Origin of the sequence: Streptomyces sp. WP-1 (genome assembly GCF_030450125.1) — a bacterium.
GTDB classification, from domain to species: domain Bacteria; phylum Actinomycetota; class Actinomycetes; order Streptomycetales; family Streptomycetaceae; genus Streptomyces; species Streptomyces incarnatus.
This window is the reverse complement of record NZ_CP123923.1, coordinates 6,661,542-6,717,998: the sequence shown is the minus strand read 5'-3', so window position 1 is coordinate 6,717,998 and position 56,457 is coordinate 6,661,542. Positions and strand designations below refer to the sequence as shown.

General features: G+C 74.3%; 50 protein-coding genes and 2 pseudogenes (2 of these 52 running past the window's edge). 23 read left to right on the top strand and 29 right to left on the bottom strand.

The features are described from left to right. Window positions 1-662 carry the 5' portion of an RNA polymerase sigma-70 factor gene (locus QHG49_RS29840; protein ID WP_301491926.1) on the bottom strand. Its footprint begins 256 nt before the window's first position, so 662 of the gene's 918 nt are visible here — the first part of the coding sequence; it begins with the start codon at window positions 660-662; the stop codon falls past the left edge of the window. A 124-nt stretch (window positions 663-786) separates the two neighbouring features. Here QHG49_RS29840 and QHG49_RS29835 point away from each other — a divergent pair, with 124 nt between their 5' ends. Both QHG49_RS29835 and QHG49_RS29830 read left to right on the top strand, forming a co-directional pair. Beyond that, window positions 787-1,440: an NADPH-dependent F420 reductase gene (locus QHG49_RS29835; RefSeq protein WP_159699279.1), complete on the top strand. Its 654-nt coding sequence runs from the start codon at window positions 787-789 to the stop codon at window positions 1,438-1,440. Window positions 1,441-1,557: 117 nt separating this feature from the next. After that, window positions 1,558-2,409: an alpha/beta fold hydrolase gene (locus QHG49_RS29830; protein WP_301491923.1), complete on the top strand. Its 852-nt coding sequence runs from the start codon at window positions 1,558-1,560 to the stop codon at window positions 2,407-2,409. Here the strand turns inward: QHG49_RS29830 and QHG49_RS29825 are convergent. Next, window positions 2,406-2,711, bottom strand: coding sequence for a hypothetical protein (locus QHG49_RS29825; RefSeq protein ID WP_159699285.1), 306 nt, complete (start codon window positions 2,709-2,711; stop codon window positions 2,406-2,408). The two genes, QHG49_RS29830 and QHG49_RS29825, sit on opposite strands and share 4 nt — an antisense overlap. 440 nt (window positions 2,712-3,151) lie before the next feature. Here QHG49_RS29825 and QHG49_RS29820 point away from each other — a divergent pair, with 440 nt between their 5' ends. Then, entirely contained in the window at window positions 3,152-4,546 is a 1,395-nt protein-coding gene (locus tag QHG49_RS29820; RefSeq protein ID WP_301491921.1) for a GNAT family N-acetyltransferase, read from the top strand. 93 nt (window positions 4,547-4,639) lie between these two features. Here QHG49_RS29820 and QHG49_RS29815 read toward each other — a convergent pair whose 3' ends face one another. Continuing rightward, the gene (locus QHG49_RS29815; RefSeq protein WP_159699288.1) at window positions 4,640-5,839 is read right to left on the bottom strand and encodes a PLP-dependent aspartate aminotransferase family protein; all 1,200 of its coding nucleotides are present in this window, start codon (window positions 5,837-5,839) and stop codon (window positions 4,640-4,642) included. 60 nt (window positions 5,840-5,899) lie between these two features. Between QHG49_RS29815 and QHG49_RS29810 the strand changes: the two genes are divergently transcribed. The 5 genes from QHG49_RS29810 to QHG49_RS29790 all read left to right on the top strand — a co-directional run bounded on the left by QHG49_RS29810 (window position 5,900) and on the right by QHG49_RS29790 (window position 11,270). Further along, complete coding sequence (locus QHG49_RS29810; RefSeq protein WP_301491919.1) at window positions 5,900-6,385, top strand: Lrp/AsnC family transcriptional regulator; 486 nt, start codon at window positions 5,900-5,902, stop codon at window positions 6,383-6,385. Window positions 6,386-6,438: 53 nt separating this feature from the next. Beyond that, window positions 6,439-8,127: a DUF885 domain-containing protein gene (locus QHG49_RS29805; protein ID WP_301491918.1), complete on the top strand. Its 1,689-nt coding sequence runs from the start codon at window positions 6,439-6,441 to the stop codon at window positions 8,125-8,127. Window positions 8,128-8,372: 245 nt separating this feature from the next. Then, window positions 8,373-8,609, top strand: coding sequence for a ferredoxin (locus QHG49_RS29800; protein WP_159699297.1), 237 nt, complete (start codon window positions 8,373-8,375; stop codon window positions 8,607-8,609). Beyond that, on the top strand, window positions 8,599-9,990 hold the full coding sequence (locus QHG49_RS29795; RefSeq protein ID WP_301491916.1) for an NAD(P)/FAD-dependent oxidoreductase: 1,392 nt from the start codon (window positions 8,599-8,601) through the stop codon (window positions 9,988-9,990). The genes QHG49_RS29800 and QHG49_RS29795 overlap by 11 nt, the downstream gene beginning before the upstream one ends. Window positions 9,991-10,028: 38 nt before the next feature. Beyond that, a complete protein-coding gene (locus tag QHG49_RS29790) occupies window positions 10,029-11,270 on the top strand; it encodes a cytochrome P450 (protein ID WP_301491914.1) in 1,242 nt (413 codons plus the stop codon). Window positions 11,271-11,283: 13 nt separating this feature from the next. On the opposite strand, the gene QHG49_RS29785 is transcribed toward QHG49_RS29790, so the two are convergent. The 6 genes from QHG49_RS29785 to QHG49_RS29760 all read right to left on the bottom strand — a co-directional run bounded on the left by QHG49_RS29785 (window position 11,284) and on the right by QHG49_RS29760 (window position 18,070). Beyond that, window positions 11,284-11,796, bottom strand: coding sequence for an immunity 21 family protein (locus tag QHG49_RS29785; protein WP_159699306.1), 513 nt, complete (start codon window positions 11,794-11,796; stop codon window positions 11,284-11,286). A gap of 65 nt (window positions 11,797-11,861) precedes the next feature. Continuing rightward, entirely contained in the window at window positions 11,862-14,861 is a 3,000-nt protein-coding gene (locus QHG49_RS29780) for an SMC family ATPase (protein WP_301491913.1), read from the bottom strand. Further along, a complete protein-coding gene (locus QHG49_RS29775; protein WP_301491912.1) occupies window positions 14,858-16,021 on the bottom strand; it encodes an exonuclease SbcCD subunit D in 1,164 nt (387 codons plus the stop codon). The genes QHG49_RS29780 and QHG49_RS29775 overlap by 4 nt, the downstream gene beginning before the upstream one ends. 107 nt (window positions 16,022-16,128) lie before the next feature. After that, window positions 16,129-16,755 carry a YigZ family protein gene (locus QHG49_RS29770; protein ID WP_145486161.1) on the bottom strand — a complete coding sequence of 209 codons (627 nt, stop codon included), beginning with the start codon at window positions 16,753-16,755 and terminating at the stop codon, window positions 16,129-16,131. Window positions 16,756-16,787: 32 nt separating this feature from the next. Continuing rightward, entirely contained in the window at window positions 16,788-17,333 is a 546-nt protein-coding gene (locus QHG49_RS29765) for a histidine phosphatase family protein (protein ID WP_301491911.1), read from the bottom strand. After that, the gene (locus QHG49_RS29760) at window positions 17,330-18,070 is read right to left on the bottom strand and encodes a hypothetical protein (protein ID WP_301491910.1); all 741 of its coding nucleotides are present in this window, start codon (window positions 18,068-18,070) and stop codon (window positions 17,330-17,332) included. The genes QHG49_RS29765 and QHG49_RS29760 overlap by 4 nt, the downstream gene beginning before the upstream one ends. Window positions 18,071-18,216: 146 nt before the next feature. Between QHG49_RS29760 and QHG49_RS29755 the strand changes: the two genes are divergently transcribed. Both QHG49_RS29755 and QHG49_RS29750 read left to right on the top strand, forming a co-directional pair. Next, window positions 18,217-18,624: a CoA-binding protein gene (locus QHG49_RS29755; protein WP_145486164.1), complete on the top strand. Its 408-nt coding sequence runs from the start codon at window positions 18,217-18,219 to the stop codon at window positions 18,622-18,624. A 201-nt stretch (window positions 18,625-18,825) separates the two neighbouring features. After that, a complete protein-coding gene (locus QHG49_RS29750; RefSeq protein ID WP_159699321.1) occupies window positions 18,826-20,469 on the top strand; it encodes an APC family permease in 1,644 nt (547 codons plus the stop codon). Window positions 20,470-20,527: 58 nt separating this feature from the next. Here the strand turns inward: QHG49_RS29750 and QHG49_RS29745 are convergent, their stop codons facing one another. Continuing rightward, window positions 20,528-20,908, bottom strand: a complete 381-nt coding sequence (locus tag QHG49_RS29745; protein ID WP_301491909.1) for a metalloregulator ArsR/SmtB family transcription factor — start codon at window positions 20,906-20,908, stop codon at window positions 20,528-20,530. Between the two features lie 61 nt (window positions 20,909-20,969). On the opposite strand from QHG49_RS29745, the gene QHG49_RS29740 reads away from it, so the two are divergent. Continuing rightward, window positions 20,970-22,004, top strand: coding sequence for a cation diffusion facilitator family transporter (locus QHG49_RS29740; protein ID WP_301491908.1), 1,035 nt, complete (start codon window positions 20,970-20,972; stop codon window positions 22,002-22,004). Between the two features lie 2 nt (window positions 22,005-22,006). On the opposite strand, the gene QHG49_RS29735 is transcribed toward QHG49_RS29740, so the two are convergent. Further along, complete coding sequence (locus QHG49_RS29735; protein WP_145486167.1) at window positions 22,007-22,564, bottom strand: YbaK/EbsC family protein; 558 nt, start codon at window positions 22,562-22,564, stop codon at window positions 22,007-22,009. 89 nt (window positions 22,565-22,653) lie between these two features. Next, window positions 22,654-23,226: a helix-turn-helix domain-containing protein gene (locus QHG49_RS29730; protein ID WP_145486168.1), complete on the bottom strand. Its 573-nt coding sequence runs from the start codon at window positions 23,224-23,226 to the stop codon at window positions 22,654-22,656. Between the two features lie 123 nt (window positions 23,227-23,349). Between QHG49_RS29730 and QHG49_RS29725 the strand changes: the two are divergent. After that, window positions 23,350-23,811 (top strand): annotated as a pseudogene (locus tag QHG49_RS29725) (hypothetical protein); the annotation flags it as partial. An 18-nt stretch (window positions 23,812-23,829) separates the two neighbouring features. On the opposite strand, the gene QHG49_RS29720 reads toward QHG49_RS29725, so the two are convergent. Further along, a complete protein-coding gene (locus QHG49_RS29720; RefSeq protein WP_159699333.1) occupies window positions 23,830-24,594 on the bottom strand; it encodes an acyltransferase in 765 nt (254 codons plus the stop codon). A gap of 121 nt (window positions 24,595-24,715) precedes the next feature. Between QHG49_RS29720 and QHG49_RS29715 the strand changes: the two genes are divergently transcribed. Then, the gene (locus tag QHG49_RS29715; protein WP_159699336.1) at window positions 24,716-25,243 is read left to right on the top strand and encodes a gamma carbonic anhydrase family protein; all 528 of its coding nucleotides are present in this window, start codon (window positions 24,716-24,718) and stop codon (window positions 25,241-25,243) included. Window positions 25,244-25,340: 97 nt separating this feature from the next. Here QHG49_RS29715 and QHG49_RS29710 read toward each other — a convergent pair whose 3' ends face one another. Beyond that, window positions 25,341-25,985: a DedA family protein gene (locus QHG49_RS29710; protein ID WP_085562696.1), complete on the bottom strand. Its 645-nt coding sequence runs from the start codon at window positions 25,983-25,985 to the stop codon at window positions 25,341-25,343. 235 nt (window positions 25,986-26,220) lie between these two features. On the opposite strand from QHG49_RS29710, the gene QHG49_RS29705 reads away from it, so the two are divergent. Next, window positions 26,221-27,228, top strand: a complete 1,008-nt coding sequence (locus QHG49_RS29705; RefSeq protein WP_201300517.1) for a lysylphosphatidylglycerol synthase transmembrane domain-containing protein — start codon at window positions 26,221-26,223, stop codon at window positions 27,226-27,228. Window positions 27,229-27,240: 12 nt separating this feature from the next. On the opposite strand, the gene QHG49_RS29700 is transcribed toward QHG49_RS29705, so the two are convergent. From QHG49_RS29700 to QHG49_RS29670, 7 genes are all read right to left on the bottom strand, one after another. Then, window positions 27,241-28,317 (bottom strand): class I SAM-dependent methyltransferase, encoded by a 1,077-nt coding sequence (locus tag QHG49_RS29700; protein WP_301491907.1) that lies wholly within the window; start codon window positions 28,315-28,317, stop codon window positions 27,241-27,243. Then, window positions 28,314-29,495, bottom strand: a complete 1,182-nt coding sequence (locus QHG49_RS29695; RefSeq protein WP_145486173.1) for a glycosyltransferase — start codon at window positions 29,493-29,495, stop codon at window positions 28,314-28,316. The genes QHG49_RS29700 and QHG49_RS29695 overlap by 4 nt, the downstream gene beginning before the upstream one ends. Beyond that, window positions 29,492-30,295 carry an alpha/beta fold hydrolase gene (locus tag QHG49_RS29690; RefSeq protein ID WP_301491906.1) on the bottom strand — a complete coding sequence of 268 codons (804 nt, stop codon included), beginning with the start codon at window positions 30,293-30,295 and terminating at the stop codon, window positions 29,492-29,494. The genes QHG49_RS29695 and QHG49_RS29690 overlap by 4 nt, the downstream gene beginning before the upstream one ends. Before the next feature lie 3 nt (window positions 30,296-30,298). After that, window positions 30,299-30,616 carry an acyl carrier protein gene (locus tag QHG49_RS29685; RefSeq protein ID WP_145486175.1) on the bottom strand — a complete coding sequence of 106 codons (318 nt, stop codon included), beginning with the start codon at window positions 30,614-30,616 and terminating at the stop codon, window positions 30,299-30,301. Further along, entirely contained in the window at window positions 30,613-35,571 is a 4,959-nt protein-coding gene (locus QHG49_RS29680) for a type I polyketide synthase (RefSeq protein WP_301491905.1), read from the bottom strand. Before QHG49_RS29680 ends, QHG49_RS29685 begins: the two co-directional genes overlap by 4 nt. A 1-nt stretch (window position 35,572) precedes the next feature. After that, window positions 35,573-42,460 (bottom strand): type I polyketide synthase, encoded by a 6,888-nt coding sequence (locus tag QHG49_RS29675; protein ID WP_301491903.1) that lies wholly within the window; start codon window positions 42,458-42,460, stop codon window positions 35,573-35,575. 457 nt (window positions 42,461-42,917) lie between these two features. After that, complete coding sequence (locus QHG49_RS29670) at window positions 42,918-43,370, bottom strand: DUF4442 domain-containing protein (protein WP_086807797.1); 453 nt, start codon at window positions 43,368-43,370, stop codon at window positions 42,918-42,920. Window positions 43,371-43,510: 140 nt separating this feature from the next. Between QHG49_RS29670 and QHG49_RS29665 the strand changes: the two genes are divergently transcribed. Beyond that, window positions 43,511-44,587, top strand: a complete 1,077-nt coding sequence (locus QHG49_RS29665; RefSeq protein ID WP_301491900.1) for a hypothetical protein — start codon at window positions 43,511-43,513, stop codon at window positions 44,585-44,587. Between the two features lie 47 nt (window positions 44,588-44,634). Here the strand turns inward: QHG49_RS29665 and QHG49_RS29660 are convergent, their stop codons facing one another. The 3 genes from QHG49_RS29660 to QHG49_RS29650 all read right to left on the bottom strand — a co-directional run bounded on the left by QHG49_RS29660 (window position 44,635) and on the right by QHG49_RS29650 (window position 47,418). After that, window positions 44,635-45,480: a spermidine synthase gene (locus QHG49_RS29660; protein ID WP_159699353.1), complete on the bottom strand. Its 846-nt coding sequence runs from the start codon at window positions 45,478-45,480 to the stop codon at window positions 44,635-44,637. A 101-nt stretch (window positions 45,481-45,581) separates the two neighbouring features. Beyond that, window positions 45,582-46,760, bottom strand: coding sequence for an elongation factor Tu (tuf, locus tag QHG49_RS29655; RefSeq protein WP_301491899.1), 1,179 nt, complete (start codon window positions 46,758-46,760; stop codon window positions 45,582-45,584). A 409-nt stretch (window positions 46,761-47,169) separates the two neighbouring features. Then, complete coding sequence (locus QHG49_RS29650) at window positions 47,170-47,418, bottom strand: hypothetical protein (protein WP_301491897.1); 249 nt, start codon at window positions 47,416-47,418, stop codon at window positions 47,170-47,172. A gap of 159 nt (window positions 47,419-47,577) precedes the next feature. Here QHG49_RS29650 and QHG49_RS29645 point away from each other — a divergent pair, with 159 nt between their 5' ends. Further along, complete coding sequence (locus tag QHG49_RS29645; protein ID WP_236576231.1) at window positions 47,578-48,297, top strand: TVP38/TMEM64 family protein; 720 nt, start codon at window positions 47,578-47,580, stop codon at window positions 48,295-48,297. A 170-nt stretch (window positions 48,298-48,467) separates the two neighbouring features. Here the strand turns inward: QHG49_RS29645 and QHG49_RS29640 are convergent, their stop codons facing one another. Then, window positions 48,468-49,637, bottom strand: coding sequence for a thiolase family protein (locus QHG49_RS29640; RefSeq protein ID WP_301491895.1), 1,170 nt, complete (start codon window positions 49,635-49,637; stop codon window positions 48,468-48,470). 176 nt (window positions 49,638-49,813) lie between these two features. Between QHG49_RS29640 and QHG49_RS29635 the strand changes: the two genes are divergently transcribed. Further along, the gene (locus QHG49_RS29635) at window positions 49,814-50,287 is read left to right on the top strand and encodes a helix-turn-helix domain-containing protein (protein ID WP_145486184.1); all 474 of its coding nucleotides are present in this window, start codon (window positions 49,814-49,816) and stop codon (window positions 50,285-50,287) included. Between the two features lie 248 nt (window positions 50,288-50,535). After that, on the top strand, window positions 50,536-50,715 hold the full coding sequence (locus QHG49_RS29630; RefSeq protein WP_145486185.1) for a hypothetical protein: 180 nt from the start codon (window positions 50,536-50,538) through the stop codon (window positions 50,713-50,715). Here QHG49_RS29630 and QHG49_RS29625 read toward each other — a convergent pair whose 3' ends face one another. Beyond that, window positions 50,716-51,327: a DUF4291 domain-containing protein gene (locus tag QHG49_RS29625; RefSeq protein ID WP_301491894.1), complete on the bottom strand. Its 612-nt coding sequence runs from the start codon at window positions 51,325-51,327 to the stop codon at window positions 50,716-50,718. It lies immediately after the preceding gene. Window positions 51,328-51,510: 183 nt separating this feature from the next. On the opposite strand from QHG49_RS29625, the gene QHG49_RS29620 reads away from it, so the two are divergent. After that, window positions 51,511-51,975 carry a nuclear transport factor 2 family protein gene (locus QHG49_RS29620; RefSeq protein ID WP_301491893.1) on the top strand — a complete coding sequence of 155 codons (465 nt, stop codon included), beginning with the start codon at window positions 51,511-51,513 and terminating at the stop codon, window positions 51,973-51,975. A gap of 161 nt (window positions 51,976-52,136) precedes the next feature. Then, window positions 52,137-53,711, top strand: a complete 1,575-nt coding sequence (gene lnt, locus QHG49_RS29615; protein WP_159699368.1) for an apolipoprotein N-acyltransferase — start codon at window positions 52,137-52,139, stop codon at window positions 53,709-53,711. Here lnt and QHG49_RS29610 read toward each other — a convergent pair. From QHG49_RS29610 to QHG49_RS34200, 3 genes are read right to left on the bottom strand one after another with little or no spacing between them, the layout of a single operon-like run. Then, on the bottom strand, window positions 53,629-54,540 hold the full coding sequence (locus tag QHG49_RS29610; protein ID WP_301491892.1) for a Gfo/Idh/MocA family protein: 912 nt from the start codon (window positions 54,538-54,540) through the stop codon (window positions 53,629-53,631). The two genes, lnt and QHG49_RS29610, sit on opposite strands and share 83 nt — an antisense overlap. Then, the gene (locus QHG49_RS29605) at window positions 54,537-55,115 is read right to left on the bottom strand and encodes an FAD-dependent monooxygenase (RefSeq protein WP_370530520.1); all 579 of its coding nucleotides are present in this window, start codon (window positions 55,113-55,115) and stop codon (window positions 54,537-54,539) included. The genes QHG49_RS29610 and QHG49_RS29605 overlap by 4 nt, the downstream gene beginning before the upstream one ends. A gap of 12 nt (window positions 55,116-55,127) precedes the next feature. Further along, on the bottom strand, window positions 55,128-55,331 hold the full coding sequence (locus QHG49_RS34200; RefSeq protein WP_370530598.1) for a hypothetical protein: 204 nt from the start codon (window positions 55,329-55,331) through the stop codon (window positions 55,128-55,130). Window positions 55,332-55,368: 37 nt separating this feature from the next. Between QHG49_RS34200 and QHG49_RS29600 the strand changes: the two are divergent. The 3 genes and pseudogenes from QHG49_RS29600 to QHG49_RS29590 form a co-directional block, all read left to right on the top strand. After that, window positions 55,369-55,692, top strand: a pseudogene (locus tag QHG49_RS29600) (TetR/AcrR family transcriptional regulator); the annotation flags it as partial. Between the two features lie 43 nt (window positions 55,693-55,735). Further along, complete coding sequence (locus QHG49_RS29595) at window positions 55,736-56,248, top strand: DinB family protein (RefSeq protein WP_301491890.1); 513 nt, start codon at window positions 55,736-55,738, stop codon at window positions 56,246-56,248. Between the two features lie 115 nt (window positions 56,249-56,363). Next, on the top strand, window positions 56,364-56,457 hold the 5' end (the start) of the coding sequence (locus tag QHG49_RS29590; protein ID WP_236576232.1) for a hypothetical protein. The gene runs 368 nt beyond the window's last position; the window shows 94 of its 462 coding nt (coding positions 1-94); the start codon lies at window positions 56,364-56,366; the stop codon falls past the right edge of the window.

Sequence of the window (56,457 nt, the reverse complement as noted above, 5' to 3'; positions counted from 1 at the left end):
CCGTCGGAGACCAGCCGCACGTCCGGGGCGAGCACCGACATCAGCCCGTCCAGATCGCCCCCGGACGCGGCGGCGAGGAAACGCTCCGTCAGCTCGCGGCGCCGGCCCGGGTCGACGTCGTAGCGCGGCCGCCGCTCCTCCACATGCCGGCGGGCCCGTCCGGCGAGCTGCCGTACCGCCGGTTCGCCGCGGTCGAGCAGGGCGGCGATCTCCGCGAAGGGGAAGCCGAACGCCTCCCGCAGCACGAACACGGCGCGTTCCAGGGGCGACAGCGACTCCAGGACGACCAGGACGGCCAGGGAGACGGTGTCGGCGAGGACGGCCCGCTCGGCGGCGTCCGGGACGGTGTCGCCGTACTCGGTGACGTACGGCTCCGGCAGCCACGGTCCGACGTACGACTCGGCGCGCGACTGCGCCCGGCGCAGCCGGTCGATGGCCAGTCGGGTGGTGATCCGCACCAGATAGGCGCGGGGTTCGCGGACCTCCGCGCGGTCGGCGCGGGACCAGCGCAGCCAGGCGTCCTGGACCACGTCCTCGGCGTCGGCGACCCGGCCGAGCATGCGGTAGGCGACGCCGGTGAGCAGGGTCCGGTGCTCCTCGAAGACGTCGGTCGCGGGATCGGCATCCCACTCGAAGACGTCGGTCGCGGGGTCGGCGGTCATGCCTTCATCCCATCCGACACGCCCCGGCGCTGTCCACCCGGAATCAGGCCGCTCGCGAACGCGCCGGATCACAATGGCCGCGCGGACCGCCGGGGGCCCGGCGGCCGGTGACCGGAGGTGTGCGATGCGGTTCGGGGTGCTGGGCACGGGCGAGGTGGGGCGGACGCTGGCGGGGCGGCTGGTGGAGCTGGGGCACGAGGTGACGCTGGGGTCGCGCACCGCGGACAACCCGGTGGCGCGGGAGTGGGCGACGGCGGTGGCCGGGCGGGCGCACGCGGGGACGTTCGCGCGGGCCGCGGAGGCGGGCGAGGCGGTGATCAACGCGGTGAGCGGGCGGGTGGCGCTGGACGCGCTGCGGGCGGCGGGCGCCGAGCACCTGGACGGCAAGATCCTGGTCGATGTCTGCAACCCGCTGTCCTTCGAGGGCGGGCTGCCCCGGCTCGACCCGGTGGAGTCGGACAGCATGGGCGAGCGGATCCAGCGGGCGTTCCCGGGGGCGCGGGTGGTCAAGACGCTGAACACCGTCAACTTCAAGGTGATGGCCGATCCGGGGCGGGTGCCGGGCGAGCACCATCTGTTCGTGTGCGGGGAGGATTCGGTCGCGAAGGAGCGGGTGACGGCGTGGCTGGGCGAGTTCGGGTGGCCGCCCGCGCGGGTGCTGGATCTCGGGGGTATCGCGGCGGCGCGGGCGACGGAGATGTATCTGCCGCTGTGGTTGCAGATGTCGCGGGTGTTCGGGCACGGGGACTTCAACATCGAGGTGCGGCAGGCGGGTTGACGCCGGTGCGGTGGCACCCGCCTGCCGGTCATGGCCCGCATCCCGGGGCTACCCGTCGGTAGTAATTGCTGACAAGCTGTCTACGGCGTCCGTCAGCAGTCGAGCCGAGGAGCACCCATGTCCGCCACCGCCTCCTTCACCGTCCCGACCCCGCGCGGCCCCGAGGACGTGGCCGTCTCCTACGCGCGCGTGGGGCGCGGCGAGCCGCTGGTGCTGCTGCACGGCATCGGGCACCACCGGCAGGCCTGGGACCCGGTGGTGGACATCCTCGCCACCGAGCGCGAGGTGATCGCGGTCGACCTGCCCGGCTTCGGCGCGTCCCCGTCACTGCCGCCCGCCCTCGCCTACGACCTGCCCACGACCAACGCGGTACTGGGCGCCCTGTTCGAGACGCTGGAGCTGGACCGCCCGCACGTCGCGGGCAACTCGCTGGGCGGCCTGCTCGCGCTGGAGCTGGGCCGCGAGAAGCTCGTACGATTCGTCACCGCCCTGTCCCCCGCCGGGTTCTGGACGGAGACCGAGCGGCGGTACGCCTTCGCGACGCTGCTCACGATGCGGGGGATCGCCCGGCGGCTGCCGGTGCCCCTGGTGGAGCGGCTCAGCCGCAGCACGGCGGGGCGCACGGCGCTGATGAGCACCATCTACGCCCGGCCCGCCCGCCGAGACCCCGCCGCCGTGGTGGCCGAGACCCGCGCGCTGGCGGAGGCCGCGGGCTTCACGGCGACCCTGCGGTCCGGCAACACCGTCCGCTTCACCGACCCGCTCCCCGGACTGCCGGTGACGGTCGCCTGGGGCACCAGGGACCGTCTCCTGCTGCGCCGCCAGGGCGTCCGCGCCAAGCAGACCATCCCGCACGCCCGCCTGGTCCGGCTCCCCGGCTGCGGGCACTGCCCGATGAACGACGATCCGGCGCTGGTCGCGCGGGTGATCCTCGACGGGAGCCGGGAGGACGCGCCGCAGGAGTTCTAGGCCGAGAACGAGCCCGCGCCGCCCGGCACATGCGTCCCGTACCCGGGCTGGACCACGAGTGAGGGGCCGAGGCAGAACGGGTTGCCGTAGATCCGCACCGGCTGGTCCGAGAGGTTGGACAGGACGTGGGCGAGCGCGGGCAGCCGCTGGCAGCCGGCCGGGTCGCGGTACACGTCCAGCGGCTGCGCCTCGGTGGAGAAGACCACGACGTCTCCCGACGCGGCCGCCCGCGCGGGGGCCGTCAGGCCCAGTACCGCCGCACCGGCCGCGGCCAGGGCCACCAGAATCGCCTTCGCTCGCACGCTCGTCCTCACCGCCGACGCTCCCGCTTGGATCACGGGCTCGCTCCACAGCTATCGCGCGGGCGCCGGGCCGATCCATCCGTTCCCGCCCGGTTCACCCGATCGGCTCACACGCGTTCACCGGCCCGGGGGTCCGCGCCGCGCCCGTCAAGTCCCGCACGAACACGGGTTTGCGCGCGGCCCGCCGAGGGCTTCCCGTACGCTGTCGAGCCAGGTCGCGCGCCGGCGTCATCCCCCGGCGCGCGGCACCCTCAACTCGGGTGCGTCGAGCGGGACTTACCGCCGTGCCGGGCTTCGTGCCGGGCCCCTTCGACCAGGAACCGGGCGCGAGCGATCGCAAGCGAGGGAACAAATGGGGCGGAGCATGCTTTACCTGTCGGTCACAAACAGTTCGTGATCAGGCAACACGCTTCCTTCACAGTGGTTGTATGACTCCGGATATGTCTGATGTGACCCGCGCCCGGCACGGCCGGCCCGTGCACCACTGGCGGCGGGACCTCGTGGAACTTGCCGCCCTCTTCACCGCCGTCGCCGTGGCCGACGGGGTGGCGAACCTGATCGGGCACGGCCCCGACGGCCCCGCCCTGCTGATGATCTCGGCGCTCGCGCTGGCCGCGACGGCGGGCTTCCACACCTGGTGGGCACGGCGCCACGGCCATGCACCGCCCCCGCCCCCGGCCGCTGATACCGGTGCCCGGCCGGCCGCCTCCGCGCGGTCGGCCGGGCCGGGCGACGGCGCCGACGGGGTGACGGGGACCAGCACGCTGTGGCGGATGCGGACGACGGTCAGGGACGCGCCCGGTTCGCTGGCCGCGCTGTGCACGGCGCTGGCCGAGCACCGGGTGGACATCCTGAGCCTCCAGACGCACCCGCTGGCCGACGGCACCGTGGACGAGTTCCTGCTGCGGGCGCCCGGGGCGCTGAGCGCGGCGGAGCTGACCCGGGCCGTCGCGGCGGCCGGGGGCGCGTCCACGTACATCGAGCGGGCCGACGCCCACGATCTGGTCGACGCCCCGACCCGGGTGCTGGGCCTGGCCACCCGTACGGCGCTGGACGCGGCGGAACTGCCGCTGGCGCTCCGCCAGTTGCTCGGCCGGTGCACGATCCGCTCGCTGCCCGGCCGGGGCCGCGAGCGGGAATCGGTGCCGGCGGAAGGGGTGTTGGAGGAGACGGTGATGCGGCTGCGGGCGCCGGAGGGCGGCGTGCTCAGCGTGGAACGGCCGTATCTGCCGTTCACGCCCACCGAGTTCGCGCGGGCACGGGCGCTGGTGGAGCTGGACGCCCGGCTGGGGCCCCGGATCCCGGACGGGCAGGACGTGCTGACGCTGCCCGAGGGCGACGACATCGCCGTACGGCGGATCGACACCGGTGAGCTGGCGGCGGCGAAGGCGATGCACGAGCGCTGCTCGGCCCGCACGCTGACACTGCGCTACCACGGGCCCGTCGGCGACGCCGACCGCTATCTCCACCATCTCCTCAGCCCCCGTTTCGGGCGGACGCTCGCCGCGCAGACGTCCTCCGGGCGGATCGTCGGTCTCGGGCATCTGCTGTGGGACGGCGACGAGACGGAGATCGCGCTGCTGATCGAGGACGACTGGCAGCGGCGGGGCGTCGGCGCCGAGCTGCTGCGGCGGCTGGTGGGGATGGCCCGGGAGGCCCACTGCGACAGCGTGTACGCGGTGACGCAGGCGTCCAACACCGGGATGGTCGCGGCGATGCGGGGCCTCGGGCTGCCGCTGGACTACCAGGTGGAGGAGGGCACGCTGGTGATCACCGCGCGCCTGGCCGCGGAGCCCTCGCCGCGCCCGGCGTACGGGACGGCCCGCCGGGACTGACACCGGCGCGGGATCGGCGGGACCGACATCGGCGCGGCGCGGCGGGACCGCCTCTCCCGGCCTCCAGGGCACCGGGAGAGGCTCACCGGTCCGTCAGCCCGTCGCCTTTGCCGTCCCGGCCGGCACCCGGGCCGGCTCCCCCAGCGCCTGGTCCAGGTCGGCCCACAGGTCGTCCACGTCCTCCAGCCCGACCGAGAGCCGCAGCAGCTTGTCGCCGACCCCCGCGCCCCGGCGGTCGTCGGCGTCCACGATGCGGTGGCTGATGGACGCGGGGTGCTGGATCAGGGTGTCCACGCTGCCGAGGCTCACCGCGGGGGTGACCAGCCGTACCCGGGAGATCAGCTCGTGCGGGTCTCCCGTCACCTCGAAGGCGATCATCGCGCCGCCGATGCGCGGGTAGTGGACGCGGGACACCCGCGGGTCCGAGGCGAGACGGCGAACCAGCTCGGCGGCGCTCGCGGAGGCCGCCCGGACCCGGACCGGCAGGGTGGACAGGCCGCGCAGCAGGAGGTACCCGGCCAGCGGGTGCAGGACGCCGCCGGTGGCGAAGCGGATCCGGCGCAGCCGGCCGGCCAGTTCCTCGTCGCAGGCCACCACCCCGGCCAGCACGTCCCCGTGGCCGCCGAGGTACTTGGTGGCGCTGTGCAGCACCAGCCGCGCGCCCTGCTCGGCCGGGCGTTGCAGCACCGGCGTGGCGAAGGTGTTGTCGACCAGCAGCGGCACCGAGCCGCACGCGTGCGCGACGGCCCGCAGATCCAGCTCGGCGAGGGTCGGGTTGGCCGGGGACTCGACCATCACCAGGCCGGTGTCCGGGCGCAGCGCGTCGGTGATGCCGGCCGGGTCGGTCCAGGTCACCTCGGTGCCGAGCAGCCCGGCGGTGAGCAGATGGTCACTGCATCCGTACAGCGGCCGTACCGCGACGACATGGCGCAGGCCCGTCGCCGACCGTGCGAGCAGGACGGCGCTGAGCGCGGCCATCCCGCTGGCGAACGCGACGGCGGACTCGGTGCCCTCCAGGCGGGCCAGCGCGGTCTCGAAGCGGGCGACGGTCGGGTTGCCGAGGCGGCCGTAGACGGGCGGGCCCACCGGGTCGGCGCCGTCGGTGGCGAAGGCGTCGATGCGCGCGGCCTCGCCCCGGCTGTCGTAGGAGGGGTAGGTCGTGGACAGGTCGATCGGCGGGGCGTGCAGCCCCTGGCGGGCGAGATCGTCGCGGCCGGCGTGCACGGCCTCGGTGGCGAGGGCTCTCGGTGCGGGGCGTACGTCGTCGTAGGCACCCGTGGTCGCTGTGTCCATGACGGGAAGGGTGAACATCGAACGGGTTGTGGTCGTTGAACCCCGTGCTATGTTCGGCCGATGCCCGAATCTGTCGTACTGGATCCGGTGGATCTCCAGCTGCTGCGGCTGTTGCAGAACGACGCCCGGAGCACGTACCGCGATCTCGCCGCCCAGGTCGGGGTGGCGCCGTCCACCTGTCTCGACCGGGTGACCCGGCTGCGCCGCTGCGGTGTGATCCTCGGTCACCGGCTGCGACTGGATCCGGCCAAGCTCGGCCGCGGCTTGCAGGCGCTGCTCTCGGTGCAGGTCAGGCCGCACCGCAGGGAGCTGGTGGGGCCGTTCGTGGAGCGGGTGCGGGCGCTGCCGGAGGCCCGCTCGGTCTTCCATCTGACCGGTCCCGACGACTACCTGGTGCATGTGGCCGTCGCGGACATGGCCGACCTCCAGCGGCTGGTCCTGGACGAGTTCACGGCGCACCGCGAAGTCGCCCGGGTGGAGACCCGGTTGATATTCCAGCAGTGGGAGTGCGGGCCGCTGCTGCCGCCCGGCCACGCCGACAGCTGAATCCCCGCCGCCGCGGGTGACGCGGAGATCTCTCTCGTACGAGGATGGGCGGCATGTCTGAGATCAACACCCCGCTGCCCCGCCAGGTCGCCGACGCGTACGTCGACGAGCTGATCGCCCTCGACCCGGTGATCGGCACCTACCTCGGTGTGCCGGAGAGTTCGCGCACGCTGCCCGACTACTCGCCCGCGGGCCAGGAGGCGCTCGCGGAGCTGTCCCGGACCACCCTCGCCAAGCTGGACGAGGCGGAGCGCGGGCCCGGCGACGACAGCGATGTGGAGCGGCGCTGCGGACGGCTGCTGCGGGAGCGGCTGACCGCCGAACTCGCCGTGCACGACGCGCAGGAGCATCTGCGCGCCGTCGGCAACATGCACACGCCCGGCCACTCGGTGCGCGACATCTTCACCGTGATGCCGGCGGACTCCGAGGAGGACTGGGCGGCGATCGCCGAGCGGCTGCGCGCGGTGCCGGGCGCGATCGCCGGTTACCGCGAGTCGCTTCAACTCGGCCTGGACCGCAAGCTGTTCGCGGCGCCGCGGCCGACCGAGACCTTCATCGGGCAGCTCGGCGAGTGGATCGACACGGACGGCAAGGGTCTCGGCTGGTACGAGGAGTTCGCCGCCGCCGGCCCGGACGCGCTGCGCACCGAGCTGGACGCGGCGGCCCGTACCGCCACCGCCGCCCTGGCCGAACTGCGCGACTGGCTGCGGGACGTGTACGCGCCGGCCGTCGAGGGCGCCCCGAACGTCGTGGGCCGGGAGCGGTACGCGCGCTGGTCGCGCTACTTCAACGGCACCGACCTGGACCTGGACGAGGCGTACGCGTACGGCTGGTCCGAGTTCCACCGCATCCTCGGCGAGATGAAGCGCGAGGCGGAGAAGATCCTGCCCGGCGCCGAGACCCCCTGGGTGGCGCTGGCGCACCTGGACGAGCACGGCCGGCACATCGGCGCGGACGAGGTCCAGGGCTGGCTCCAGGGCCTGATGGACCGGGCGATCGCCGATCTGGACGGCACCCACTTCGAACTCGCCGAGCGGGTGCGGCGGGTGGAGTCGCGCATCGCCCCGCCCGGCGGCGCGGCGGCCCCCTACTACACGGGCCCCTCGGAGGACTTCTCCCGGCCCGGCCGCACCTGGCTGCCCACCATGGGCCTGGACCGCTTCCCGGTCTACGACCTGGTGTCGACCTGGTACCACGAGGGCGTGCCCGGCCATCACCTCCAGCTCGCGCAGTGGGTGCACGTGGCCGAGGACCTGTCCCGCTACCAGGCGACGGTGGGCATCGTCAGCGCCAACGCCGAGGGCTGGGCGCTGTACGCGGAGCGGCTGATGGACGAGCTGGGCTACCTCGGCGACGCGGAGGAGCGCCTCGGCTACCTGGACGCGCAGATGATGCGGGCGGCCCGGGTGATCGTGGACATCGGCATGCATCTGGAGCTGGAGATCCCGGCGGACTCGCCGTTCCACCCGGGCGAGCGCTGGACGCCGGAGCTGGCGCAGGAGTTCTTCGGGGCGCACAGCAGCCGCCCCGCGGACTTCGTGGAGAGCGAGCTGACCCGCTACCTGACCATCCCGGGCCAGGCCATCGGCTACAAGCTGGGCGAGCGGGCCTGGCTGCTGGGCCGGGAGCGGGCCCAGCAGCGGCACGGCGCGTCGTTCGACCTGAAGTCCTGGCACATGGCGGCCCTCTCCCAGGGTTCGCTCGGCCTGGACGACCTGGTGGACGAGCTGTCCAGCCTCTGAGCGCTCCGGCAGCCCGGCGCTCCGGCCCCTGAGCGCTCCCGACGCCGGGTGCTCCGGACGCCGGGTGCTCCTGATTCCGAGCGCTCCGGACTCCGAGCGCCCCGCTCACTCGATCGGCGTGCCCGGCGCGCGGGTCACCCGGCTTCGCTTCCATGCTGGCGAACGGGGGACGACCGCCGTCCGGGCCGCCGTACGCGCCAGCCGCGTGGTGCGCGCTCCGGACCCTGGCCACCGGAAGGGCGTCGATGAGGCTCGTCGTCGATCTCAACAAGTGTCAGGGGTACGCGCAGTGCGCGTTCCTCGCGCCGGACGTCTTCGCCATGCACGGCGAGGAATCGCTCGTCTACGACCCGCAGCCCGACCACGAGCAGCGCGAGCGGCTGGCGCGGGCCGTGGCCGCCTGCCCGGTGCAGGCGATCACGGCCGACGGGGTGGACGGCCACGGGGCTTTCCGGGGCCCGGAGGCCCCCGATGGCCACTGAGCACATGGACCGGCTCCGCCGCGAGGGCCGGATCGCGATCGTGGGCGCCTCGCTGGCCGGGCTGCGGGCGGCGGAGACGCTGCGCGCGGAGGGCTTCGCCGGGGAGCTGACGCTGATCGGGGACGAGCCGTACGAGCCGTACGACCGTCCGCCGCTGTCCAAGGCGGTGCTGCTCGGCCGGGCGGATCCGCTCCGCACCGAGCTGCCCCGGCGCCGGGAGATCGACGCCAAGTGGCGGCTCGGTGTGGCGGCCACCGGGCTGGACCTGACGGCCGGGCGGGTGCGGCTGTCCGACGGGGACGAGGTGGAGTACGACCGGCTGCTCATCGCCACCGGGGTGCGCGCCCGGCCCTGGCCGAGGGAGTCGGAGGCCCGGCTGGACGGCGTCTTCGTGCTGCGCACCCGGGACGACGCGGCCGGGCTGTACCAGCGGCTGCGCGCGGGGCCGCGCCGGGTGTTCGTGATCGGCGCCGGGTTCGCGGGCTGCGAGGTCGCCTCCGCCTGCCGGGAGCAGGGCGTCCAGGTGACGGTCGCGGAACGGGCGGGCGCGCCGCTGGTGGGCGCGCTCGGCGGGGTGGTCGGGGCGGTCGCCGCGGATCTGATGCGCGAGCACGGCGTGGATCTGCGCACCCGGGTGACGGTGACCGCGCTGGAGGGCGACGCGGCCGGGCGGGTGCGGGCGGTCCATCTGTCCGACGAGAGCGTGGTCGAGGCGGACGTGGTCGTGGTCTCGCTGGGCTCGCTGCGCAACACCGAGTGGCTGAACGGGTCGGGGCTCGGCGCGGGCCCCCGGGGCATCGCCTGCGACGCGGGCTGCCGGGCCTTCGACTTCCGGGGCATCGTCACCGACGACGTGTTCGTGGCGGGCGATGTGGCGCGCTCCCCGCACGCGCTGTTCGAGTACCAGTTCCTGTCCCTGGAACACTGGGGCAACGCGGTGGCGCAGGCGGAGACGGCCGCGCACAACATGATCTGCGACGGTGCCGACCGGCACCCGCATCTGTGGATGCCGGCGTTCTGGTCCTCGCAGTTCGGGGTGAACATCAAGTCGGTCGGGGTGCCCCCGATGGGCGAGGAGCTGATGATCACCCAGGGTTCGACGGCGGAGCGCCGGTTCGTCGGGGTCTACGGCCACAAGGGCCGGGTGGTCGCCGCGGTGAGCTTCGACAACACGCGGTGGCTGGAGTTCTACCAGCGGGCGATCGAGCGGGGCGCGCCGTTCCCGGTGGAGCACCCGACGCTGGACCGGCGCCCCGAGAACCGGCGCCCGGTGCCGGCCGACTTCCCCGATCCGTCCCTGCCGACCCACGGCCCGATGGTGACCCTGAGCGGCTACTCACCGGCCGACACCCAGCTCGTCTTCCACCCCGCCCGCCACTGACCGGCGCCCGACCGCCGGCTGCGCCCCGAGGACTCCCCATGACGCAAGACTCGATCGTGCGCCGGATCACCGACTTCGCCAACCGTGCCGACCCGTACCCGGTCTACCGGGAGCTGCGCGGGACACCGGTGCTGCACGAGGAGGAGGGCGGCCCCTACGTCATCAGCTCCTACTGGGACATCGAGGCGCTGCTGCACGATCCGCGGATCAGCTCCGACGCGGCCAATCTGGCGGCGGCCGGGGACGACGCCCTGCTCCAGTCGGAGGAGACGGGCGGGCTGCCGCCGTCGTTCCTGCGCCTGGACCCGCCCGAGCACGACCGGCTGCGGCGGATCGCCAACAGCGCCTTCGGGCCGCCGCACCGGCCGCACCGGATCGACGGGATGCGGGGCGAACTCCAGAAGATCGTCACCGACTTGATCGACGGCTTCGGGGACGCCCGCGGGGTCGACCTGGTCGACCAGTTCGCCTACCCGTTCCCGGTGACCGTGATCTGCCGGCTGCTGGGGGTACCCCGGGAGGACGAGCCGCGCTTTCGCGCCTGGGTCGATCCGCTGGTGGCGAGCCTCGACCCGGGGACGCGGCGGGAGGCGGACGAGGAGTTCGCCAGGACCGCGCGCGAGGCCCGGATGCAGCTCGGCATGTATCTGGCGGGGCTGGCGGAGGAGCGTGCCAAGGAGCCGCGCGACGATCTGCTGTCCGACCTGGTGAACAGCCATGGCCCGGACGGCGCGATGACGATGATGGAGGTGCTCAGCACCTCCGTCCTGCTGCTGATCGCGGGCCATGAGACGACCGTCAACCTGATCACCAACGGCATGCTGACGCTGCTGCGCCACCCGGACGTCCTGGAGCGGCTGCGCCATGAGCCGGATCTCGCGCCCCGGCTGGTGGAGGAACTGCTGCGCTACGAGCCGCCGGTGCAGCTGGTGCCGCAGCGCACCTGCATCACCGACATCGAGGTGCGCGGGGTGACCATCCCGAAGGGCTCGCGGATCTGGCTGGTGCTGGCCGCGGGCAACCGGGACCCGGAGCGCTTCGAGGACCCCGAGCGGTTCGACCCGGACCGCGAGGACATCCAGCACCTCGGCTTCGGCAGCGGCATCCACATCTGCTTCGGGGCACCGCTGGCCCGCCTGGAGACCCAGATCGCACTGACCGAGCTGGCCCGCCGCCTGGAGAACCCCCGCCTGGTACAGGACCCGCCACCGTACCGGCCGAACGCGGTACTGCGCGGCCCCCGCCATCTGGAGATCACCTTCGACGGCATCCGGCCCTGAAACCCCCGCGCTCCTAGGCGATCCTGTCGAGCTGGACCAGTCCCACCCAGGTCTCGGCGCCCGGCTGGGCGTAGGCGGTGCGCACGGTGTACGACCCCGCGGTGAGCGGTATCCGCAGGTGCTCCTGCCGGTCCGCCTCGCCGCCCGGCCAGGCCGAGTCGAACAGCACCACGGGCCCCGGCACCTCCCAGCGCAGCTCCTGCTCCCACACCGCCGTCTCCAGCGCGGCGGGCACCCCGGCGAGCAGGTCGCGCTCGGAGTCCGCGGCCGACCACCGTACGAAGGCGTGGTGCTCGGGCAGATAGGAGGTGGCGGCCGGTTCGTCACCGAGGACGAGGGCCGCGCTGTCGCCGACCGGGAGCAGCCCGGCGTACCCGGAGACCTCGCAGGCCCGGTCGTAGTCCGTGTCCAGCTCCTCGCTGTCGGCACCCGCCCAGAACGGCAGGACCACCTCCGGAACGGCGATCAGGGGGCCGCCGCCCGACTCCACCCACTCCAGCACTCCGCGATCTTCAAACCGAGCCATGGGCGAAGAACCTACACGCCCGCCGGACGAGCACCGAACTCGCCTGCCGCAGCGGACAGTTGGGGTCAGTCGATGCCCCGGTGCCGCAGCGTCGACCCCGTTCGGCCCTTGACGATCTCCAGTTGGGCGTGGACGCGGCGGCGCAGGTCGGCGACATGGCTGACGATGCCGACGCTGCGGTCGCGTTCGCGCAGGCCGTCGAGGACGTCGAGGACCTCGTCCAGGGTCTGGTCGTCCAGGCTGCCGAAGCCCTCGTCGATGAAGAGGGTGTCCAGGCGGACCCCGCCGGCCTCGTCGGTGACGACGTCGGCGAGGCCGAGGGCGAGCGCGAGGGAGGCGAAGAAGGTCTCGCCGCCGGACAGTGTCGCGGTGTCCCGTTCGCGGCCGGTCCAGGCGTCCACGACATGCAGGCCGAGCCCGCTGCGGCCGCGTCCGCTGCGGCCGTCGGAGTGCACGAGGGTGTAGCGGCCGGAGGACATCCGCTGGAGGCGGGCGGTCGCGGCGGCGGCGACCTGCTCCAGGCGGGCGGCGAGCACGTAGGACTCCAGGCGCATCTTGCGCTCGTTGTCGGCCGCGGTGCCCGCGGTGAGGGCGGCGAGCCGGGCGACGCGGTCGTACTCCGCGCGCAGCGGGGCCAATTGGCGCACGGCGGCGGTGGCGCGGGTGGAGAGGCGGTCCAGTTCGGCGCAGCAGCGGGCGGCGGCGTCGCGGGCGGAGGCGGCCGTCCGCAGCCGGTGCTCGGCCGCGATCGCGGCACGTTCGGCGTCGGCCGGGTCGGCGGGCGGCAGCTGGGCGGCGGCCGCGGTGTCGGCCTCGGCGAGTACGGCGCGTACGGCGGCCTCCTCCGACTGCCGTGCGTCCAGCCGGTGTTGGAGCTCGCGGTGGGCCGCGTCGGTGAGCAGGGCGTCGGCCGCCTCCTGGGGGGTGGCGAAGCCGGCCCGGTAGGCGGCGTCGGCGAGCCGGGCGTCGGCGGACTTGAGGCGCTGCGCGGTCTTCTCGGCGGCGCGCACCGCGTCGGCGGCCTCGGTGAGCAGGGCGGCCCGCCGCTCCAGCTGTGCGGCGCGCGCGGCCACGCTGTCGGCGGTGCCGCGTGCCTGCGTCAACTCGCTTTCCAACCGGGTCTGTTCGCGCTCCAGGGCCTCGCGCCGGGTGAGCCGGGAGGCGGCCCGTACGGCGGCCTCCTGCCGGTCGGCGAGGCGCCACTCGCGCTCCTGCTCGGCGCGCCGCAGCTCCTCCCGGGCGGCGTGCAGGGCGGAGGCGGCGCGATGGGCGCGGGCGTACTCCCGCTCCAACTCGGCCGCCTCGGCTTCGAGTCGGGCGGTGGGTGTCTCGCCGGCCTCGGCGGTGGCGACGGCCAGGGCCTTGCCGATGTCACCGGCGTGCCGTTCCTCTTCGGTGTGCCGCCGGTCGGCCTCCTGGGCGGCGGTGTGGGCGCGCTCCTCGGTCGCGCGGTCCACATGTCCGGCGACCTTGCGGGCGGGCGCGGGGTGTTCGATGGCGCCGCAGACCGCGCAGGGTGCGCCGTCGGTGAGGTGGGCGGCGAGTTCGGCGGCGATGCCGTCGAGGCGCTGTTCCTTGAGTTCGAGCCAGTGGGCGCGGGCGTCCAGCGCTTGCTGCGCGGATTCCTGGGCGCGCCGCCGGGCCGTCTCCAGGTCGGCGGCGAGGGCGTCGCGGGTGCGGGCGGCGGTCAGGCGGCGCCCCATCGGCTCGCGCTGGACGGCGAGCTGTTCGGCGCGGGTCGCGGCCTCCTGGGCGGTGTCGATGCGCGCCTGGAGCGTCGTACGCGTGCCCTCCCAGCCGTCCAGCCAGACGTCGGCCTCGCGCAGCACGTCCTCGTCGGCGCGCTCCTGGCGGTCCAATCCGGCGCGTTCCGTGACCAGTTCGGCGAGGCGGCGCTCGGCGCGACGGGCGGCGTCGAGGCCGCCCAGCTCCTCGGCGGCGCGGCGCGCGGCGGCGGCGAGCCCGCTCGCGTCGGCGGCGGCGAGGGGCGCGGGCAGCGGGCCCCGGGCGCGGGCCTCGGCGGCGTCGGCCACGCGGTGTTCCCGCTCGGCCTCCGCACGCAGCTCCAGCGCGGGCGCGACCGCCTCCGCCTTGCGGGAGCGCTCCATGCGCTCCTGGTCGGCGAGGTGCTCGGCGGCCCGCGCCTGGAGGTGTTCGGCCCGGCGCCGCGCCTCGGCGAACCGGCCCTGGAGCCGGGCGAGTTCGCGGATGCCGTCGAGGGTGCGGCGGGCCCCCGTGTGGGCGGACTCGGCGGCGGTGAGGCGGCTGTGGGCGACGGCGAGGCGTTCGCGGGCGGTGCTGCGGGCGACGGCGGCGGCGCCGAGCACGGCCTCGGCCAGACCCGGGTCGCCCGGTGCCAGCTCGGGCAGCTCCATGGCGTCGCCGGCCTCCTGCTGCATGCGGTGGGCGTCGGCGAGCAGCGCCGCGTCGCCCTCGCGCACCCGGGCCTCGGCCGCGCGGCGGCGTTCGGCGAGCCGCTTCTCCACGTCGGCGAAGCGCCGGGTGTCGAAGAGGCGGCCGAGGAGGCGGCCCCGGGCCTCGGCGTCGGCGCGCAGGAAGCGGGCGAAGTCGCCCTGGGGCAGCAGCACCACCTGGCAGAACTGCTCGCGGCTCATGCCGAGCAGCTGCTCGAACTCGGCGCCGATCTCCTGGTGGGAGCGGCTGAGGTCCTTCCAGGCGGCCGCCTGGGTGTCGTACTCGCGCAGCCAGGTCTGGGCCTTGTCGACGGTGGTGCCCGTGCCGCGCAGCTTGGGCCGCTCCCAGGGCGGCTGCCGGGTGACCTCGAACCGGCGTCCGGCGACGGTGAGTTCGAGCCGGATCTCGGTGCGGGTGCGGGGCTCGGCGTGGTCGCTGCGCAGGTTCATGCCCTGGCCCGTGCCGCTCTGACGGGCGCCGGGGACGGAGCCGTAGAGCGCGTAGCAGACGGCGTCCAGGACGGAGGTCTTGCCGGCGCCGGTGGGGCCGTGCAGCAGGAAGAGCCCGGCGGCGGACAGGGCGTCGAAGTCGACGCTCTGGGCGCCGCCGAAGGGGCCGAAGGCGGTGATGTCGAGCCGGTGCAGCCTCACTTGGCCACCTCCCGTACGACGGCGTCGGCGCGGACGGCGTCGAACGCCTCGCGCAGCACGGCCGCCTCCCGTTCGTCGGGCCCGGCGCCCCGCACATGGGCGACGAAGTCCTCGGCGATCTGCTGGTCGCTGCGGCCGGCGAGGCGGCGGGCGTAGGAGACCCGGGGGTCGTCGGGGGCGCGTTCGGGGGCGAAGACCAGGCTCAGGGTGTGCGGGAAGCGCTCGGTGAGCCTGGCCATCGGCTCGGGCGGGCGGACGGCGTCGGTGAGGGTGGCCTCGACCCAGGCGTCCGTGTGGCGGTCGAGGTCCGGGTCGGCGAGCAGCTCCGCCAAGGTGCCGCGGACGCGGGCCAGCGGGCGGGGCACCGGGCAGTCGAGGCGCTCGGCGGTCACGGCGCCGTCGGCGGCGAGGTCGATCAGCCACATGCTCTTGCGGTGGTCGGCCTCGGAGAAGGAGTAGGCGAGCGGGGAGCCGGAGTAGCGCACCCGCTCGGTGAGGGTCTGGCAGCCGTGCAGATGCCCGAGGGCCACATAGTCGGCGCCGTCGAAGATCTGGGCGGGTACGGCGGCGACCCCGCCGACGGTGATGTCCCGCTCGCTGTCGCTGGCCTGTCCGCCGGTGACGAAGGCGTGGGCGAGGACGACGCCGCGGGTGCCCGCCGGGCGGGTCGCGAGGTCGGCGCGGACCCGGTCCATGGCCGCCGCGAGGACGGCCTCGTGCCCGGCTTTCGCCACCCCGAACTCGTCTTTCACCAGGGCGGGTTCGAGGTACGGCAGTCCGTAGAAGGCGACCTCGCCGTGGGCGTCGGCGAGCACCACCGGGGTGGCGACGGCGGACGGCTCGGTGCGCAGATGGATGCCGGCGCGGTCGATGAGTCCCGCGCCGACGCCGAGGCGGCGGGCCGAGTCGTGGTTGCCCGAGATCATCACCGTGGGCACACCCAGCCCGGCGAGGCGGTGCAGGGCGTCGTCGAACAGCTCGACGGCGGCCAGCGGGGGCACCGCGCGGTCGTACACGTCTCCCGACACGACCACCGCGTCCACCTCGCGCTCGCGCACGGTGGCGACCAGGTGTCCGATGAAGTCGGCCTGGGCCCCGAGCATGCTCACCCGGTGGAAGGCCCGGCCGAGATGCCAGTCGGACGTGTGCAGGAGTCTCATGACTCCCGAGACTAACGGCCGGGTACGACAACACGGCCGGTCCCGCCCGTATCGCCCGTCATACCCCGGACACCACAAGGGTGTTATGCCCGTTTTGTCACCACGCTTCAGGCGTCCCCGTACGCCTCGCCGCCCAGCTCGAAGGCGGCCGTACCCGCCGTCGCGTCGGCGAGCCACCCCCGGAAGGCGTCCACGTCGGCGTCCGGCAGGCCGATCTCGATGGTGACGGCCTCGCCGTAGCGGACGTCGCGGACCTCGCGGCCGGTGGCGCGCAGCTCGTTCTGGAGCTTGCCCGCGCGCTGGTGGTCGACGGTGACCGCGGCCAGCCGGAAGCGGCGCCGGGTGCGGGTGCCGAGGGTGTCCAGGGCCTCGCCGACGGCACCGCCGTAGGCGCGGATGAGCCCGCCGGCGCCGAGCTTGACGCCGCCGTAGTAGCGGGTGACGACGGCGACGACGTACCGCATGTCGCGGCGCAGCAGCATCTGGAGCATGGGGACACCGGCCGTGCCGCCCGGTTCGCCGTCGTCGCTGGCCTTCTGCACGGAGGCGTCGGCGCCGATGACGTACGCCCAGCAGTTGTGGGTGGCGTCGGCGTGCTCCTTGCGGACGGCCGCGACGAAGTCCTGCGCCTCCCGCTCGGTGGCGGCCGGGGCGAGGGCGCACAGGAAGCGGGAACGGTTGATCTCGGTCTCGTGCACGCCCGCGCGGGCCACTGTGCGGTACTCGTCCTGCATCCCGCCAGCCTATGCGCAGGCACCGGGGCGCCTCAGGCGTGGGTCTTGCCCCGGGGCACGGTGAACCAGGTCAGCAGGGCGACGCCCGAGGCGAGGGCGGCCCAGCCGGTGCCGCGCCAGGCGAGGACCGCGACGGCGCAGGTGGGGAACTTGGCGCGCAGCCGCTCCAGGCTGTCGTCCAGTCCGTCCCCGGCCAGCGTCAGGACGAGGTCCTCCAGGCCCGGGTTGTGCCCGACGAGCAGCAGCGTCTCCACCTCGGGCGGGGCCTCGCGCACGACCTCCAGCAGGGCCGGTACGTCGGCCTCGTACAGCCGGGGTTCGTAGCGCACCCGGGGCGGGGTCCCCCATTCGTCGGAGGCGAGCTGCCAGGTGCGGCGGGCGCGTACGGCGGTGGAGCACAGGGCGAGGTCGGGCAGCAGGTCGGCCTCGGCGAGGGCGCGGCCGGCCGCGGGGGCGTCGCGCAGACCGCGCGGCGCGAGCGGTCTGCGGTGGTCGGGCACGCCCTCGGGCCAGGCCGACTTGGCGTGTCTGAGCACGACGAGCCGGCGCAGTGGGCCGGTGCCCGCGCGGTCGCTCACCCGAGGGTCCCGAGGTCGCGGGCGAGTTCGAGGGCGAGCAGCCGGTCGGCGTAGGCGAACGTCTCGAACCGGGCGCCGTCGGCCACCGCCGGATCGGCCGCGGCCGCCGTCAGCGCCGCCAGCACGCCCGGCATGCCCAGATCGTCCTCCCACGCCTCGGTGAGCCGCGTGCGCACCGCCTCCGGCACGGGCCGCGAGGGCCCCCGCGCCCAGCCGGCCATGTCCCGCCGCCACCCGGCCAGCCGCTCGGCGGCACCCCTCAGGGTCGCCTCGTCCAGCGTGACGGTCTCCCCGTGAGGGACGGAGAGGAGGGCGAGGCGCAGGGCGGTGGGGTCGGCGAGCAGCGCGGGGCCGGACAGCGGGGGCTCCTCGCCTCCCGCCCACACCACGGGCGCCACGGCCACCACCGGCCCGTCGCTCCCGGCGGCCGGGTCCGCCTCCCCCGCCGTCACCCGCACCACCCCGGTCTCCGCGAACCCCGGCCCGTGCGCCTCCTCGAAGGGGCGGACGGCGAGGGCGTCGGCGGCGGGGCGCAGCTTCGGGGACTGGCCGGGGGCGGTCGGCCACGCCTGGAGGCCGTTCAGTTCGAGGGCGCGGGCGAGGAGGTCGGCGGTCAGCAGCACCCGCAGGGACGTGAGGCCGGGCCCGGGGGCCCGGGCCTCGATACGGGTCAGGCCGCGGCGGGCGGGCGCGGCGGCGACGGACTCACCGGTTCGGGCGTCGAGGATGCGCAGCACGGGCCGAGCGTAGGCGCGCGAGGGCCGCTGCGCTGGCACCGCGCGCCGATTCCGGACACCGTGGCGGGGTAGGGAGACGGGAATCGGTGCCTCCGGGGCCCGGTCGACGGCATCGGAAAGCTGCACACACCACACAGGAGGCGGACGTGTACGACGAAGAGGCGGCGATTCGCAGGATTCTGACCGAACGGGGCGATACCTGGGCGGTGGTCGGGCTGTCCGGCAATTCCGCGCGGCCCGCGTACCGGGTGGCGCAGGTGCTCCAGCGGTACGGCAAGCGGATCGTGCCGGTGCACCCCAAGGCGGAGACGGTGCACGGCGAGCAGGGGTACGCCTCGCTCGCGGACATCCCCTTCGACGTCGACGTGGTGGACGTCTTCGTCAACAGCGCACTGGCGGGCGCGGTGGCCGCCGAGGCGGTGGCGAAGGGCGCCAAGGCGGTCTGGTTCCAGCTCGGCGTCGTCGACGAGGACGCCTGCGAAAGCACCCGGGCCGCTGGTCTGGACATGGTCATGGACCGCTGTCCCGCGATCGAAATTCCACGCTTGAGCTAGTGTCAGAACTTCTTCATCACAATTCGCTGATGAATATTGACATTCGCACATGGTGACTGAGCTGTGGAAACCCTGTCCCCAAGATGGACAAGATCCTGGGTCAAGATTTGGCAATCAGTCTTTTGCCGACGCGGAAACCGTTCCTAGCCTGTGGCCTCCCTCCCCGTTAAAACCGCGTTTACGATCTGAAGGGCCACTTGCATGACGAAAGTCGACCAGGCTGCACCGGTAGCCACGAGTGAGACCGGGGGCCTGCGCCGCGACGTGGGGCTCATCGGCCTGATGTGGGCCTCCGTGGGGTCCATCATCGGCTCCGGCTGGCTCTATGGCGCCGAGAAGGCCGTCGTCGTGGCCGGCCCCGCGGCGATCATCTCGTGGGTGATCGGCACGGTGGCCATCGTCCTGCTGGCGCTCGTGCACGCCGAGCTCGGCGGCATGTTCCCGGTGGCGGGCGGTACGGCGCGCTACCCGCACTACGCCTTCGGCGGCCTGGCCGGCATGTCCTTCGGCTGGTTCTCCTGGCTCCAGGCGGCCACCGTGGCCCCCATCGAGGTCGAGGCGATGATCGGCTACGCCGGTCACTGGAAGTTCGCCCAGGGTCTCCAGCACGCCGACGAGACGCTGACCACCAGCGGAATCGTTACTGCGATCGTGCTCATGGCGATCTTCGTCGGCGTGAACTTCTTCGGCGTCCGGGCCCTGGCGCACACCAACAGCGCGGCCACCTGGTGGAAGATCGCGATCCCGCTCGCCGCGATCTTCATCATCGCCATCGGCAACTTCCACGGCTCCAACTTCACCTCGGAGGGCTTCGCCCCGTTCGGCGCCAAGGGTGTGCTGGGCGCGATCAGCTCCAGCGGCATCATCTTCGCGCTGCTCGGCTTCGAGCAGGCGATCCAGCTGGCCGGTGAGAGCCGCAACCCGCAGCGCGACCTGCCCCGCGCGACGCTCGGCTCGGTGGCCATCGGCGCCGGTATCTACATCCTGCTCCAGATCGTGTTCATCGCCGCGCTGCCGCACGCCTCCTTCGTGCACGGCTGGGGGAAGCTGGCCTACGCGGGCATCAGCGGCCCCTGGGCGGGCCTCGCGACCGTGGTCGGCCTCGGCTGGCTGGGTTGGGTGCTGTACGTCGACGCGATCATCTCCCCCGGTGGCACCGGCCTGATCTACACGACCGCCACCTCCCGCGTCTCCTACGGCCTGGCCAAGAACGGCTACGCCCCGAAGGCGCTCACCAGGACCGACAAGCGCGGCGTGCCGTGGATCGGTCTGATCGTCACCTTCGTCACCGGCATCCTCTGCTTCCTGCCCTTCCCGAGCTGGCAGGAGCTGGTCGGCTTCATCACCTCGGCGAGCGTGCTGATGTACGCGGGCGCGCCGCTGGCCTACGGCGTCTTCAGCGACCGTCTGCCGCACTTCGAGCGCCCCTACCGGCTGCCCTTCGGCAAGTTCATCTCGCCCGCGTCCTTCGTGGTCGCCAACCTGATCATCTACTGGAGCGGCTGGAACATCCTGTGGCGGCTGGCCTTCGCCATCCTCCTCGGCTACGTCCTGATGGGCTCGTACGCCCTGTGGGCCAACCTCAAGGGCAAGCCGGACGCCCCCCGGATGGACTTCAAGGCCGCGCAGTGGCTGCCGGTCTACCTGCTGGGCATCGGCCTGATCTCCTGGCAGGGCAGCTTCGGCGAGGGCAGCCAGGGCCACATCAAGCTGTACTGGGACATCCTGGTCATCGCCGTCTTCTCCCTCGGCATCTACTACTGGGCCAAGGCCACCGCCTCCACGACGGAGGCGATCGAGCGCAGCATCGACGAGGTCGTCGTGACGGACGCGCCCGCGCACTGATCACCACCTCCCCCGGGTGCCCCGCCAGCCACTCCCCGGCCGGCGGGGCACCGTCGCGTCACGGGGCCGACGCCCGGTCGCGGGAGCGGTTCCGGCGTTCCGACAACTGGTGGTCCGCCGTCTTCAGGGCCTCGTCCACCAGGCGGCGCAGATGGCCGTGGCGCAGGGAGTAGATGACCCGGCGGCCTTCTTTGCGGGTGTCGACCAGGCCGGCGAGGCGGAGGCGGGCCAGGTGCTGGCTGACGGCGGGGCGGGCGGCGGCGCAGGCCTCGGTGAGGGTGGTGACGTCGGCCTCGCCCGAGGTCAGGGCGTGCAGCAGGGCGAGGCGGGTGCGGTCGCCGAGCAGCGCGAGGAGTTCCGCCGCGAGCGCGAACTGCTCCTCGCCCGGGGTGCGCTGATGCGCAGGGTGCGCAGGTGATAGGTGCATGCGTGCGCTCATACGCACATAATGGCTCCGTGGGCGCCCCGCGTCCACCGCAGCCCAGCAGAAGGGGACTCCCGTGAGCCACCATCACGCCCACGACCACGGCCCGCACCGGCACGGCACCTCCTCCCTGCGCCACCGTCTGGCCCATCTCCTGACCCCGCACTCCCACGAGACCGCCGACAAGCTCGACGCGGCGCTGGAGTCCTCGGCCCAGGGCCTGCGCGCCCTGTGGGTCTCGCTCGCCGTGCTGGGCGCGACCGCGCTGGCGCAGGCGGGCGTGGTCGCCGTCTCCGGCTCGGTCGCGCTGCTCGGCGACACGGTGCACAACGCCGCCGACGCGCTGACCGCCGTACCGCTCGGCATCGCCTTCGTGCTGGGGCGGCGCGCGGCGAACCGGCGGTTCACCTACGGCTACGGCCGCGCCGAGGACCTCGCCGGTCTGGTGATCGTGCTGACCATCGCCGCCTCCGCCGCCTTCGCCGCCTGGGTGGCCGTCGGGCGGCTGCTCGACCCCCGCCCGGTCGCGAACGTGCCCGCCGTCGCGGTGGCCGCGCTGGTCGGCTTCGCGGGCAACGAGTGGGTGGCCCGGTACCGGATCCGGACGGGCCGCCGGATCGGCTCGGCCGCGCTCGTCGCCGACGGGCTGCACGCCCGTACCGACGGCTTCACCTCGCTCGCCGTGCTGCTGGGCGCGGCCGGCTCCGCGCTCGGCCTCCAACTCGCCGACCCGGTCGTGGGGTTGGCGATCACCGCCGCGATCGTGCTGGTGCTGCGGGACGCGGCGCGCGAGGTGCTGCGGCGGATGCTGGACGCCGTGGACCCGGCGCTGGTGGACCGCGCCGAGCGGGCGGTACGCGCGGTGCCGGGCGTGGACCGGGTGGGCGAGCTGCGGCTGCGCTGGATCGGGCACCGGCTGCGGGCCGAACTCTCGGTCGTGGTGGACGGCGAGGCCACCCTGCGACAGGCGCACGCGATCGCCGTCGAGGCCGAACACGCCCTGCTGCACGCCCTGCCGAAGCTGTCGGCCGCGCTGGTGCACGCGGATCCGGCACCGGTGCCGGGCGAGCGCGACCCCCATCTGGCGCTGGCCCACCACCTCGCCGGCTGAGGTCAGGCCACGCCGAGGCCCTCCAGCACCACGGCCCCCGGCAGCTGGGCGAACACCTTGCCCGGTACCAGGAGTTTGCCCCGCCTGCGGCCGCTGCCGACCAGGACGTACGGCAGGTCGACGACGGCCGGGTCCACCAACAGGGGCCAGTCGGCGGGCAGTCCGATCGGGGTGATGCCGCCGTACTCCATGCCGCTCTCCCCCGTCGCCGTCTCCATCGGGGCGAACGACGCCTTGCGGGCGCCCAGTCGACGGCGGACCGCGCCGTTGACGTCGACCCGGGTGGTGGACAGCACCAGGCAGGCCGCGAGGGTGGTCTCGCCGGCCCGCTTGGCGGCGACCACCACGCAGTTCGCGGACCGCTCGGGCAGGTCGTCGCCGTAGTGCTCCACGAAGACGGCGGTGTCGGCCCGGTCCGGGTCGGTGTCGACGTACAGGACCTGGTCGGCCGGGATCCCCGCGGACCAGTTCCGTACGGCCTCGGCCACCGGCTCGGTCAGCTCGGCCAGGCAGTCGGTCACCGGGGTCGCGGTCTCGAAGTCTCCGATGGGTGCGCGCATGGCCGCACGCTAACAAGGCGCGGCGGCCCGGCGCTGACGCGTCTCAGCGCGCGGGCGGCACGGAGATCACCGCGCGGGCGGCCGGGCGATCACTGCACGGGCGGCACGGAGACGGCCATCATCATCTGCATCGGGACCTCGCCGCGGTTGGCGTAGACGTGCGGGACATTGGCCTCGAAGGTGGCGCTCGCGCCGGTCGGCACGAGGTGGTCCTCGCCGTCGACCGTGAGCGTCAGCTCGCCCGCCGTGACGTGGACCAGCTCCACCGTGCCGGACGGGTGCGGCTCCGAGGGGCTCTCGTCCCCGGGCATCAGCGCCCAGTCCCAGATCTCCAGCGGGCCGGGCGCCTCGGTGCCCGCGAGCAGCCGGTTGTAGCTGCCGGAGGCAGTGTGCCACAGCCGTACCGCCCGCTCGGCGGGGACGATACGGACCCGGGGGCCGCGCTCGTAGTCGAGCAGGGTGGTGACGCTGACGCCGAGCGCGTCGCCGATCTTGACGATGGTGCCGATGCTCGGGTTGGTGCGGGCCTGCTCGATCTGGATCAGCATGCCGCGGCTGACCCCGGCGCGGGCGGCGAGCACGTCCAGGGTGAAACCGCGCACCGAGCGCCAGTGCCTGACGTTGCGCGCCAGGGACCGGGTGAGCAATTCGAGGTCCGACACGTTCCGGTCCCGTTCCGTCCCATATCCGAGATGGTTCATTTCTTGGATGACGTAGTTCAATCCACTGAACTACGGTGCAGCGCACCCGTTCGTTCAACAAACTGTACTGCGAGGCAGTACGACGGCCGTCGCGGTGCCGTCCTGGGCGCGATCGTCGTCGCCGCGGGCGCCTGGAGCGCGGCCGGGCCCCGGCTGTGGTTCGCGTTCGCGGCGGGCCTGGTCGGTCCGATCGCCCTGTTGGCCTTCTACAAGGCCCTGGCCCTCGGCCCGATGCGCGTCGTCTCGCTGCTCGCCACGCTCAGCGTCGCCGTGCCCGTCGGCGTGGGCCTGTTCCTCGGCGAGCGCCCGGGGCCGGTCCAGCTCGCGGGCATCGCGGACGCCGTCGGCGGGGTGGTCCTCGCGGGCGGCCCCCAGCCGCGCGGCGCGCCGGTGGAGCGGGGCACGGCCCTGCTGACGCTGGTCGCGGCGCTCGGCTTCGGCACGGTGTTCGCCCTGATCGCCGAGGCGACCACCACGGTCACCGGCCTGTACCTCTCGCTGTTCGTGCGGCGCCTGACCGATGCCGCGGTGGGCGGCGCCGTGCTCGGCGACGGGCTGAGGGGCTCAGCCCTCGGTCTCCAGCTCGGCGAGCCGGGCCACCGCGGACTCGTCCAGTTCGGCCAGCGCGCGCAGCTGCCCCGGGGTCGTCCCGTCCGGGATCGGCACCGGCGCCGGGGTCCGCAGCGGCGGCTGCCAGCCGCCCTCGGGCGTCCAGCGGCGTACGACCTTGGCGGGGGCGCCGGCCACCACGGCGTGGTCGGGCACCGTGCCCCGCACCACGGCACCGGCCGCGACCACCACGTTGCGGCCGATCCGCGCGCCGGGCAGGATCACCGCGCCGGTGCCGATCCAGCAGCCGGGGCCGATCTCCACCGGCTCCATGCGGGGCCACTGCCGGCCGATGGGCTCGTGCGGGTCGTCGTAGGAGTGGTTGGTCGAGGTGACGTAGACGTACGGCCCGAAGTAGCAGTCGCGGCCGATGGTCACCGTGGTGTCCGCGATGACATGGCTGCCGCGGCCGAGCACCACGCCGTCGCCGATGCGCAGGATCGGGTCCGGGCCGAGGTCCAGGTCGGGCATCAGACCGGCGGTCAGGGTGACCTGTTCGGCGATGATGCAGTGGGAGCCGAGCCGGATCCAGGGCTCGCCGAAGACCGTGCCGAGCGGGAAGGCGAGCCGGGTGGCCTCGCCGATGGCGCCGAAGCGGAGGCGCCCGGGGTGCTCCGCCGTGACGGAGCCGGTCCGCTGGACCCAGGCCCAGGCCGCGTGGACGGCACGCTGGGCGAGGCCATGGCGCCAGGATGAGAACGTGTTCTTGCGCTTCGGCACGGGGTCACGTTACTCACGGGTTGCGTCCGGCGAGAGGCCGGACCGCTGTGATCTTTGCCCCACCCGCTGTCGTACCGTGCGGAGTGCTTGTCGGAGTACTTATCGGCGCGAGGAGACGGTGATGACGCAGCGGGCACTGATCGTGGGCATCGGCGGCAAGGAGCCGCGGGTCGACGCGGAGGCGTTCGTGGCGCCGACGGCTTCGGTGATCGGGGACGTGACGCTGGGCGCGGGGGCGAGCGTCTGGTACGGCGCGGTGGTGCGCGGGGACGTCGAGACGATCACCGTGGGGGCGCGGGCGAATGTGCAGGACAACGTGACGCTGCACGCCGATCCCGGGTTCCCGGTGACCATCGGGGAGCGGGTGTCCGTCGGGCACAACGCGGTGGTGCACGGGGCGACGGTCGAGGACGACTGCCTGATCGGGATGGGGGCGACCGTGCTCAACGGCGCGGTGATCGGGGCGGGATCGCTGGTGGCGGCGCAGGCGCTGGTGCCGCAGGGGATGGTGGTGCCGGCGGGGTCGCTGGTGGCGGGGGTACCGGCGAAGGTGCGGCGCGAGCTGTCGCCGGAGGAGCGGGAGGGGGTCACCCTGAACGGGACGTTGTACGCGGACCTGGCTCAGGCGCACAAGGATGTGCATCGCTAGGCGGGTGGGCGACGAACGGTCGTCTGCGGTTCGTCGCGCGGTCGCCCCTATAAGCGCCACTTGAAGTGGCGCTCGAAGTGGCGCTTGTGGGGCGCCGTCACTCGCCGGCGTTGACGGGTTCCCGCTGGGACAGCTCCTGCTGGGTCTTCTTCGTCTTCCGCTTCACGATCAGCATCGTCGCCAGACCGATGACGACCGCCGCCCCCAGGCCCACGTAGGAGAACTTCTTCAGCCAGCCCTCGGCGACGACGCCCACGTAGTAGACGGCGGCGGTGGTGCCGCCGGCCCAGCAGATGCCGCCGAGGATGTTGGCGATCAGGAACTTCCAGTAGGGCATGTGCAGGACGCCGGCGAGGGGGCCCGCGAAGATGCGCAGCAGGGCGATGAAGCGGCCGAAGAAGACGGCCCACATGCCCCACTTCTGGAAGGAGCGCTCGGCGGTGGCCACATGGGCCTCGCCGAAGTGCCTCGGGAATTTCTTGCCCAGCCAGGCCAGCAGCGGCCGGCCGCCCTTGCGGCCGATGGCGTAGCCGATGGAGTCGCCGATCACCGCGCCCGCGGTGGCGCAGGCGCCCAGGATCAGCGGGTCGATGTGGGAGTGCTGGGAGGACATCAGCGCCGCCGAGACCAGGACGATCTCGCCGGGCAGCGGAATGCCGAGGCTCTCGACGCCGATCACCAGGGCCACCACGGCGTAGACGGCTACCGCCGGGACCGAGTCGAGCCATTCCTGGACGTGCACCGCGGGATCCTCCCCTGCCGCTGACCTTGCGCGGAAGCGTTGTGTAAAGCGCTCCCCAAAGAAGGCTACCCGGTCGGCGCCGAACGGCCGCTCAATGTGTGCCCTCCGGGCGGCACCGGCCCGCCCCCGAGCATTGGGTTCGCGGACATCCCGGTGTCACCCGGCGCGGGAAGGCTCCCCCCGGTTTCGCCCGCACCGCCTGCCCCGGGCCCCGCCGCGGAAGGACGACGTCGCCGTGTCCGCACCGTCCCCCCTGGTCACCGCTCCCGACGGCCCCGTACCCGAGGCACCGGCCCGGACCGCCCCGTCGGGGTCCGGCCGGACCCTGCGCCTCGCCCTGTGCCTGGCCCCGCTGCTGATCGCGCTGTGCTGGGCCGTCGCGCACCGGCCCGTGGTGTACGAGGGGGTACGGCGGCTCGTCTCGGCCGATCCCGGCTGGCTGCTGGCGGGGCTCGGCTGTACGTGTCTGACCTGGGTGGCGGCCTCCTGTGTACGGCAGGGCGCGCTGCCGGACCGGCTGCCCGCGGGGCTGCTGCTGGCCTCGCAGTTCGCCGCGGGCGCCGCGAACCACGCGCTGCCCGGCGGGCTCGGGGCGCACGCCGTCACCGTGCGCTTCCTGCGGGCGCGCGGCGTGCCGCTGGACCGGGCCACCGCGTCGATCGGCCTGTACTCGCTGGTCAAGGGCGTCTCGAAGGCCCTTGTGCTGCTGGTGTTCCTGGCGGTCTCGCCGGCCTGGCGGCGCCTGGGCGAGCTGGTGCCGGACGGCCCGGAACTGGTCCCGGTCGCGGCGGTCGCGGGCGGGGTGGTCACCGGGGCGGGGGTGCTGCTGACCGTCGTACGGCCGTTGCGGCGGCCGGTGACCGGGCTGGTGCGCACCGCGCTCGCCGATGTCCGGGTGGTGCACGCGCGGCCCTGCCGGGCGCTGGCGCTGTGGGGCGGCGCGGTGGCGATGCCGCTGGTGCAGGCGGGCGCGCTCGGCTGCGTCGGGGCGGCGCTCGGGCTCGGGCTGTCCTGGGCGGAGGTGGCGCTGGCGTTCCTGGCTGCGGGCACGGCGGTGGGTGCCGCCCCGGTGCCCGGCGGGTTCGCGGTGGACGCGGCGCTGGTGTGGACGCTGGTCGCCTTCGGCGCGGAGCCCGCCCCCGCGACGGCGACCGTGATCGGCTACCGGGTGGTGACGGACTGGCTGCCGCTGCTGCCGGGCGCGCTGGTGCTGTCGGCGCTGATCCGGGCCAAGGTGCTGTGAATCACCGTGTGTTCACTCCCGGCGGGCCACCAGGCGGTAGGCGTTGGCGAGGTGCAGACGCTGGGCGAGCGGGCGGATCGCGAGGCGGTCGAGGAGGGTGGCGGTGAGCAGGGCGGGCACCCCGGCGAGCAGGAGCGCGCCGCGCAGGGTCCGGCGCAGGGGGCCGGGGGGCTCGGGCAGCCAGGGGGCGTCCTCACGGGGCGCGGCGTGGTCCAGGGCCAGCCAGACGGCGGCGAGCAGATCGACGGGGTCGTGCGGTTCGGCGTGCTGCTCGGCGAGGACCGTGAAGCCGAGTTCGGTGAGCCGGCGGCGCAGATTGCCGGCCGGGATGAAGTGCAGGTGCTGCGGCTGGAGCCAGGGCAGCCACCAGCGGCCGAGGAGGCGGGCGTAGCGGCTGTCCGGGTCGGGGACCTCGATGAGGAGGTGGCCGCCGGGGCGTACGGCCTCGTGGGCGGCGCGCAGCTCGCGGTCGGGGTCGGTGCTGTGCTCCAGGTAGTGGAACATGCTCACCACGTCGTAGCGGGCGGCGAGTTCGGGGGCGAGGTCCGGGAAGGCGCCCCGGTGTGCCTGGTCGATACGGCCCTCGCGGACGGCGAGTTCGACGCCGTCGGTGAAGTCCAGCCCGTCGAAGGAGGTGCCGGGCAGCACGGTGCGGGCGCGGGCGCAGAAGTGGCCGTGTCCGGTGCCGACGTCCAGCCAGGTCTTCGGGGCGGGGTCGTACGGCAGCATCGCGCGGGCGCGGCCCTCGTACATGGCGCCCCGGCCGCCGAAGGTGCCGCTCATCCGCTGCTCGCCGAGGCCGTCGTAGAAGTCCCGGTAGTAGAACTCCAGTCCTTCCTGGGTCAGTTGGGGGTTCTGGAAGATGTGCCCGCAGTCGGCGCAGCGGTCGAGGGTGAAGCGGCCCGGTTTGTGCTGGAGCAGGTCGGTGGTGCGCAGGCGGTCGCTCAGCCGACCCGAGCCGCACCAGGGGCAGGCGGTGCGGCGGGGGCCGAGGAAGCGGGCGGGGCCGGTGGCGAGATCGGCTCGGTAGGCGGGGCGCAGGGCGGCGACGCGTTCGGCCTTCGCCCGCTTGTCGCTGGGGTCGCTCATCGGCTCTCCGTTGCCAGTCGTTCCAGGTGGGCGGCTGCGGCGGGGGCGCCGCCGGCCGCGCGGAAGGCGGTGCGGACCCGGGCCGCGGCGGCCCGGTGGGCGGGGTCGTGCAGGACGGTGTCGAGGGCCGTGCCCAGCCGGTCCGCGGTGACCCGGCCGAACTTCACCCGGAGTCCGGCTCCCGCGTCCACGACCTGCGCGGCGATCACCGGCTGGTCGTCCCGGACGGGGGCGACGACCAGGGGGACGCCGTGCCACAGCGCCTCGCACACGGTGTTGTGCCCGGCGTGGCAGATCACCGCGTCCATCCGTTCCAGCAGGGCGAGTTGGGGCACGGAGGGCAGGACCAGCACGTCCTTGCCGCCCTCCTCGGCGGGCAGCACCCCGCCCGGGTCGGCCAGCACGGCCTGTACCCGGTCGGCGCGTTCGCGCAGCGCCTCGCGGCAGACGGCGAGGAAGCGGCCGCCCGCGTCGGCGTTGGCGGTGCCCAGGGTGATCAGGACCTTCGCCCGGCCGGGAGTCAGCCACCCCCAGGGGAAGCCGGGCCGGTACGGGCGGCCCGCGAGGGAGGGGCCGACGTAGTGGATGTGCGGCGCCGACGGGGCCTGGGGGCCGACGAGTTCGGGGCTGCTGAAGATCAGCAGCAGATGTGGCGAGGAGCGCGGGTCGGCGGTGCCCGAGGGGTTGCCGAGGCGGTCGCGCAGCTCGGCCAGCCGCTGCCGCAGCCACTCGGCGACCTTGGGCAACCCGTCGTAGGCGCCGCTGAATTCGGCCGAGGTGGTCGCGGAGGTGGCCCACGGAAGTCCGAGCCGCTCGGCCACCAGGGCCCCGGCGAAAGCCTGTTGGTCCGCGACCACCACGTCCGGGCCGAACTCCTCGACGGCCGCGCGCACTCCGGGCGCCATCGCCTCGGCGAGCGGCAGCAGGTACCACTCCCACAGGAACTTCAGCGCCTCCGCACCGCGCAGGTCCGGGGGTCGTACGACGCCGCCGGTGCCCGGCACCGGGCCCGCGCAGCCGAACACCAGCGCGCCGCGGCCCGCGAGCCGGTGCACCAGGCCCGGGTCGGCGCAGGCCCAGGCCACCCGGTGACCGCGCGCGGCGAGCCGGTCGGCGACCCCGACGGCCGGGTTGATGTGCCCGGTCAGCGGCGGTACGACGAACAGGAAGCCGCTCACCGGACGGCGCCCGCGCCGGCCCGGATCAGGTCCAGGATGTGCCCGCCGACCGCGCCGGGCGCCTCCACCAGCACCGAGTGCTCGTGCCCCGCCAGCACCACGGACCGGAAGTCCGGCAGCCGCGCCTCGTGCAGCGGGATCAGGTCGGCGAGGTCGGAGTCGCCGCCGTAGACCCCGAGGACCGGGCAGCGTACGGCGCCGATCTCGGCCTCGGTGTGCACCCGGCTGGCGGGGATGTCCCGGCCGAGGCTGGTCTCCCGGGCGAGCCGGGCGGCGCCCTTGGCGAGGCGGGCCGTGTTGTGGCCGCGGTTGGCGGTGATCCAGGCGATCGCGTCCCGTTCGTTGTGGGCGAGCTGGGTCACGACGCGGTGCAGGATGCCGCCGAGTTTGCCCGCCCAGGCGGGGGTCGCGGGTTCGGACTCCACGAGGGTGAGGGTGGCGACGCGCTCGGGGTCGCGCGCCGCGTAGCCGAACGCGATGGTCCCGCCGTAGGAGTTGCCGACGAGATGCACGGGAGCGGTGACGCCGAGGCGGTCGAGGAGTGCGGTGAGGTCGTCGATGTTGTGGTCCAACGTGTAGCCCCGGGCGGGGCGTTCGCTGCGGCCGTGGCCGCGCAGGTCGTACATGAGGACGTCCAGTCCGGCCGCGGCGAAGGCGGGGGCGACGGTGAAGTAGTAGCTGGCCAGGCTGTCGGTGAGCAGCCCGTGCACCAGGACGACCGTGCCGTGCGGGGCGCTGCCCTGGGCGGGGGCCATGCGCTGGACGTGCAGCCGGATGCCACCGGCGTCGACCATCGCCATGGCTCAGCCCGCCTGGGCGCTGCGCAGGCTCCACACCACGTACTCCACGAGCCTGCCGACGGTCAGTTCGATGATCTCCTCGAACTCCATCCCGGCGAGGAACTCGGCGAGGTTGACCCGCCCGCCGTACCGCTCCTCCATCAGCCCGGCGAGGGTGACCAGGTCGATGCTCTCCAGTTCCAGATCGCGGTTGAAGGTGGTGGACATGCCGATGACCGTGTCGTCGTCGCCGTACTCGGCCAGGACCTCGCGGAGCATGCCGGTGAGGTCGGCGAGGACGGCGTCGGGGGCCGGCTGGGTGGGGATGAGCGGGGGGTTCATCGGGGGGTCTCCTCGGCTGCGGGATCGTGGGGTGCGGCGGCTTCGAAGGCGGGCCGGGCGGGGGTCGCGGTCGTGGACGCGGTGGTGGGCCCGGTGGTCCAGGCCACCACGTACGCGCGGGGCGCCAGGGCGGGCGGGTTGGCCACCCGGGCGCAGTGGACCGGGTAGGCGTCGGCGAGCCGGCCCGCGACGAGCAGCCGGCTGCCGTCGGGGGCGGCCTCCACTACCCTGAAGTCCCGTGGCCGGCCGCCGAGTCCGGTGCCCTCGGCCTTGGCGACGGCTTCCTTCGCGGCCCAGAAACGGGTGAACCACTCCGCCCGCGGCCCCGACTGCGCCCGCAGCAGCCGGAGTTCCTCCGGGCCGAGCGCCGTGGCGAGGGTCGCGGGCTCGCGTTCGGCGATCTCCTCGATGTCGATGCCGACGCCGGAACCGGCTCGCAGGCCGCGCGGCCGTACGATCGCCACGCCCGCCTCGGCGCGGTGCGCGAGGGAGACGTCCAGCGGGGGCAGGGTCCGGCCGTGCACTCCGGTGACGCGGGGGCGCCCGGCCGCGTCGTTGTGCACCCGGATCTCGGCCGGGAAGACGGGCCCCTCGCCCTGCTCCCAGAGCCGGTGGCGTACCGCGTCCTTGACGGCGATCCGGCCGAGCAGCCATTGGCGGCGGCCCCGGGGCGGATGCGCGGCGTACTGCGAACGCTCCGCGCCGCCCAGCGAGTTGCGCATGATCAGTTCGCGGGAGGCGAGGTCGGGCCAGCGCTCGTGGAGCAGCGTCCAGCCGCCCGGTTGGACGGCGGAGAGGGTGTGGCGCTCGGGGAAGCGTTCGACGGGACGGGTCGTCGGGTCGTTGTCGAAGCGGCGGTCCTGCCAGCCGTCGAGCACGGCCCACACCCGGCCGTCGACGGTGAGCCGGGCGTCGGCTTCGAGGAGGGTGTCGGTGAGGGAGGTGATCCGCACCAGGCAGTCGACGGGTGTGCCGGGCGCCGGCTGCGGCCCGTGGAACGTCATCCGCCGTGTCTGCACGGGGAAGACGACGGTCCGCTCGGTGCGGGTCGCCATGATCCAGTAGCCGAGCAGCTGGCCCACGTTGTCCAGCAGCGCGCCGGGGGCGGCGGGCGCGGTGATCACCCCGCGCACATGCCGCTCGCCGATCGCGGACAGCTCGGTCAGTCCCTGGAACGCCGGGCCGTGGAACATCCAGCGCTCACGATAGATCTGGGCGGCGGTGTGTTCGGGGCGCCGCTCGGGGGCGTCCGGGCGGGGCGCCGGTGGGGGTGGTGCCGGGTGGTGGGGGGCGAGTTCGATCACGGCGCGGGCGGTGGGTCCGAAGGCGACGGCGCGGTGGTGCGGTTGTCCGGGGAGCGGGGTGACCGTGATCGGTACGTCCACGGCGGGCACGGCGGTCAGCCACCGGTCGAACCGCGCCCCGTGCACGGCCACCGCCCGCATCCCGGGCACGGCCGCCTCCGCCGCGTCCATCATGTGCCGCACGATCGTGGTCGCGGGCACGACCGGCCAGCGGTCCTCCAGGTCCGGCCAGCCGGGGCGCTGCGGGTAGAAGCAGTGGTCGAGGAGGTGGGGCATGGCGTGCGGGGAGATGTGGAGGGTGGTCGTCGTGGGGGCTTCCGGGGCGGGGGTCGTGGGGATGGCCGGTGGGGCGGTTGGGGTGCGCGTCGGGGCTGGTGGGGTGGTAGGGGTGCGCGTCGGGGCCGTGGGAGCGACGGGAGCGGGTGTCGAGGCCGTGGGAGCGACGGGGGCGGGGGTCGTCGCGGGGTGTGTGCGCGGGCGCACGGCCGGGGTACGGCCCTGAGCGGCGGCCGGAGTACGACCCCCCGCCGCCATCACCTCGGCCGCCGTGTCCGCAGTGTCCCGCAGCAGGGCGGACAGTTCGGCGGCGGCCGGGAAGCGGGCGGCGAGCCCGTCGAGGGCGGCCGTGTCCGAGGCCGCGAAACCGGTGGGCGTGCCCGAGGCGGCCGGACGCGACCCCGGCGCCCCTCGTCGCCCCAACTCCCCCCTCAGCTCGTCGAGTACGGCGCCGTCCAGGGACACCAGGGCGCCGCCGAGGTCGAGCCGGACGGGCGGCCGGTCGACGCCCGCCGGGTTCACCAGGATCGCGGGCGCCGCCGAGACCGCCGGGGTCCCCGCCGGCGCGGGCGTCACCGCCGCCCCCGCCGTCCACAACGCCGTCGCCACGCGCCGGAGTTGGGGCAGTCCGTCGTGGTGGGGCGAGCACGCCGGGACCGCGAGGTGGTCGCGGTCGCCGAGGGTGTCGTCGATCAGGGAGGTGAGGCGGCCGGGCCCCGGCTGGACGAAGACGCGGTGTCCGGCGACGTAGAGGGCCTCGGTCAGCTCGCGGAAGCGCACGGGTTCCAGCAGGTGCCGTACGAACAGCGCGCGCACGGCGGACTCGGCCGCGGGGAAGGGCCGCGCGGTGGTGCCGGACCACACCGGGACGGTCGGCGGGTGCAGCCGGAAGCGGTCGGCGGCCTCCTGGATGGGGGCGAGGTACGGTTCGAGCATCGGGGTGTGGAAGCCGGAGCGGAAGGGCAGCACCTGGCAGATCACGCCCTGCGCGCGGAAGGACCGCGCGAGGTCCTCGACCGCCGAGTCCGGTCCGCAGACCATCGACTGGCGGGGCGCGTTGTCGTGGGAGAGCACGATCCCGGAGCCCGCCCAGGCGTCGGCGAGCGCCGTCCGGACCTGTGCGGCGGAGGTGCCGATCGCGGCGAAGGCGAGCCCGGGGACGGTGAGCGCGTCCGGGTCGAACTCGGCCATGAAGTCGTCGACTTGGTCGGGTGAGTAGATCCCGGCTGCCGCCATGGCCGTCCACTCGCCGACGCTGTGTCCGGCGACCGCGTCCGGTACGACACCCATCGCGCGCAGCGCCCGGTCCAGCAGCCGGCCCACGCCGACGACATCGAGTCCGTGCCGTCCGATGTCCTCGACGCGGGTGTCCGCCCGCGCGCCCACCCCGGTGGCCGTTCGTGTGTCCCGCGGTACGGGCAGGCCGAAGTGGTCGGCGATGTCGTCGGTGCGCGGCGGGGTGAACTCGCCCTCCAGACCGGGGAAGACGAACGCCAGCCGGTCCCCGGGCCCGCCCAGCAGCGGGGTGGGCCGCAGCCATACGTCACCGCGTCCCTGCCAGGCCCGGCCCTTCTCGGCCGCCCGGCGGGCGAGCGCGAGCCGTTTGGCGTCGGGCGCCACGATCCCGAGCCTGGCCGGTCCCGCCCCGGGGTGCGCGCGGGCCGGATCGAGCCCGGCGGCGAGGACGGCGGAGTCGTCGGCGTCCAGGAGCGCGGCGAGGCGTTCGACGGAGTCGGCCGCGAGCAGCAGGACGCGCTCCGGTTCGGCGACGCGGGCGACCGGGGCGGGGGCGTGCCCGGGAATAGCGGTACGACGGGTGGCCGGTGCGGGGGCGAGCGTGCGCCCGGGAGCGGTGGTGCGGTGGGCGGCCGGAGCGGGGCCGGGAGCGGTGGTCCGGCGGGCCGCCGGGGCTGCGGTGGCCGGGTGCCCGTGAGCGGTGGTGCGGTGGGCGGCCGGGGCCTCCTCCAGCACGACATGGGCGTTGATCCCCCCGAAGCCGAAGGCGTTGACGGCGGCCCGGCGGATCGGTTCGCCGGGGCCCGGATCCCAGGGGCGGGCCTGTGCCAGGGTGCGGAAGCGGGTGGCGGCGAGGCGGGGGTGGGGGTCGTCGCAGTGCAGGGTGGGCAGCAGGGTGGCGTGGTGCAGGGCGAGGGCGGCCTTGACCAGGCCCGCGACCCCGGCGGCCGGCATCGTGTGGCCGATCATGGACTTCACGGAGCCGAGGACCGGGCGCTCGTCCTCGGCGAGGCCCGAACCGGGACCGAACACCTCGGCGAGTGTGGTGAGTTCGGCGCCGTCGCCCGCCGGGGTGGCCGTGCCGTGGGCCTCCAGCAGGCCGACGGAGCGGGGCGCCGCGGGGTCGAGCCCGGCGGCCCGCCAGGCCTGCCGCACGGCCCGGGTCTGCCCGCCCGGATCTGGGCTGACCAGGCCCGCCGTGCGGCCGTCGCCGGCGACGCCGGTGCCCCGGATCACGGCGTAGACCCGGTCGCCGTCGCGTTCGGCGTCCGCGAGCCGTTTCAGTACGACGACCCCGGTGCCCTCGCCGATGAGGATGCCGTCGGCGTCCCGGTGGAAGGGCCGGATGCGCTCGGTCGGGGACAGGGCGCGCAGCTGGGAGAAGACGCTCCACAGGGTGATGTCGTGGCAGTGGTGCACTCCCCCGGCGAGCATCATGTCGCAGCGTCCGGCGGTGAGTTCGGTGACCGCCTGGTCGACGGCGACCAGCGAGGAGGCGCAGGCCGCGTCGACGGTGTAGGCGGGGCCGCGCAGGTCCAGCCGGTTGGCGATGCGGGAGGCGGCGAGGTTGGGGACGAGGCCGATCGCGGACTCGGGGCGGTCCGGGCCGAGCCGCTCCGTGAACGCCGCCCGGACCCGGTCGAGTTGGGCGGGTGACAGGTCCGGCACCAACTCGCCCAGCGTGCGGACGAGTTGGCCGGCCGTGCGGACGCGCTGGTCCAGCCGGGCCAGGCCGGGGGTGAGGTAGCCGCCCCGGCCCAGGATCACACCGATCCGGTCCCGGGCCGGGAGCCCGCGCTCGCCGCCCGCGTCGGCGAGCGCGGCGGCGGCCACGTCGAGGGCGATCAGCTGGTCGGGCTCGGTCCCGGAGACGGCGGCGGGCATGATGCCGTAGCGGGTGACCTCCACCTCGGCCAGGGCGTCCACGAAGCCGCCGCGCCGGCAGTACACCTGGTCGGGGGCGGCGGGCCCGGCGGCGGACGCCGGTCGGTAGTAGTCGGCGTCCCAGCGGCCCGCGGGCACCTCGCCGATCGCGTCGACGCCGCCCAGCAGGTTGTGCCAGTAGGCGTCGAGTCCGCGGGCGCCCGGCAGCAGCACCGCCATCCCGACGATGGCGACGGGGAGTCGGCTGTTCGTCATCTCACCAGCCCGACGCGGTGTAGACGACGGCGCGGGCCGCCGGGTCGCCCCAGGCGAGTTCCCGCAGCAGGGCCGCGGTGCCCTCCTCGGGGTCGATCATCTCCACCCCGCGACGGGCGTACTCGCGGCCGAGTTCCGCGCCGACCATGCCGGTGTGGGTGCCGGACGGCGCCCAGGGTCCCCAGTGCACGGTGAGCGCGCGGTGCCCGGTGCGGGCCGCCCAGTCGGCGCCGAGCGTCTCCAGGGCGTCGTTGGCGGCGGCGTAGTCGCACTGGCCCCGGTTGCCGAGGACGGCGGCGATGCTGCCGAACAGCACGGTGAACGCGGGCGCCCCGGGCAGCTCGTCCAGGGCGGCGAACAGGGCACCGGCGCCCGCCGTCTTGGTGTCGTAGACCCGCCGGAAGGAGTCGGGGGTCTTCTCGGCGATCAGCCGGTCCTCGATCACCCCGGCCGCGAACACGGCCCCGTCGAGCCGGCCGTGCTCGGCGTGGATCTCCTTGACCGTGCGGAGTACCGCGTCCCGGTCCCGGAAGTCCACCGCGCGGTAGCGGGCCGCGCTGCCCAGCGCCGTGAGTTCGTCGAGGGTCGCGGTGATCTCCCGCTGGGCCAGCAGGAGTTCGGCGGTCCGGTTGATCTCGGCGGGCTTCGGCGCGCCGGGCCCGGCCGCGAGTGCCGCGCGCAGTCCGACGGGGGTGCGGGCGGCGGCGGTCGCCGGGGATTCGGGGGCGGTGGGGGCGGGGGTGCGGCCGAGCAGTTCGATCCGGCAGCCGCAGGCGGCGGCCAGCGTCGCCGCGAACCGGGCGGTGATGCCCCGGGCGCCGCCGACCAGCAGGACGACGGAGTCCCGGTCGAGCCCGAGCGCCGCGGCCTCCGCGGTGCCGACCCCGGCGGGGCCCGCGCCGGTGCTGCCGAGGGCGCCGAGGGGTACGGGGAGGAGGTCCAGGCCCCGGCGGGTTCCGTCGGCGGCGCGCAGGACGACGGGGAGCGGGGCGGAGGCGGGGAGCGGGGCGGAGCCATCGAGCGGGGTGGAGGCGTCGGCCCCTTCAAGCGTCCGCGCCGGTGCGCACAGCTCCGCGAGCACGGCCTCGGCCACCGCCGCCGGGGTGACGTCCCCGACGGCCACCACCCGCGCGACCACGTCCGGATACTCCCGCGCGACGGTGCGGAACAGCCCGTCGAGCCCGGCCGCGCGTACGGCACCCTCGCCCTCCGTGGCGCGTACGGCCAGCAGGCGGCCCGCGCCGCACGTCAGCGCCGCCCTGACCACGGGGAACGCGTCCGGCAGCACCGGCAGGTCGGGGCCGGGCAGCGCGCCCAGGTACACGACCGCGGCCACCGCCCCGTCGGCCGCCCCGAGGACATGCCCCTGGTCGGCCAGGACGGTCTCCGCGCCCCGGGCGTCGAGCCGCGCCGCCAGCTCGGCCGCCGCTCCCCCGCCGTCTCCCAGCAGGAAGAACCGCTGCCCGGCGAGGGCGCAGGCGGCCGTCGGCTCGACGTCGGGCAGCGCGACCGTCCGCGTCTCGAAGCGCCGGGGCGCCACCCCGAGCGGTGCCGTGTCCGGCTCCGGTGCCTGTTCCTCCGGCCGGCCGGATCCCGTACCGCCGCCGACCCGTGCCGCCAGCCACGCGGTCACCGCCGCCGCCGTACGCGCCTTGGTCAGCTCCTCCAGCTCGGCGTCGTCCAGCAGCTCCGCGCCCCCGGCGATGCCCAGCCGCTTCGCCAGCTCCCCCGCGATCTCGGCCCGTTTGATGGAGTCGATGCTCAGGTCCGCCTCCAGATCGAGATCGGGCTCGATCATGTCGACGGGATAGCCGGTGCGTTCACTGATGATCTCCAGGACGACCCGCCCCACGTCCGTGCCGGACGCGGCCACCGTCTCCTCCTCCACGGCGGGAGCGGTCAACTCCGCGCTCGGAAACGCGATTTCGGCGGCAGGCAATGCCTGAGGAGCGACGGGCACGACGGACGCGACCGGAGCCACGGGTGCCACCGGTGATCCCGTCCCGCCGAAGTACGTGAGCAGCACATCCCGCTGCGCCGCGATCATCTCGCGTCCGCTGCGCAGGAATTCGGTGATCAACGCGTCCCGGTCGACGGGGGTTTTGCTGGGCTGGTCGGTGGTCACAGTCGTCTCCACGACGCGTCGGGCCGGTGCGAGGGCACCGGCGAGCAGGGCTCCGTCGGCGGTGCGGACCAGGTGTCCGTCGACCGTCCAGCCGGGCCGGGCGGGAGCGGGGGCGCGCAGCGCGTCGACGGCGTCGCGGCCCTGGAAGAGCCAGGCGGTGCGCACCGGGGCGCCCGCGACGGCGAGCAGGGCGAGGGCGTCGAGCCAGCCGGGCAGTCCGTCCCCGGGCCGGGGCTCGGGGGCGATGGCGCGGTGCGGGCGGTCGCCGAGGATCTGTCCGACGAGCCGGGTGAGGACCGCCCCGGGGCCCGCCTCCACGAAGATCCGCGCGCCCGCCTCGTACATGGCCTCGATCTGCGCGGCGAACGCGACCGGCGCCCCGATCTGTGCGGCGAGTTCGGCGCGCACCCCGTCGGGGTCCGGCGGGTACGGCGCCGCGGTGCGGTTGGCCCAGACGGGGAACTCGGGTGCGCGCACCGGCTGTTCCGCGAGGGCCTCGGCGAACCGCGCGCCCGCCCCGGCCACCAGCGGGCTGTGGAAGGCGCAGGCCACGGGGATGCGCTTCGCGCCGAGCCCGGCCGCGCGCAGCAGTCGTACGGCGGTGTCGATGTCCTGCGTCGGCCCTGAGATCACTGTCTGCTGCGGCGAGTTGAGGTTGGCGACGACGACGGACTCCGGTGCCCCCGCCTCGCGCAGGGCGGCGCGGACGTCCTCGGCGGGTGCGCCCACGGCCGCCATCGAGCCGGGGTCCTCGCCCGCCGCCGCCAGGATCGCGGCGGCCCGCTCGGTGCTGAGCCGGGGCAGGGTGTCCGGGTCGAGGGCACCGGCGGCGGCGAGGGCGACCAGTTCGCCGTAGCTGTGTCCGGCGGCCAGGTCCGGCTGGACACCGGCCGCGCCGAGGAAGGCGTGGGCCGCCAGGCCCGCCGCGCCCAGGGCGGGCTGCGCGGCCCGGGTGTCGGTCAGGGCGGCCCGGCGGCGCTCGCGCGCACTGTCGTCGAAGGCGGCCGGCGGATAGACGACATCGGCCTGGTCCGCGTGCAGATGGTCCCGCAACTCCGGCAAAGTGACGAGGAGTTCGGCAAGCATGCCGGTGCGCTGGCTGCCCTGTCCGGGGAAGAGGAAGGCGACCTTGCCATCCACCGGGTCCGAGCGGCGGACGTCCGCGCCGCCGTCTCCGTCGAGGACTCCCCGCAGCCGCTCGATCAGCTGGTCCACATCCCGTGCCACGAAGGCGACTTGGACCGGCTCGCGCGAAGTGTCGGCGCGGTGGGCGGCGGCGAGGGCGAGGTCGCGCAGCCGCCAGGGCCGCCCGACCGTCTCGGCGGCCTTGAGGAGTTCCGCCGCCTGCCGGTGTGCGGCCTGCTCGTCCCGGCCGCGGAACAGGAACAGTTCGGCGGGCCACTCGTCCAGGGTCTGCCGGGGCGGTACCGCGTCCCCGTGCGCGGCCAGTACGGCATGGAAGTTGGTGCCGCCGAAGCCGAACGCGCTGACCCCGGCGAAGCGTTCGGAGGCGGGCCGGGCCCAGGGCCGGGCGTCGGCGTGGAAGGCGAAGGGGCTGTCGTCCTCGGTCCAGGCCGGGTTGGGGCGATCCATGTGCAGGGTGGGCGGCGTGACCCCGGTGTGGAGGGCGAGGGTCGTCTTGATCAGTCCGGCGAGCCCGGCGGCGCACTTGGTGTGCCCGATCTGGGACTTGACCGAGCCGAGCGCGCAGCCGCCGGTGCGGGCGCCCGCCTCCGTGAACACCTCGCCGAGGACGGTGAGTTCGGTGCGGTCGCCGACCACGGTGCCGGTGCCGTGTGCCTCCACCAGGCTCACCTGCGCGGGCGAGACACCGGCGTTGCGGTACGCCCGCTCCAGCGCGGCCCGCTGGCCCTCGGGGCGGGGCGCGGTCAGACCGAGGGAGCGGCCGTCGCTGGCGGAGCCGAGGCCCTTGACCACGCCGTAGATCCGGTCGCCGTCGCGCTCGGCGTCCGCGAGCCGCTTGAGCACCACGCAGGCCACGCCCTCGCCGAGCGCGATGCCGTCGGCCTCGGCGTCGAAAGCGCGGGAGCGGCCGGTCGGGGAGAGGGCGTGGACGGAGGAGAACAGGACGTAGTCGTTGATGCCGTTGTGCAGGTCGGCGCCGCCGCACAGCACCACGTCGCTGGTGCCCGAGACGAGTTCCTTGCAGGCCACGTCGAGCGCCGCGAGGGAGGAGGCGCAGGCGGCGTCCACGGTGAAGTTGGCGCCGCCGAGGTCGAGGCGGTTGGCGATGCGGCCGGAGATGACGTTGGCGAGCATGCCGGGGAAGGAGTCCTCGGTCAGCCGGGGCAGTTGGCCGTCGAGTCCGCCTGGGACCTTGCCGTAGTACGAGGGGAGTACGGCCCGCAGGGTCACGGCGTTGGACAGGTCGCTGCCCGCCTCCGCGCCGAAGACCACGGCGGTGCGGGAGCGGTCGAACTCCCGTCCCCGCTCGCCGTATCCGGCGTCCTCCAGGGCCCGCCGGGCCGCCTCCAGGGAGAGCAGCTGCACGGGCTCGATGCTGCCGAGGGAGGTGGGCGGGATGCCGTAGCGCAACGGGTCGAAGGGGATGCGGGGCAGGAATCCGCCCCACTTCGAGGCGGTGTGCCCGGCGGCGTGGTGCACGGCCGGGTCCCAGCGGTCGGCGGGCACCTCGGTGACCGCGTCGCGGCCCGCGACGATGTTCGCCCAGAAGGCGGCGAGGTCGGGTGCGCCCGGGAACATGCAGGCCATGCCGACGATCGCGACGTCGAGCGGTGCGGGTGGCGCCGGCTCCCACTCGGTGACCGGGGGCCGCCCGCGGGCGGCGAGGAAGTCGGCGGCGCCGTCGGTCACCGAGCGGTGCAGGGCCGCCATGACCGTCGTCGCGGAGCGCAGGACGGCGACCTCTCCCGCCATGAACATCCCCTCGGTGAGCTGCCGTTGCTCGTCGACGTTCCGCAACTCGCCGCCGTCCGCGCGTTCCACGCCCTTGCTGGCGATGCGCAGCCGCCCCACGTTGAGGCGTTCCAGCGTCTCCCACACCTCGCGGTCGGGCAGCCCTCCGGCGCGCAGCGCGCGTTCGCGGTCCCGGTAGTCGTCGGTGAACGGGCTGGGCACGCACCGCGTCGCATGGCCGGGCGCGGTCTCCAGCAGGGCGGTCGCGGTGGCCGCGCGGACCTGCTCCTGGAAGAGCGGCCGGATGGCACCGTGGGCGACGGCCTCCTCCGTGAACAGGTAGGCGGTGCCCATGAGGACCCCGATCGCGGCGCCCCGCGCGGTGAGCGGCGCGGCGAGCGCGGCGACCATCGCGGCGGACCGCTCGTCGTGGACGCCGCCCGCGAAGAACACCTCCACCCGGGCCGCCGTCTCGGGCCCGGCGTCGGCCAAGAAGTCTTCCAGGACAGCCAGTTGGGCCTCCCACAGCGGGAACGACGCCCGGGGCCCGACATGCCCGCCGCACTCCGAGCCCTCGAAGACGAATCTGCGCGCCCCGGCCTGGAGGAACTGCCGCAGCAGCCCCGGCGAGGGCACGTGCAGGAAGGTGCGGATCCCGGCCCGCTCCAACGCCTCGGCCTGCGCGGGCCGCCCGCCCGCGATGATCGCGTGCGTGGGCCGCAGCTGCCGTACGACCTCCAGCTGGGCGTTCCTGATCTCCTCGGGCGCGAAGCCGAGCACGCCCACACCCCAGGGCCGGCCGTCCAGCACGGCCCGCGCCTCGGTCAGCATCGCCCGGGTGCGCGCGCCGTCGGCCAGCGCCAGCGCCAGGAAGGGCAGCGCCCCGTCCCCGGCGACGGCGGCGGCGAATCCGGCCTGGTCGCTGACCCGCGTCATCGGGCCCTGCGCGACCGGCAGCCGGGTCCCGAGCGCCCGGCTCATCGCCGACCCGGGCCGCAGCGCCTGCCCGGGGCCGGGCTCCGACTCCGGCCGCATCGCCGCCGTCATCCCCCGTACCACGCCCCGCACATCCCCCCAGCGCTCCGCGAACCGGGCGGCGAGGAAGCCGTCCTGGCCGAGGGGAAGCAGCTGGCGGGACAGATCACGGGCGCCGAGGAGGGCGGCGATCGCGGCGGGGTCGTCGGCGGGGAGCGGCGGCGCGTCGGGGCCGCGGCGGCGCAGCACCCGGTGCCCGCCGGTCACCACCGTCTCCGCGCCGTCCAGGGACCGCAGCACCGCACGGACCGCCTCCGGCAGCCGGGACTCGGGCAGCAGGGCGAGCTGGCTGTCGAGGACGACACCGGCCGCGCCACCCGCCAGTGCGGCGGCCGCCGTACGCGGCCCGACACCACCGCAGGCCCAGACGGGCAACTCGGTCAACTCATCGTCGGCGAGCAGCTGTTGGAGCAGCACGAAGGTGCTCAGCCCACCGGTCCTGCCACCGCTCTCGGCACCCCGGGCGATCAGCCCATGGGCACCGGCCCGGACGGCGGCCCGCGCCTGCGGGAGATCGGTGACCTCGGCCAACACCCGCCTTTCCGGAGCCAGTTCGGCGATGCTCCAGGGTGTGTCCGCGGCCGTCAGGTCCGAGGCGAGGACGACGAGGCCGGGGCCGTCGGCGAGGTCGGCCGGGGTGAGGGAGCAACGGGCGCCCACCCGGACGCCGTACGGGCCGGGCGCCGTTCTTCTCAGCCGGGACAGCTCCTGCCGGCATCTTCGGTCGCCGTCGCCGAGATCGAGGACGCCGAGCGCCCCGGCACCGGTGGCGGCCGCGGCGAGGCCCGCGTCGGGTTCGCCGAACGGGGTGAGGCAGAGGATCAGATCATGGGCGCGCACAGGGGACGTCATGAGACTCCGACACAATCGGCAGAAGCACGGTGGGGGTTTGTGCGGCGGGACTCGTCGGTGCGAGGGCATCGGAAACTAGCGAGGGGCTACTCGCGGGTCAACAACGACGACCGCCGCGCGCCCGCCGTGGCCGTGATCCGGCCAGGCCGCCGAATTCGCCGCAAGCGCCGAGAAATCGGCGCTTCCGGGTCATCGGTGCGGGCCCCCGCTCACCCGAGCCCACGCGCCACATCGCCACAAGCCCGTCAAAGCACGCGCCCGCTTCACCGTTCACTCACCCGGCGGCAACACGCCGTGACACCGGGACCGTGTCTGTAAATTCCGCATGACCTTTGGCCCCTGGCGAGGATGCGCACGGGCCGGAAAGCGCCAGAAGACCTGAAATGAGCCCGGCGCCGGACAGCACAGCGAAGAAGGGCCCCCGGCACGCGCCGGGGGCCCTTCTTCAGCGGTCGTCTCAGCCGTTCGGCCGCAGGGTCCACACCACCGTCATCTCACCGGTGACGGCGCCGTCCTCGCGCTCGATGGCGATGGCGACCGGGAACTCCGGCCGCCCGCCCGCGTCCAGCTCGGCGACGACCTCGGCCACCGGACGGCCCAGGGTCGCCGTCGCCGTCACCGGCCCCATGGCCAGCTTCTTGTAGCCGATCTCGGCGCGGACCGCGAGCGGCACCGCGCGCGAGAGCTGGTCGCCGAAGGCCGTGAGCACGATGGCGCCGCTGGCGGACTCGGCCAGCGTGAACATGGCGCCGGCGTGGGGGCCGCCGATGTGGTTGTGGTAGTCCGGCTGGTCCGGGAGGCGCAGCACGGCGCGCTCCGCGGTCACCTCGACGAACTCCAGGTTCAGGGTCCGCACCATCGGGACCGCGGTGGCAAGCATCTCGCCCATCGAGGCGCTGTCAACAGTCATGGACGTGATGTTACCGGCGAGTAGGCCATCCTGACCAGCGCGGTCTCCACCCGCGCGCCATGCCCTTCACACCGCTTCGCTACGGCCCTGACGAGATCCCGTGACCGAACCGTGCCGCCGCCGCACTAGTGTTGTCGGCCATGTGGCCAGATCAGCAGCCGCCCGGGGGCGCGCAGAACCCGCAGCAGAACCCGTACCAGCAGCCGGGTTACCAGCAGCAGCCGAATCCGTACCAGCAGCCGGGGTACCAGCAGTACCCGCAGGGGGGCCAGCACCCCGGGGCCGGTCAGCAGCCGGGGCCGGGCCAGTACCCCGGGGCTCCCGGCCCGTACGGGCAGCAGCAGCCGCAGTGGGGGCAGCAGCCGCCCACCGTGCCGATGCAGCCGCCCCCGAAGGGCGGCGGCAACGGCGGCGGCAACCGTACGAAGCTGATCGCGATCGTCGCGGCCGCCGCCGTGGTCGTCGCCGCGTGTGTGACCGGTGTGCTGGTCCTCGGCGGTTCCAAGGACGGCAAGGACGACAAGGCGGACGGCAAGCACACCGGCCGGCCGCCGACCGCGGCCTCGTCCAGCCCCGCCTCGACCGACAACCCGCGGGCCGCGGAGAGCGAGAAGCCGACCGTGCCGGGCTGGAAGGTCGTGGTGAACCCGAAGTGGGGCATAGCCTATGACGTGCCCTCGGACTGGCAGGCCCAGGCGCCCGACATGGAGGTGGGCTTCGAGGACCACAAGTCCACCGACGGCAAACCGCTGATCGTGATGTCGGGCACGGCCGAGGACCAGCCCAAGTGGTGCACGTCCGACGACGACAAGGACGGCCGCACCGACGACACCCCGCTCGCGGTCGTCGGCAGCAAGGGCGCGAGCGGCGCGAAGAACACCGACCAGATCGCGGTCAACACCCCGGCCTGGTGGGTCTACGGCGGCTACACCCAGCCGGACAAGAAGACCATCACCTTCGACAAGAAGGCCACCCCCTTCACCACGACGTCCGGCATCAAGGGCAGTTACGCCTGGGCGCGGTCGAGCGGCACCCCGCAGAAGGGCAAGTGCGCGAGCGACGGCAAGGCCCTCACCTTCGGCTTCCAGAACTCGGCGCACGACTACGTGTCGTTCAACTTCTATGGCGCCAAGGGCGTCAAGGACGAGGTCCCGCAGGCCACGATCATGAAGATCCTCGGCTCGGTCCGGCTGCACGGCACCCCCACGTTGGACTGACGCGGGGCGCCGGGTGCGAAGGGCGGACCTCCCCGCGCACCCGGCGTTCAGCCGATGCCGAACGAGCCGCCCGGCGGCACCGGCGACGGCACCGCGTCCGCGTCCTCGACCGGCCGTGCGGAACCGATGAACTCCCGTACGGCGGCGCCGTGTTCGACCCGGGCGGGGAAGACGTCGGCCGCCACCCGGCGGGCCAGCGCGGCGACGTCCGGCGGCCGGTGCGAGGCGATGAGCACCGCGTTGCCGAACCGCCGCCCGCGCAGCACCCCCGGCTCGGCGACCAGCGCCAGCTCCTCGAACACCGCGGCGAACGTGGCCAGTTGGGAGCGCAGGAAGGCGAACGGCGCCGCGTCCGCGAGGTTGGCGAGATAGCTCCCGCCGGGCCGCAGCACCCGCTCGGCCTCCCGGGCGTAGGCGAGGGTGGTGAGATGGGCCGGCACCCGGGAGCCGCCGAAGACGTCCGCGATCAGCACGTCGGCCGTGTCGTCCGGCGCGGTCCCCAGCCAGGCGCGGGCGTCGGCGGCGTGCACCGCGACCCCCGCGCCCTTCGGCAGCGGCAGATACTCGGCGACCAGGTCCAGCAGCCCCCGGTCCGCCTCCACGACGTCCTGCCGGGAACCGGGCCGGGTCGCCGCGACGTACCGGGGCAGGGTCAGCGCTCCCCCGCCCAGGTGCAGCACGTCCAGCGCCCGGCCCTCGGGGGCCGCCGTGTCCAGCGCGTGCCCGAGCCGGCGCGCGTACTCGAACTCCAGGTGCGTCGGCTCGTCCAGGTCGACGTACGACTGCGGCGCCCCGTCGACCGTCAGCAGCCAGGCCCGCTCCCGGTCCACATCGGGCATGAGCTTGGCGGCGCCGTGGTCGGTGGTGCGGAAGACGGGTATCTGCTCGGTCACAGGTTCATTGTGACGCGCCCCGACGGGGCCCTACGAACCGGCGGAGCCCTACGACCCGGCGGAACCCTACGACCGGCGGGGCCCCAGGAACCGGCGGAGCCCTACGAACCGACGGAGACCACCGTGCCCGCGCCGACCGTCCGCCCGCCCTCGCGGATCGCGAAGCCCAGCCCCGGCTCCAGTGGCACCTCCCGCCCCAGCTCGACGGTCATCTCCACCGTCTCACCGGGCCGGGCCACGGCCGCCACGCCGAGGTCGACGTCCCCGACCACGTCCGCGGTACGGATGTAGAACTGCGGCCGGTACCCCGTCGCGACCGGTGTCGTACGACCCCCCTCGCGCCCCGACAGCACGTACACCCGCGCCGTGAACCGCCGCGCCGGCACCACGCTGCCCGGCACCGCCACCACATGCCCCCGGCGCACCGCGTCCCGGGGCACGCCCCGCAGCAGCACGGCCACGTTGTCCCCGGCCTGCGCCTGGGTCATCGGCTTGCCGAAGGTCTCCAGGCCGGTGACGACGGTCTCGACGCCGTCCGCGCCGAGCACCGTGACCCGGTCCCCGAGCCGCAGCGTGCCGCGCTCCACGGCGCCGGTGACGACCGTGCCCCGGCCGGTGATGGTGAGCACGTTCTCCACCGGCATCAGGAACGGCGCGTCGAGATACCGCTCGGGCATCGGCACGTACGTGTCCACCGCGTCGAGCAGCGCCTCGACGGACGCCGTCCAGCGCGGGTCGCCCGCGAGCGCCCGCAGCCCCGATACGCGTACGACGGGTACCGTGTCGCCCGCGTAGCCCTGCGCGGTGAGCAGGTCGCGGACCTCCAGCTCGACCAGGTCGGTCAGCTCCTCGTCGACCGCGCCGTCCGCCTTGTTGAGGGCCACGACGATGTGGTCGACGCCGACCTGCCGGGCGAGCAGGACGTGCTCCGCGGTCTGCGGCATGATCCCGTCGAGCGCGGAGACCACGAGGATCGCCCCGTCGAGCTGGGCGGCGCCGGTGACCATGTTCTTCACGTAGTCGGCATGGCCGGGCATGTCCACATGGGCGTAGTGCCGGGTGTCGGTCTCGTACTCGATGTGCGCGATGTTGATGGTGATGCCGCGCGCGGCCTCCTCGGGGGCGCGGTCGATGCGGTCGAAGGGCACGAAGGTGCCGGTGCCGCGCTCGGCGAGGACCTTGGTGATGGCGGCGGTCAGGGTGGTCTTGCCGTGGTCGACATGACCCATGGTGCCGATGTTCAGGTGCGGCTTGGTGCGCACGTAGGCCGTTTTGGACATGGCTGTACCTCGAAGCCTTCGCTGTCGTACGGAAGTCGGGACCCCGCCGGGTGGCCGACCCTCCCCCTGCGGGGTCCGCCGGACGATCCGGGGAGGGTCAGCTTCGGGCGCCGTCGACAGCGGCCGCGAGCGTGGGAACGGCAGCCTTCGGCACATCCGCGACCGCGGATGCTGCGAGGTGGAAGGCGTACCGGAACATGACTCGATCATCGCCGACGGGATGTCCGGCGTCGAATGGTTTTCCACCGGTTTCCGGGCGGCGGCCCTTCCCCGCGCGGGGAGCGGGTGCGGCTCGGTGGCAGGCGGCCCGTGTCACCTCGGGGGGCCTCCCCCGCGCGCGGAGCGGGTGCGCGCGGACGACCGGCGCCGTCCTTGCCCGGGGCGGCGCCGGTGCGGTGCGGAGGGGGCGTCAGATCCTGCGGTGGCGGCCCCGCTTGTCGTAGCCGCCCCTGTCGTCCGGCGTGTTCCCGTAGCCGGGGCACGGGGGCTCCGGTGTGGCCGTGAACGTGACGGTGGCCGAGGTGGGCTCGCTCGCAGGCTCGCCGGTGCCCAGCGCCAGGGAGACGCCCACGCCGAGGGCGAGGGACAGGCCTGCCGCGGCCGGCCGGGAGGTCCGTGCGGGTACGCCGGGCGGCGATGAGCGTTGTTTTCGCGTCATGCGCGGCATACGGAGCAGTCACGCTCCGTGAGGGGCCGCCGTCGGGCCGCGTGTTCCCGTCACGTACCCGGTCAGCCGCACCGGTCCGCGCCTGCGACGGGGACGTCCGGGGCGCCCTCTATCATCGGCTTCGGCCGTCGATGTCTCCCAGGGGGTCACGTGCTCGATGCCACCACCGTCCCCGCGCCGCCCGCGCCCCGCGCGAAATTCGCCGCCCGCTGCACCCGCGCGCTGCTGTCGCCGTGGGCGCGGCTGTCGCTGCTGCTGGTGCTGCTGGCGGCCGCGGGCGCGCTGGTGCTGCTGTTCGATCCGCAGCGCCTGCTGACCCAGGGCTGGCCGCCGCGGGCGGGCGGGCTGATGGCGGTGCTGGCGTTCGGGGCCGGGTACGGGTTGTGCACGGTGGCGTTCGTACCGCGGCCCCTGCTGAACCTGGCGGCGGGCGCGCTGTTCGGCTCCCGGCTGGGCCTCGGGACCGCGCTCGCCGGGACGGTGCTCGGGGCCGGGGTGGCCTTCGGGCTCGGGCGGCTGCTCGGGCAGGACGCGCTGCGCCCGCTGCTGCGCGGCCGGTGGCTGCGGGCGGCGGACGGGCAGCTGAGCCGGCACGGGTTCCGCTCCATGCTGGCCGCGCGGCTCTTCCCGGGGGTGCCGTTCTGGGCGGCGAACTACTGCGCGGCGGTCTCCCGGATGGGCTGGCTGCCGTTCCTGCTGGCGACGGCGCTCGGGTCGGTCCCGAACACCGCCGCCTACGCGGTCGCCGGCGCCCGTGCCTCGGCGCCGACGTCGCCCGCGTTCCTGCTCGCGATGGCCTGCATCGCCGTACCGGCCCTGGCGGGCACGGTGGTGGCGTGGCGGCAGCGGCACCGGTTGCGCGGCCGGTGACGGAGGGCCCGGTGAGGAGGGCCCGGTGACCGGAAGTGCGCTGACTCCGGGTCAGGAGACCTGGGGCGCACCGCCCCCGGAGCAGGCGACCGGGGATGCGCTGACCCCGGGTCAGCCGGCCGGGGATGCGCCGACCTCTGTTCAGGCAGCCGGGAATGCGTGACCTCTGGTCAGACGGCTTCCAGGATCATCGCGTTGGCGAGGCCGCCCGCCTCGCACATCGTCTGGAGGCCGTAGCGGGCACCGCGTTCGCGCATCGCGTGCACCAGGGTGGTGGTCAGCCGGGTGCCGCTGGCGCCGAGCGGGTGGCCGAGGGCGATGGCGCCGCCCTTCACATTGACCTTGGCCAGGTCGGCGCCGGTCTCCTGCTGCCAGGCGAGGACGACGCTGGCGAACGCCTCGTTGACCTCGAACAGGTCGATGTCGCCGAGGGAGAGGCCGGCCCGCGCGAGCACCTTCTCGGTGGCCGGGATGACGCCGGTGAGCATCAGCAGCGGGTCGGAGCCGGTGACCGCGAAGCTGTGCAGCCGGGCGAGCGGGCGCAGGCCGAGCCGGGTGGCGGTCTCGCTGGAGGTGATCAGGACGGCGGAGGCGCCGTCGTTGAGCGGGCTGGTGTTGCCCGCGGTGATGTTCCACTCGATCTGCGGGAAGCGCTCGGCGAAGTTCGGGTCGTGGTAGGCGGGCTTGAGCCCGGCGAGGATCTCCGGGGTGCTGTCGGGCCGTACGCACTCGTCGCGGGTGACGCCCTCCAGGGGCGCGGTCTCGGCGTCGAAGAGCCCCGCCTCCCAGGCCGCGGCGGCCTTGCGGTGCGAAGAGACCGCGAAGGCGTCCATCTCCGCGCGGGTCAGCGACCACTTGGCGGAGATCAGCTCGGCGCTGATGCCCTGCGGCAGCAGCCCCTCGGGGTAGCGCGCGGCGACGCCGGGCCCGAAGGGGTCCTTCCCGGCGGGCACGTTGGACCACATCGGCACCCGGCTCATCGACTCCACACCGCAGGCGACGACCATGTCGTACGCGCCGGCGATCACACCCTGGGCGGCGAAGTGCACGGCCTGCTGGGAGGAGCCGCACTGGCGGTCCACCGTGGTGGCCGGGACCGTGTCGGGCAGACCGGCGGCGAGCACGGCGTACCGGGTGGTGTTCATGGCCTGCTCGCCGACCTGGTCGACGGTGCCGCCGATCACGTCCTCGATCAGCGCCGGGTCGACACCGGAGCGCTCGACCAGGGACTTCAGCGTGTGGGCGAGCAGCTGGACGGGGTGCACCTGGGCGAGGGCACCGGTGGGCTTGCCCTTGCCGATCGGGGTGCGTACGGCCTCGACGATCACTGCGTCTCGCATGGTGCGGCCTCCTGCGGCGGAGCGGGCTCGTTCACGAGCATGGTTACCGGTGGGTAGGAAATTCAAACTCACCATAGCGGGGTGGGTTGGAAAATCAAACCCATGACCGGGCGCGGGGCGAACGCATACCGTTTCGCATGGGTTGGAAAACCAAACTCTCAACTAAACTGGGCCGCATGGCCGCACCGAAGGATCCGCGCCCCTGCTCCATCGCCGACACCCTCGCGGTGGTGGGAGAGAAGTACTCCCTGCTCGTACTGCGGGAGGTGTGCCTGGGCAACGGCCGGTTCGATCAGCTGGCGCGCAACATCGGCGCGCCGCGCGACATCCTGGCCACCCGGCTGCGCCGGCTCGTGGAGGCCGGGGTGCTGACCAAGCGCGTCTACAGCGAGCATCCCCAGCGCTTCGACTACCGGCCGACCGCGGCGGGCCTGGAGCTGGAGCCGGTCCTGATGGCGCTCAAGGAGTGGGGCGACATCCATCTGCGGCACAACACCGACCTGCCCATGACCATGGAGCACAGCTGCGGCCATGAGCTGGTCCCGGTGGTCACCTGTCGCGCCTGCGGCTCCCCCGTCCATCACGACGACCTGACGGCCCACCCGCAGACCCCGGGCTGGACGGTCAAGGGCCCCGCCACGCCCTCCTGAAGTTCCCGAACTTCCTGAACTTCCCTCCCGAACAGGGCGGTTGCCCCGCCCGCAACCGGTCTCGCCGGGTGCCCGCGCCCCCGTTTCGGCCATCTCGCGGACACCGCCCGGCGTCAACTCAGCCCGGCATATGCCACCTGAACTGGGTCGACCACGGGGCGCGAGCGGCGGCACCGGTGACCAACCACATACGTTCTCCGTAGCGGTGCGGTAGCGCAGTGTCAGACCCTGCCCCTAGGCTGTTCCGTATGTCCCCCCATTTCCCGCCCCCTGGTTCCGCACGGTCTGCCGCCGAGGTGAACGAGCAGATCCGGGCGCTCTGGCTGCGCACGGGCGGCTTCCTCTCGGCCCAGGAACGCACGGCGTACGAGCTGCTGGTCGTGGAGTGGGCCAAGGCGATCCGCGAGGAGATCATCAAGGCGGCCTGACTACGCCCCCAGGTGGGCGAGCACGCCGTCCGCCACCGGGTACGCCCGCTCCTCGGGCAACAACGCCTCGGCCTTCTCCCGCTCCCCGGCCCGCACCGCCGCGTGCACGTCCCGGGCGAGCGGCGTCACGTCCTCGATGCCGACGACCCATTCATCGGCGTACCGCCGCGTGGCCTCTCCGGCGAGCCCGAGTCGCAGCGAGCGGTGGGGCAGCGCGTTGTGGTGCAGATCCCGCTCGGGATCCCACTGCACCCGCGCCAGCGCCCGCCCCAACTCCCGCTTCCAGGCCGCCCGGTCGGTATGCACCCCGGGCGCGTAGTGCGACAGACAGGCGTGCCGCAAGGCCCACTCGAATCCGGCCCGGTCGATCTCGACCGCGAGCACCGTCTCCTGCCCCTCCTCGGTGCCCCAGCCGCAGCGGTACATCATCCAGAGGAACGACGGCTTGATCCAGGTCATCCGGTCCCGCTTCCACTCCCCCGGAAACCGACCGGTTCGAGCGGCGGCGAGGCCGATGGCGGGGCGGTACGCCTGGTAGACGGTGATCGTGGTGTCCGTATATCGGGCGCGGATGCGGAACTTCGGTTCGGGGGCGAGGGCTTGATCGTTCACGCGTGCCAGATTCGACGCTCACCCCCGCCCGCGCCACCCGTTTTCCCGCCCCGCCGATACCGACGGACCACACCGCCGAGTGGGAGCGGTGCGGCACCGCCACGGGTTCTCCCGCTCGCCCGAACCGCCGAATTTCCCTGCCCGCCCCTTGGCTCCGTCCCCGCCGTGGCCAAGACTGAGCCGATGACGCAGCGTGCGGAACTCGCGACCGTACTGGACCGGCTGGCCGTGGACGAGTTGGTGACCGCGTACGCGGTGACGGTGGACGACGGTGACTGGACGGCGTACCCGGGCCTTTTCACGTCCGGGGGGAGGGCCGATTACCGGTCGTCCGGCGGGATCGAGGGCGAGGCCGGGCAGGTTGCCGGGTGGCTGGCCGAGAACCTGGCGCGGTTCGCCGTACGGCAGCATCTGATCGTCAACCGGCGGGTGCGGTTCGGGGTCCTGGAGCATGACACCGGGGACACCGCGCGGGTGCGGGCCGACTATTTCAATCCGATGCGCCGCACCGGCGGGGACGGCCCGGCCGCGCCGGATCTGGAGAGCGGCGGCCGGTACGACTTCGGGCTCCTGCGCACCCGCGAGGGCTGGCGGATCGGCGAGGTCGTGGTCACGGAGAAGTGGCGGAGGACGGCCACCGGGCGGTGAGGTCCGGGAAGGGGAAAGGCGAGGGCGGGGGAAGGCGAAGTGACGGCTCCCGAGCGGTGATCGGGGGGACCGGCAGGCCCCCGGTCGCGGAGGCCGGCAGGCCCCCTGTCGTAGATCGCTTGCGGCGCGCACACTGGAGCCCTGGGGATGGGAGGCTCCGCATGACGACGATCGACCGCTGGCTGGCCTCCCCCTGGCGACGCTCCGCCGTCGTCGCCCTCGCGGGTGCCCTGCCCGTGCTGGCGTTCCCCGCGCCGTCGCTGTGGTGGTTCGCGTACGTCGCCCTGGTCCCGTGGCTGCTGCTGGCCCGCTCGGCGCCGACCGGACGGCGGGCGGCGTACGACGGCTGGTGCGGCGGCTTCGGATATCTCGTGGCGGTGCACCACTGGCTGCTGCCGAGCCTGCATGTGTTCATCTTCCTGATCGGCGCGCTGCTCGGACTGCTCTGGATGCCCTGGGGCTGGCTGGTGCGCCGGTACCTGGGCGGCACCCCCGCCCCCGGCCGGTGCGCCGTCGCTCTCCTCGTGCTGCCCTCGGGCTGGCTGCTGGTGGAGCTGGTCCGCTCCTGGCAGGGACTCGGCGGCCCCTGGGGCATCCTGGGCGCCAGCCAGTGGCAGGTGGCCCCGGCACTGCGGCTGGCCTCGGTCGGCGGGGTGTGGCTGCTCAGCTTCCTAGTGGTGGCGGTGAACGTGGCGGCGGCCGTGCTGATCGCGGTGCGCGGAGCGCGGATGCCCGCCGTTGCCACGGTGGTCGCCACCGCCGCCGCGACCACCGCCGCCTGGGCCTGGGCACCCCGGCCGCAGATCGACGGCGGGACGCGGATCGCCGTCGTACAGCCGGGCGTCGTGGCCGGACGGGACAGCCCGGAGCTGCGTTTCGACCGGGAGGAGCGGCTGACCCGGCGGCTCGTCGGGCAGGACGTCGACCTGGTGGTGTGGGGCGAGTCCAGCGTCGGTTACGACCTCGCCGACCGGCCCGACCTGTCCCGGCGGATCGCCGCACTGTCCCGCGCGACCGGCGCCGACGTCCTGGTGAACGTGGACGCCCGCCGCTCCGACCGGCCCGGGATCTACAAGAGTTCGGTGCTGATCGGCCCGAACGGCCCCACCGGCGACCGGTACGACAAGATGCGTCTCGTCCCGTTCGGCGAGTACATACCCGCCCGTTCCGTGCTCGGCTGGGCCACCTCCGTGGGCAAGGCGGCCGGCGAGGACCGCAGGCGCGGCACCGAGCAGGTCGTGATGAACGTGGGACACGGGCTGCGGATCGGCCCGCTGATCTGCTTCGAGACCGCGTTCCCCGACATGAGCCGGCATCTCGCCGAGGACGGCGCGGACGTGCTCCTCGGGCAGTCCTCCACCTCCACCTTCCAGCACAGCTGGGCGCCGGAGCAGCACGCCTCGCTGGCCGCGCTGCGCGCCGCCGAGACCGGCCGCCCGATGGTGCACGCCACCCTCACCGGCGTCTCCGCCGTGTACGGGCCCGGCGGACAGCGGCTCGGCCCCTGGCTGGGGACCGACGCGAGCACCGCACAGGTGTACGACGTGCCGCTCGCGCACGGCATCACGCCGTACGTCCGCTACGGCGACTGGCCGGTGCACGCCGCGCTGCTGGTGCTGGCCGCGCTGTGCGCCGGCGAGGGCGTCCGGGCGCTCAGGCTGCGCCGGGGAGGTCCTGAACCGCTCGTACCACCCGCTCGCACAGCTCATGGGTCGCCAGCGCGTCCCGGGCGCTGAGCGGCTGCCCTGCGCGTACCGCGTCGATGAAGGTGTGGACCGCCTGTTCGATGCCGCGCTGCCGGGCCACCGGCACCCAGTCGCCGCGCCGGCGCAGGGTCGGCTGGCCCTTGTGGTCGATCACCTCGGCGAGGTTGAGCACCTGGCGCTTGGTGTCCTGCCCGGAGACCTCCAGGATCTCCTCCGTCGAGCCGCTGAGCCGGTTCATCACGCCGAGCGCGGTGAAGCCGTCGCCCGCGAGCTGGAGCACCACATGGTGCAGCAGCCCGTCCCGGGCGCGGCCGCGGATCGTGACGTCCTCGACCGGGCCCGGCGCGAGGAAGCGCAGGGTGTCGACGACATGCACGAAGTCGTCCAGGATCATCGAGCGGGGCTCCTCGGGCAGCCCGACCCGGTTCTTCTGGAGCAGGATCAGCTCGCGCGGGTGCTCCAGGCACTGCGCGTACCCGGGGGCGTAGCGCCGGTTGAAGCCGACGAAGAGGGAGACGCCGCGCTGCTCGGCCAGCTCCACCAGCCGCTCGGAGTCCGCGAGTCGGAAGGCGAGCGGCTTGTCGACGTACGTCGGGACGCCCGCCGTCAGCAGCCGGGTGACGAGCTCGGGGTGGGCGGCGGTGGGCGCGTGCACGAAGGCCGCGTCGAGCCCGGCGGCGAGCAGCGAGTCGAGGCTGTCGTGCCGCTGCCCGGCGGGCAGGTGGAGGCCGTCGGCGACCCGGGCGAGGGTGGCGGGGGTGCGGGTGTGCAGATGGAGATCGACCCCGGGCAGCGCGCCCAGCACCGGCAGATACGCCTTCCGCGCGATGTCCCCGAGTCCGATGCAGCCGACCTTCACGTGTCTCTCCCCTGCGGCTCGCCCACCTGTACGTCCCCGGCAGCATACGGGGGCCGCCAGTCGGCGATGCCGTCGAAGCCGCGCGGGAAGAGGACGGGGCGGAGCCTGGACAGGGCGGCCGTCGCGGTGTCGCGGACGGCGACGGCGGCGCGGCCGCGAGCCAGGTCGACGCGGGCGATCCTGACGGCCTGCCGGGCGATGGCCGTCGGGCGCGGGAGCCGGGCGGCGGTGTAGGCGGCGAGGTCGAGGGCGTGGTGGGCGGGGACGACGGCGTTCCTGACGGCCTGGTTGCCGCCCTGGCCGAGGGTGGGCGGCATGGCGTGCGCGGCGTCGCCGAGGAGAGCGACGCGGCCCGCGTGGTAGGCGGGCAGCGGGATCGCGAGGTGGTGGACGTCGTGCCGCAGGACGTCGGCGGGGCGGACGGCGGCGAGTACGGCGGGGACGGGGTGGTGCCAGTCGCCGTAGCGGCGCAGAAGTCCGGCCCGTTCGTCGTCCGGGGCCCGGCCGCCCGCCGGGGTGACGGCCGCCGCGTAGGCGTACACCCGTCCGTCCCGCAGCGGATGCGTCCCCCACAAGGGCCCCCGCCCTCAGCTCTCATGGGAGGCGAACGCGACGCCGGGCAGCGGGGCCATGGGCCGCCACGTCGTGAACCCGGCGTACACCGGCCCCGGATGGGCGGGGAACAGGGCGACGCGGACACGGGAGTTGATGCCGTCCGCACCGACGACCAGCTCGGCCTCCAGCCCCTCGTGGGCGGCGGGCCCGGCGGTATCGGCAGGCTCGACGCGCACCCAGGCGGGCTGCCCCGCCCCGCCCGGGTCCAGGACGGCCGCCGTACTCCCCGTGCACCGCTCGCTGACCCAGGGCCGCGCGCTGCTGATCGCCCGCTACGAACTCGCCCTTGAGGCCACCCGCCGCCCGGAGCTGCGCGCCTGCTACGACCGCGTCGGCGCCGTCTTCAAGGAGCAACTGGCTTTGCTGCTCACGGCGGTCGGCTCCCCCGACCCGGACCGGCATGTGCTGTCCCTCGTCGCCTGGGCGGACGGCCTGATGTTCGCGTGCGCGGCGGGGTCGTTCAGCACGGAGGTGCCAAACCGGGCGCGGATCCGGGCGGGCGTGCGGGAGTTGCTCGCGGGGATGCTGGGCCGCTGAAATCCCCTGGCAGCGGCGGCACTCGACCGGTGAGGATGAGGGCATGACGAGCGAACGCGACGAACCCGCCCTGAACGCCGGTGAACGGGAGATGCTGGAAGGCTGGCTGGACTTCCACCGCCAGACCCTGATCGCGAAGTGCGAGGGGCTGACCGACGAGCAGCTGCGGACCGCCTCGGTGCCGCCCTCGGAGCTGACCCTGATGGGGCTGGTGCGGCACATGGCCGAGGTGGAGCGGTTCTGGTTCCACGAGGTGCTGCTGGACGAGGATCTCGGCGTCCTCTACTGCTCCGACGACGACGCCGACGGCGACTTCCACGTCACGGAGACGGACACCTGGGAGGAGGCCCACGCCACCCACCGCGCCGAGGTCGAAAGGGCGCGGCGCGACACCGCGGGCCGCTCCCTGGAGGAGCTGTCCCGGCGTACCGACCGCGCCGGCAAGGAGCACTTCACGCTCCGCTGGATCTACACCCACATGATCGAGGAGTACGCCCGGCACAACGGGCACGCGGATCTGCTCCGGGAGCGGATCGACGGGAGCACCGGCGCCTGAGCCGTCAGCCGCGTGGGGCGGAAACCCCTCGTTCGGTGGGGGAGTTCACCCGGGCGGGGGCATCCGGCTCGACTCTTTGATGCCAACCGGGTCCGGAACCAGCATCGTTGCCCGGGTGCATCGAACGACGACCACCGCAGCGCTTCTGGTCACCGTCGCCGTCTCGGCCCTCACCGGCTGTGTGACGGTACGGCACACGGCGGCACCGG

Coding starts and splice junctions, on each gene's coding strand:
- QHG49_RS29835 (WP_159699279.1), top strand. CDS start 787: ATGCGGTTCGGGGTGCTGGGCACGGGCGAGGTGGGGCGGACGCTGGCG.
- QHG49_RS29830 (WP_301491923.1), top strand. CDS start 1,558: ATGTCCGCCACCGCCTCCTTCACCGTCCCGACCCCGCGCGGCCCCGAG.
- QHG49_RS29820 (WP_301491921.1), top strand. CDS start 3,152: ATGTCTGATGTGACCCGCGCCCGGCACGGCCGGCCCGTGCACCACTGG.
- QHG49_RS29815 (WP_159699288.1), bottom strand. CDS start 5,839: ATGGACACAGCGACCACGGGTGCCTACGACGACGTACGCCCCGCACCG.
- QHG49_RS29810 (WP_301491919.1), top strand. CDS start 5,900: ATGCCCGAATCTGTCGTACTGGATCCGGTGGATCTCCAGCTGCTGCGG.
- QHG49_RS29805 (WP_301491918.1), top strand. CDS start 6,439: ATGTCTGAGATCAACACCCCGCTGCCCCGCCAGGTCGCCGACGCGTAC.
- QHG49_RS29800 (WP_159699297.1), top strand. CDS start 8,373: ATGAGGCTCGTCGTCGATCTCAACAAGTGTCAGGGGTACGCGCAGTGC.
- QHG49_RS29795 (WP_301491916.1), top strand. CDS start 8,599: ATGGCCACTGAGCACATGGACCGGCTCCGCCGCGAGGGCCGGATCGCG.
- QHG49_RS29790 (WP_301491914.1), top strand. CDS start 10,029: ATGACGCAAGACTCGATCGTGCGCCGGATCACCGACTTCGCCAACCGT.
- QHG49_RS29785 (WP_159699306.1), bottom strand. CDS start 11,796: ATGGCTCGGTTTGAAGATCGCGGAGTGCTGGAGTGGGTGGAGTCGGGC.
- QHG49_RS29775 (WP_301491912.1), bottom strand. CDS start 16,021: ATGAGACTCCTGCACACGTCCGACTGGCATCTCGGCCGGGCCTTCCAC.
- QHG49_RS29770 (WP_145486161.1), bottom strand. CDS start 16,755: ATGCAGGACGAGTACCGCACAGTGGCCCGCGCGGGCGTGCACGAGACC.
- QHG49_RS29750 (WP_159699321.1), top strand. CDS start 18,826: ATGACGAAAGTCGACCAGGCTGCACCGGTAGCCACGAGTGAGACCGGG.
- QHG49_RS29745 (WP_301491909.1), bottom strand. CDS start 20,908: ATGAGCGCACGCATGCACCTATCACCTGCGCACCCTGCGCATCAGCGC.
- QHG49_RS29735 (WP_145486167.1), bottom strand. CDS start 22,564: ATGCGCGCACCCATCGGAGACTTCGAGACCGCGACCCCGGTGACCGAC.
- QHG49_RS29715 (WP_159699336.1), top strand. CDS start 24,716: ATGACGCAGCGGGCACTGATCGTGGGCATCGGCGGCAAGGAGCCGCGG.
- QHG49_RS29700 (WP_301491907.1), bottom strand. CDS start 28,317: ATGAGCGACCCCAGCGACAAGCGGGCGAAGGCCGAACGCGTCGCCGCC.
- QHG49_RS29690 (WP_301491906.1), bottom strand. CDS start 30,295: ATGGCGATGGTCGACGCCGGTGGCATCCGGCTGCACGTCCAGCGCATG.
- QHG49_RS29685 (WP_145486175.1), bottom strand. CDS start 30,616: ATGAACCCCCCGCTCATCCCCACCCAGCCGGCCCCCGACGCCGTCCTC.
- QHG49_RS29680 (WP_301491905.1), bottom strand. CDS start 35,571: ATGACGAACAGCCGACTCCCCGTCGCCATCGTCGGGATGGCGGTGCTG.
- QHG49_RS29675 (WP_301491903.1), bottom strand. CDS start 42,460: ATGACGTCCCCTGTGCGCGCCCATGATCTGATCCTCTGCCTCACCCCG.
- QHG49_RS29670 (WP_086807797.1), bottom strand. CDS start 43,370: ATGACTGTTGACAGCGCCTCGATGGGCGAGATGCTTGCCACCGCGGTC.
- QHG49_RS29665 (WP_301491900.1), top strand. CDS start 43,511: ATGTGGCCAGATCAGCAGCCGCCCGGGGGCGCGCAGAACCCGCAGCAG.
- tuf (WP_301491899.1), bottom strand. CDS start 46,760: ATGTCCAAAACGGCCTACGTGCGCACCAAGCCGCACCTGAACATCGGC.
- QHG49_RS29650 (WP_301491897.1), bottom strand. CDS start 47,418: ATGACGCGAAAACAACGCTCATCGCCGCCCGGCGTACCCGCACGGACC.
- QHG49_RS29640 (WP_301491895.1), bottom strand. CDS start 49,637: ATGCGAGACGCAGTGATCGTCGAGGCCGTACGCACCCCGATCGGCAAG.
- QHG49_RS29635 (WP_145486184.1), top strand. CDS start 49,814: ATGGCCGCACCGAAGGATCCGCGCCCCTGCTCCATCGCCGACACCCTC.
- QHG49_RS29630 (WP_145486185.1), top strand. CDS start 50,536: ATGTCCCCCCATTTCCCGCCCCCTGGTTCCGCACGGTCTGCCGCCGAG.
- QHG49_RS29620 (WP_301491893.1), top strand. CDS start 51,511: ATGACGCAGCGTGCGGAACTCGCGACCGTACTGGACCGGCTGGCCGTG.
- lnt (WP_159699368.1), top strand. CDS start 52,137: ATGACGACGATCGACCGCTGGCTGGCCTCCCCCTGGCGACGCTCCGCC.
- QHG49_RS29595 (WP_301491890.1), top strand. CDS start 55,736: ATGACGAGCGAACGCGACGAACCCGCCCTGAACGCCGGTGAACGGGAG.